This is a genomic window from Myxococcus virescens, from assembly GCF_900101905.1.
In the GTDB taxonomy this organism is placed as follows: domain Bacteria; phylum Myxococcota; class Myxococcia; order Myxococcales; family Myxococcaceae; genus Myxococcus; species Myxococcus virescens.
This window is the reverse complement of record NZ_FNAJ01000024.1, coordinates 1-56,766: the sequence shown is the minus strand read 5'-3', so window position 1 is coordinate 56,766 and position 56,766 is coordinate 1. Positions and strand designations below refer to the sequence as shown.

Below are 56,766 nucleotides of genomic sequence, written 5' to 3'. Positions count from 1 at the left end.
TACATGCTGGAGATGGAAGGCGTGAATGCCTACGGCATCTGGCACTTCAGCGACTGGGACGGGCTGGCGAAGCAGCTCAAGAAGGGCTTCGAGTACGGCAAGCAGCGCTGCACCGCATACCCGCGCTTCGTCGTGGAGCGGAGCCTGATGCCGCGCTTCCTGGAGACGTACCTGCCCGTCGTCGCCGCCCTGAAGGTGGGCCACCCGCTGTTGGCGGAGACTCCGGATGGTGAGCCACCCGCGCTCGACTTCGGCCCGCTCATCAACAGCCAGAAGGTCGAGGAGCTTCACGGCCATATGAGCGAGGCGGAGGGCCGCGGCGCCGTGCCCCTCTTCGCCGGGCGGCTGGATTCGGAGCGCTTCCTGCCGGACCAGGACGTCTCCGCGTACCTGGCCCCGCACGCGCTGCTGCACGTGCCGCGCAACTGCAAGCTCTACCACGGCGAGCCCTTCGGCCCGGTGGACACGCTGGTCGTCGTGGACAGCGAGGAGGAGCTCATCGCGGAGATGAACGTGTCCAACGGCTCGCTGGTCGCCTCCATCGCCTGCGACGAGCCCGACACGTGCAAGCGCGTCTCCACCGAGCTGCGGGCCTTCAAGGTCGGCCACAACGGGCCGCGCTCGCGCGGAGACCGGGAGGAGGTCTTCGGCGGCATCGGCGGTTCGTGGAAGGGGTGCTTCGTGGGCGGCAAGTACCTGGTCCAGGCCGTCACCGAGGGCGAACCCGGCGAGCGGCTGCACGGCAACTTCCACGACTACACGCAGCTCCCCGACACGCGCTGAAGCGGGCTCATCGCTTGCTCGGGCGTCTGGCGCCGCGCACCTCGGCCGCGAACAGCTCCGCGGCGGGCGTGCGCGGCGCGCCTTTTCGCCACAGGAGCGCCGCAAGTTCGGCCCGGGGCGCAGGGGAGAGCCGCTTCACCGCCAGCCCCGCGGCGTCCGCGAGTTGTGGCTCCGGGAGCACCGTCACCGCGAGCCCCGCGCGAACGGTGGCCAGCACCGTGGCCACGGCGTTCGACTCCAACGCGACATGCGGCGCAATCCGGATGGCGGCGAACCAGGCATCCACGCGGGCTCGCACGCGCAACCCTCGGGAGAGCAGCGCGAAGGGCTCCTGGGTCAGGGGCTTCGCGCCCACGGTCTCCAGCTTCGCCAGGGGATGGCCCTTGGCGACCACCAGCGCCAGCTTGCTGTCGAAGACGGGCTCCGCCTCCAGGTCCGGTGAGCGCGCGGGGGCGTAGCCCAACCCCACGTCGAGACGGCCATCCGCCAGCCGCCGCTCCACTCGCCGCACCACGGCTTCCTCCGCGCTCAGCACCAGGCCCGGGTGTCTGCGCAGCACGGCGGCGAGCGCGGGCAGCACGACGCCTCGCATGCTGGGCGGGTAGCCCACGCGCAGGGCGCCGGTGGTGAGGCCTCGCAGCGCGCCCACGGCGACCCTGCCCGCGTCCACGTCCTCCAGCGCTCGCGAGGCGTAGGTGCGGAACAGCTCGCCCGCCTGCGTCAGGCGCACGCCGCTCCGGGCGCGCTCGAAGAGGGGCGCGCCGAGCTCCTCCTCGAGCTGGCGAATCTGCTGCGACAGCGTGGGCTGCGAGACGTGGACGCGCCTGGCGGCCCGCCCGAAGTGCAGGGTGTCCGCGACGGCGGAGAAGTAGCGGAGGTGGCGCAGTTCCATGGCGTCATCATAGGCATTGCCTATCGAGGCCATGGGAACAAACGAATGTACCAATCATGGCCCGCGCGTAAGTGTTCTCCCATCGCGAGGTCGTGAAGGAGGCACCCGATGAAGGCGGCAGACCTGTTCGTCAAAGCGTTGGAAGCGGAGGGCGTGCGCAGCGTCTTCGGGCTTCCGGGAGAGGAGAACCTGGACGTCATCGAGGCCATGCGGGCCGCGGGCATGCGGCTGGTGCTCACCCGTCATGAGCAGGCCGCGGGCTTCATGGCGGCCACGTATGGGCGGCTCACCGGCCGCGCGGGCGTCGTCCTGTCGACGCTGGGGCCCGGGGCGACCAACCTCGTCACGGCCGCCGCCTACGCGCAGCTCGGCGCCATGCCCATGGTGATGGTCACCGGGCAGAAGCCCATCCGGGCTGGCAAGCAGGGCCACTTCCAGATTGTCGACGTGGTGGGGATGATGCGCCCCCTGACGAAGCTGACGCGCACGCTCGTGTCAGCGGAGCATGTCCCTTCGGCCGTGCGTGAGGCGTTCCGCCGCGCCGAAGAGGAGCGCCCCGGCGCGACGCACCTGGAGCTGCCGGAGGACGTGGCCCGGGAGGCGACCGACGCCGTGCTGCTGGCGCCCAGCGCCCATCGCCGGCCCGTGGCGGATGAGGCGTCCATCGCGCTGGCCGTGGAGGCGATTGCGTCCGCTCGCCGGCCCTTGCTCATGATTGGCGCGGGCGCCAACCGCAAGCTCACGTCGGAGATGCTGCGCGTCTTCGTGGACAAGACGGGCATTCCCTTCTTCAGCACGCAGATGGGCAAGGGTGTCGTGGACGAGTCGCATCCCCTGTGGCTGGGCACGGCGGCGCTGTCGGAGGGGGACTTCGTCCACCGCGCCATCGAGGTCTCGGACTGCATCATCAACGTGGGCCACGACGTCATCGAGAAGCCGCCGTTCTTCATGCGCGACAGCCGCCGCACGGTGGTGCATCTCAACTTCTCTTCGGCGGCCGTGGACCCCGTGTACTTCCCGCAGCTGGAGGTGACGGGCGACATCGCGAACGCGGTGTGGCGCATCGGTGAAGGGCTGGGGCCTCGCGTGCACTGGGACTTCGGGCCCTTCGAGAAGTTCCGCGCGGGACTCGAGGCGCAGCTCGCGCACGGTGGGGATGACGACCGCTTCCCCATCTACCCCGCGCGGCTCGTCGCCGAGCTGCGGCGCGCGCTGCCGGACGACGGCATCGTGTGCCTGGACAACGGCATGTACAAGCTGTGGTTCGCTCGCTACTACCGCACGCGCCGGCCCAACACGCTGCTGCTCGACAACGCGCTGGCGACGATGGGGGCAGGGTTGCCGTCGGCCATCGCGGCGAAGCTGGTGCATCCCCGCCGCAAGGTGGTGGCGGTCTGCGGAGACGGTGGGTTCATGATGAACTCGCAGGAGCTGGAGACGGCCGTCCGGCTGGGCCTGGACCTGACGGTGGTCGTCGTGCGCGACGACGGCTACGGGATGATTCGCTGGAAGCAGGGGGAGATGGGCCTGCCGGACTTCGGCATGGCGCTGGGGAACCCGGACTTCGTTCGCTACGCGGAGGCGTATGGGGCCCATGGCCACCGGCCGACCAGCGCGACGGAGTTCGGCGCGACGCTGGCTCGCTGCCTGGCGTCGAGCGGCGTCCACGTCATCGACGTGCCCATCGACTACTCGGACAACGCACGGGCGCTCGGCGCGGGCGCGGAGGAACTCGCCGCGCTCTGAGGGGGACGGCGGTTCGCGAACACTGGAGGAACACCATGCTGGCTGAACGTTATCCGTACTACCTGGCCAACCGGCCCCGGCAGCCCAACGCGGCGCTGGCCGTCACCCACAAGTACTCGGGTGAGGTCGTGACGCACGTCGCGGTCGCGGACGCCGCGGCTGTCGAGGAAGCCATCGCCGCCGCCGTGCGCGCCGCCGAGCCCATGCGAAAGCTGGCGCCGTACGCGCGGCAGGCGGTGCTCGAACACTGCGTGCGCCGCTTCCGCGAACGCGCGGAGGAGCTGGCCCTGGCGCTCTGCATCGAAGCAGGCAAGCCGCTGCGCGACGCGCGGGGAGAGGTGGACCGGCTCATCGACACCTTCAAGGCCGCCGCCGAGGAGGCCGTGCGCGGCGGGGGCGAGGTGCTGAACCTGGAGGTGTCGAAGCGCGCCGCGGGCTACCGGGGCTTCACCCAGCGCGTGCCGGTGGGGCCGTGCTCGTTCATCACCCCGTTCAACTTCCCGCTCAACCTGGTGGCGCACAAGGTGGCGCCGGCCATCGCCGCGGGCTGCCCGTTCATCCTCAAGCCTTCGGACCGCACGCCGGTGAGCGCGCTCATCATGGCGGAGGTCCTGGCGGAGACGGAGCTGCCCGAGGGGGCATTCTCCGTGCTGCCCGTGCGGCTGGACGACATCGGGCCGCTCATCGAGGACGACCGGCTGAAGCTGCTCTCGTTCACGGGCTCGGAGAAGGTGGGCTGGGAGCTGAAGGCGCGGGCGGGCCGGAAGAAGGTGGTGCTGGAGCTGGGCGGCAACGCGGCGTGCGTGGTGGACGAGGCGCCGGGCGCGCCGCTGGACTTCATCGCGGACCGGGTGGCGCAGGGGGCCTTCTTCCAGGCGGGGCAGAGCTGCATCTCGGTGCAGCGCGTGCTGGTCCATGCGTCGCTGTACGACGCGCTTCGCGAGAAGCTCGTTGAACGAGCGAAGGCGCTGCGGCCGGGCAATCCGTCGGACGAGGCCACGACGCTGGGGCCCATGATTGATGAGCCCGCGGCGCGGCGCCTGGAGGGCTGGATTCAGCAGGCCGTACAGCGTGGAGCGCGGGTCCTCACGGGGGGCGGACGGCGGGGCTCGGTGCTCGATGCCACGGTGCTGGAGGCGGTGCCCGCCGATGCGGCGCTGAGTACAGAGGAGGCCTTCGGCCCGGTCGTCCTGCTCCAGTCCTTTGACCGCTTCGACGAAGCACTGGCCCAGGTGAACAGCGGGCGCTTCGGGCTCCAGGCGGGCCTCTTCACGCAGGACCTGTCGCGGGCGATGAAGGCCTGGGACGAACTGGAGGTGGGCGGTGTCGTCGTGGGCGACGTGCCGAGCTTCCGCGTCGACACCATGCCCTACGGGGGCGTGAAGGGCTCGGGCATCGGCCGCGAGGGCGTGAAGTACGCCATCGAGGACATGACGGAGCTTCGGCTGCTGGTGCTGCGTCAGGCGTGAGCGCTCGGAGGCGCTCCCTTCAAAAAGGACGAAGCAGTCGCGTGCGAAGGGGCATGCACCCACTTCAGTGAGATGAGTCGACGGGCCAAGGACCCCACGGAGACCGTGGGGCCACGGGCGCCACGTCGAGTTTCAGACTCGGTGACGACCTTACGTGCAGCCTTCTTCGGAGCGCTGCTTCGTGAAGTTGAAACCACCCACGGGGGGAACGTCTTCCCCGCGCGCGCTCAGCTTCGGGGCGTGAGCAGCACCGCGCCCGACGCAGGCATTGCCACCTCGAGCCGCGTCCCCTCGGCGCGGATGGGGACATCTCGTTCGCCCAGCAGGTCCTTCAGGGACGCATGCCTGGACAGGCTTGCGTAGGCCTGGGGGAGGGACAGGCGCAGCGTCCTGGCGGGCCCGAAGTTCAGCACGACGAGCACGGGCTCGCTCGCCCCGTCCTGATGGCGCAGGTAGGCCATCGCGGAGGGGTTGTCCTTCACGGGGACCGGCACCCAGGCGCCACCAGCGAGCGCGGGGTGCGTGTCCCGCAGGTCGATGAGCTTCCGGTAGTGCTCCCGCAGGCCGTGTGGGTCCTCATCCCAGGAGAGGGGCGGTGGCTCCTGGTAGGGCTCGTACTCGGCGCCCACCTCGTCGCCCGTGTAGACGATGGGGATGCCGGGCAGGGTGAGGAGCAGCGCGGCGGCCACCCGCGTCGAGCCGGGGCCATGGCGGCCGATGAAGCGCTTCGCCGTGTCGTTGTTGTTGAGGAAGCGGGCCACGCGGTCCTCGGGCGTCTGCCCGCCCCTCAGGGCCGCGTACAGCTTCGGAGCCACCTGCTGGCGGTCCTCGAAGACGCCCTCCCAGGCCCAGTGGCCCAGCGAGGCGCTCCAGTCATACGCCGCATTGAAGCCGTTGCGCACGAAGTACGGGTCATGCGCGCTCGCCTCCGCGAGCAGGTACACGTCTGGCTTCTCCTTCCGCAGCGCCGTGGACACGTCGCACCAGAAGCCAGGGCGCCGCTCCTTCACGCCCCAGGCCACGTCCACGCGGAAGCCATCCACGTCGAACTCGCGGACCCAATACTGGAAGGCCCGGTGCACCATCGCGGTGACCTTCGGGTTGTCGTAGTTGAGGTTCGGCAGGTGCTTCCAGTCGAAGTAGTGCGTCGGCTGCCCCTGGGCGTCGCGGTCGTAGTAGCCGTAGTACGGCGACTGCTTGCCCTTCGCGAGCACGTCCCGGAAGTAGGGGTGCGCGTTCGACGTGTGGTTGGGCACGAAGTCCATCATCACCTTCATGCCGCGCGCGTGCGCCTGGTCGATGAGTTCCTTGAAGTCGGCCTTCGTGCCGTAGTCAGGGCGGACGTCGAAGTAGTCGGTGACGGCGTAGCCGAAGTCCCCCGGGTCCGTCGTCGTGTTCACCGGTGACAGCCAGAGCACGTCGATGCCCAGGTCTCGCAGGTAGTCCAGCTTCGCGGTGACGGCCTTGAAGGGCTGCTCCCCGAAGAGGGGCGGGACGACGCCGTACACGACGGCGCCTCGAATCCAGTCCGGGTCCTGTACGGGGCCGCAGGTTCGGGCCTCGGCACTCGCTTGAGGCGGGGCGGTGTTCCGAGCAGCTTCCGCGGGCATGCCCACGAGGGAGAGGAGGCTCAGCGAGAGCAGGGCGGCCAGGCGGCGGGAGAGGGCGTTGAGCATGGGGTGTCAGGGGCCGGACATCGGCGTTGGGCCGGAACGCGGCGCCGCCTCCAGATTCTTCCTTCGCGTCGGCCTGTGGCGGGGGGACGGCTGCTGGCGATATGAGACACTGCGCAAGCCACCGCACCCATGGACGAGAAGCGCTACCCCATCCCGGCCGGGCTCCACCGGGTGGAGCAGGACATCCAAAAGAGCCGCTTCATCACCACGGCCGCCCATGCGCCCACCGTGGAGGAGGCGAAGGCCTTCATCGCCCGCGTCCGCGAGGAGTTCGCCGACGCCACCCACAACTGCTGGGCCTTCGTCGTCGGGCCTCCGGGCTCCACCGCCCAGGTGGGCATGAGCGACGACGGCGAGCCCCATGGGACGGCCGGCCGGCCCATGCTCACCGCCCTGCTCCACGGGGGCGTGGGCGACGTGGCCATGGTCGTCACCCGGTACTTCGGCGGAACGCTGCTGGGGAAGGGCGGGCTGGTGCGCGCCTATACCGCTGGCGTCCAGCAGGCGCTCGAAAGCCTCCCCACCACGGAGCGTGTGCGCAAGACGCGACTGGCCGTCGAGGTGGAGTACACCCACGTCGATGGGCTGCGCCGCCTGCTGCCGTCCTACGAGGTGCAGGTGCTGGCGGAGGAGTATTCGGCCACCGTGGGGTACCGGCTGGAGCTGCCCGTCACCCAGGTGGAGGCCCTGCGGACCGCGTTGAACGACCTGACATTGGGACAGGTGCTCGTCGAGCCGCTCGATTCGGACGATTGACCCTGGGCCACGGAGGGGAGAGCCTGCGGCCCGATGAGCGCTGGACCTGACCTCTTCTCCGCCTCTGTCGACGTGAATCGCTTCGCGCCCCTGGCGGAGCGGATGCGGCCTCGCACGCCTGACGAGTTCATCGGCCAGTCCCACCTGCTGGGCCCGGGCCGTCCGCTGCGCCAGCTCATCGAGCGCAAGGCCATCGTGTCCTCCCTCTTCTGGGGGCCTCCAGGCGTGGGCAAGACGACGCTCGCGCGGATGATGGCCACCGGTGTGGACGCGGAGTTCGTCATTCTCTCCGCCGTGTCGGATGGCATCCCCCGCATCCGCGAGGTGGTGGCCGAGGCCGAGCGCCTGCGCAACCAGTACAGCCGCCGCACCGTCCTCTTCGTCGACGAAATCCACCGCTGGGCGAAGAACGTGCAGGAGCAGGCGCTGCCCCACGTGGAGAGCGGCCTCTTCGTCCTCCTGGGCGCCACCACGGAGAACGTCAGCTTCGAGGTCCGCCCCGCGCTCGTCAGCCGGTGCCGCGTGTTCCAGCTCAAGGAGCTCACCGTCGCGGACATCCAGTCGGCGCTGACGCGGGCGCTCGGTGACTCGAAGCGGGGCTTGGGCGCGCGCAACCTGACGGTGGGGGAGGAGGCGCTGACGCTGCTGGCGAAGGGCGGCGTGGGCGACGTGCGCAAGGCGCTGGGCGCGCTGGAGCTGGCGGCCAGCCTCACCGCGGACGGCGCGGAGATTACGCCCGAGACGGCGCGCGAGGCGGTGGGCACCAGCCTGTCCCGCCACGACAAGGACGGCGACCAGCACTACGACTTGTTGAGCGCGCTGCAGAAGTCGTGCAGGGGCTCCAACGTCCAGGGCGCCGTCTTCTGGGCGGCGAAGCTGCTCCAGACGGGCGACGTGGCGTCACTGTGGCGACGGCTCAAGGTGATTGCCGTGGAGGACGTGGGCATGGCGATGCCGGAGGCCATCAGCATCGTGCGCGACTGCGAGGAGGCCTTCCACGCCATGGGCATGCCGGAGGGGCGCATCTGCGTGGCGCACGCCGTCGTCCTGCTGGCCACGGCGAAGAAGAGCAACCGTGCCTATGCGGCGCTGGACGCGGCGATGGCGGCGCTCCAGGAGCACCCCAACGCGGAGCCTCCGCTCCACATCCGCAACGCGCCCACCGAGCTGATGAAGGAGCTGGGGCACGGCAAGGGCTACCAGACGCCCTGGAACTTCAAGGACCACTACGTGCCCGGGCAGACGTACCTGCCCGCCCCGCTGGAGCGTTCCGTCTTCTATCGCCCGAGCAAGGAAGGCTACGAGGCGGAGATTCATGAGCGCATGAGCCACTGGTGGCGCGAGGACAAGGCGTCCCGAGGCGAGTAGTGCAGGCAGCCCCCGCGGGCCGGATTCTGCCGTCCGGTGTGCAATGGTCCTGGGCAGCAGTGCCGGTTGTTCATCCGGAGACGCCCTCCCAACTTGTTGCTCAATGAGCACACGGCGGTTCGCCGTCTCAGAGGGGGAATCATGATGAACACTCGCAGGTCCACGTTGACGCAAGGTGTGTTGTCCGCGGCGGTCGCGGTCCTCGTCGTCCCGGTCGCCAGGGCGGCAATGCCACCCGCGCCTCCGACTGACTGCTCGGTGGCGGGCGGCTACACACAACGCAACCTCGTGGCCAACAGTCCGGCGCTTGGCGCCGAGCATGTCGATCCGCACCTCGTCAACGCCTGGGGGCTTGCCTTCAACCCGACGGGCATCGCGTGGGTGGCGAACGAGGGCACGGGCACCTCAACGCTGTATGACGGCAATGGGGTTCAGCAGCCCCTCATCGTGGGCATCCCCGCGCCGCCAAGAGAGACCGAGTCGGGAGAGCCCACCGGCGTGGTGTTCAATGGCTCGGACGCATTCGTCGTGACAGGGACAGGTGTCTCGGGGCCCGCTCGCTTCATCTTCGCCACGGAGGATGGCGTCCTGGCCGCCTGGGCACCCGCGGTGGACGAGGCCTCGGCCAAGATCGTGGCGGACAACTCCGCGATGGGCTCTGTGTACAAGGGGCTGGCGATGGCCGGCACCGGAGCGGACGCCAGGCTGTACGCGGCGGACTTCCGGAACGGTCGAATCGACGTCTTCAACTCCAGCTTCACGCCCATGCCGATGCCGGGCGCCTTCGCGGACCCGTCACTGCCCGCCGGCTACGCGCCCTTCAACATCGAGAACATCGAGGGCACCCTCTATGTCTCGTATGCGCAGCAGGACAAGGAGCGTTCGGATGATGTCCCCGGCGTGGGCGCGGGCTACATCAACGCCTTCGACATGAACGGGCAGTTGCTGCGGCGGTTCGCTTCTCAGGGCACGCTCAATGCGCCGTGGGGAATGGCCCTGGCGCCGGCGGGCTTCGGGCAGTTCAGCAACCACCTGCTGGTGGGCAACTTCGGGGATGGCGCCATCAACGCCTATGACCCTGCCTCCGGCGCCTGGGCAGGCGCGCTCACCCGGCCGGACGGACAGCCGGTCAAGGTCGACGGACTCTGGTCCTTGCACTTCGGCACTGGCGCGCAGGGCCTGCCCGCCGAGACGCTCTTCTTCACGGCGGGGCCCGCGGACGAGGATCAGGGACTCTATGGCCGGCTCGACATGACGCCCGTGTGTCCGCAGGGCGGCCTGCCCCCGTGGAAGGCGCCTCGCGGGCCTGAGGCGCAGTGAGCGGGAGGCGGGCATGGCGGCGCGGGCCGGAGCACGGTGCTCCGGCCCGCGCTGTCACGTGGGGCGCTACGAGGTGAAGGCGCGTCTCAGGGCTGCTGCGTGCCACTGCCTCCGTAGCCCTGGGCCTGCAACTGCTGCCAGTGCGCCTTGGCCTGATCTTCGCGCTGGAGGTTGGCGTCCACCTGGCGCTGCTGATCCGCCGCCTTTCGCCGGGCGTCGGCGACGGCGCTGGAGAAGTCCCCTGGGGACAACTCTTTCGCCCGGACGTCCGCGTTGGCGTTGACGGCTTCGTACTTCGCCTGTTCGAGCTGGGCGTCGGCCACGTCCAGCTCCCGCTGGCGCATGACCTCCAGCGACTTCAACGTCGTCACCGCGTCGTCGCGCCAGGCCGTCTCCGCCTCGGCCAGGGTGAGGGCGTGCTGGGCCGTGCAGGCGGCGTTCTGGGCCCGCTCGATGGCCGCGACGTCACCCGTTGCCTGCGCGGCCTCGAGCGCTGCCTCACTTGCTTCGTGGCGGGACTTCGCGGCGTCCTCGTTGCGTTGGGCGACTTCGCGCTCCGCCTCGGCGTCCTGTCTGGCCACCTGGGTGCGGGTGATCTGCTCCCGGGCATGGTCCTCCGTGAGCTGCGCCTCGCGCACGTTTCCCAGCTCGCCGGGTGGGACGCGCGCCACCCATTGCTTGTCCACCTTCGCGCTGGAGCGATGGGAGGCACAGCCTCCCAACAGCATCACGGCCGTGCCGGCCATCCCCAGGTACATGCGACGCCTGCCTGGCTGTGCCATGCCTTCCTCCCGGTCATAGGGTCCTGTCCGAAACTGTGCGCATCCGGGGGGAGGGTGAAAGCAGCGGCGCACCGCTCAGCGCGCCACACGCCCCTGCTCAAAGGGCAGGGGCCGCGCGCGCACGTCCGACGCCGCGCTAGCGGGGGGCGAGCAGGGCTTCGAAGAGCGTGCGCGGATCCAGCCCGGGGGGCAGTCCGGAGACGCCGCCGTCGTTCACCTCGACCACCGCCCAGCCCCCGTCCTGGAGCATGGCCACGTCCAGGGTGAGGAAGGGCGAGTCGATGCGCCGGGCCAGGGGCTCGAAGCCGGTGAAGTCCGGCACGTCGACGTCGAACTCGTGGTACGGCTCGGCGGCGAGGAGCCGGCCGCCTCCGAAGAAGAGCCTGAACTCGAGGTGGGCCGGGCCCGAGGGTGTCCGTCCGTACGTCTTGAAGGGGAGGAACTTCCGGACGACGAGACCCCGCTCGAAGCGGTCTCCGCGCTCATCGACGAGGTTGGCGCAAATCTGTTCGAAGCGCGCCTGCGTCGTACCCTCGGGGATGAAGCAGGCGTCATCCCAGCGCTCCTTGGCCGACTTCACGTGGTCCTTCACCAGCCAGGGCTGCGAGCCGAGCGCCTGGGCCGCGTGCCAGGCTTCCGCCGCGTCCAGGCCCTCCGTCCAGACGCTGCGGGCGGTGTAGCGGGAGAGCCGGGGGTACCAGTTGGGCAGGTAGAGCGCCGCCGCGTACTGCTCGGGCGTGGTCGTCAGCCGGTGCCCCAGGGCGGACACGGCTTCGTCCAGCGCGGTGTACTCCTCTTCCGTCAGCATCCAGCCGCGGTAGAGGAGCCGGAGCCTGCCGCGCTCAGGGAGGGTGGAGAGCGCCTGCTCGGCATTGCCGGAGAGGAGGGCGCCCAGGTCTGCCTGGTAGGTGTCGACCCCGAGCGCTTCGGCCGCGTCGGCCTCCACGTCGAAGGGGTCGTCCTGGGTGGGATTCCGGCCGAAGAGGATGGCGCGCGCGTGAGACGGACGTCGGGAGCCTGGCATCCAGAAGCCTCGCATCAAGGGTGGCGGTGTGTGGGGGGCACCTCCGACGCGTGCGCGCGCCAACCCTGACACGGTCCCCGCGCGGATTTCGCGGGGACCGGATGCGGGACGCTCAGTCCCCCAGCGCGTCGTACCGGACCAGCCGGAAGCGGGCGCCCTGCGCCTCGCGGATGCGGGCCGCCAGCTTCTCGTGCAGCTCCGGCGTCCAGGCGCTCCACCGCTGGAAGAAGGCCGCGGTGGCCGCCTTGTCACCGCCGTGCTGGAGCGCGAGCACCTTCTCCAGCAGCGACGTCACGACGGCCGGGTACTTGTCGTAGTGGATGCTCAGGCGCGCCGTCTGCGGGTCCGCCTGGAGGAGGCCGTGCTCCAGGAACCAGTTGAACTGCACCAACTGCATGCGCTGGTAGGGCTGGTCCTCGCGCGGGCGCACGTTCTGGAGCGTGCGGCGGATGCCGGAGGCCTGCACCGCGCGCAGGCCGGCGGCGTCGAGCGTGCCCTTCTTGTGGAAGTCATGCAGCGAGAAGAGGCTCACCAGGTCCGCCTTCATCTCCTCCACGGCGCCCGCGTAGTCCTCCAGCGCGTCGTCCAGCGTGCGCCCCTTCTGGTCTCGGTCCGGCCCCAGGTAGTGGCCCACCTCGTGCCAGAGGGTGCGCTGGAAGTTGCCTTCGGAGACCAGCTCCTTGGCGTGGGCGTCCACCACCGCGGCGCGCCAGATGCGCTCGTCGGACGCGAAGAGGTCCGGGTTCCGCATGATGTTCTCCCGCAGGAGGATGGTGCGGCCATAGCGGCGCGCGGCCAGCGCGTCGTTGGGGAGGATGCTCGCGGTGTTGGTGCCGCGCGACTGGCCGAAGTCGGCGATGACGTCGTAGACGCCCACGGGGATGTCCTCGCGCACGCGCTTCTTCGCGGCGTAGGGCAGCGCGTCCTCCACCGCCTGGAGCCCGCCCAGGCGCTTGCGCAGCTCCTGCGTGGCCGCCTCGTTGCTCAGCAGCACCGACAGGCTGTGGAACGCCTTCACGCCGAAGAGCGCGTCGTCATACGTCTCATACGCGCCCAACTGCACGTTGAGCTTCTGGAAGCGGCCCGTCACCCAGGCCGCGTCGCCGCTCTCGTAGTCGTTGGTGAGCAGGTCGCGCGCGCGGTTGCGCAGGTAGCGCGCCAGCTCCACGTCGCTGGCCTCCAGCCGCTGCGCTGCGCGCATCACCAGCCCGTAGGCCTTCACCAGCTCCGGCCCATAGGCCACGGCGTAGGGCACCGCGTAGAGCGCCTTGGCGTCGGGCCGCTTCGCCTTCGCTTGCAGAGCCTGGCGCAGGCCCGGATGCAGCGTGTCCAGCACCGGGTGCGTCTGGAGGACCTTCACGTCCTGGCGCAGGTTGGCGGCCGTGGCGCGGCGAACCACCGTCTTCTCGCTCAGCAGGGACTGGCGCTCGCCGGGGTTCGCGGCCAGGAAGGCGTCCACCTCCGCCCGCGTGACGTCCACCGGGTACACGTTGCGCGCGGACACCTGCGCGTCCACCGGGAGGAACGCCTCCCGCGCGTTGCTCAGGGTGCTGGCGATGGGGCCCTGGTACAGGCGATACAACGTGAGCAGGTCCTGTGTGCGCTTGGGGCTGCCCAGCTTCTTGTCCAGCGCCTCCAGCTTCGCGCGAGCCGGGAGCGCCTGATGGTGGCGCGAGGACTCGTAGAGCCCCTGGAAGATGGCGCCCACCTCCAGCAGGTCCTTCACCGCCGCCTGCTCGTCGGGCGTGAGGCGGGAGAGGTCCGGTGACAGGCGGACCTCCTGCGTCTTGGCGAGCACTTCGGCCACCTTCTCCTCTGGCCAGTAGCCCGGAGGCAGGGTGGGGGAAGGACGGCTGGGGGCGGCAGCCTGTGCCGACAGCGCCAGGAGGGCGGCGGCGCCTAGGGACAGCGCGTGGGGGATTCGCATGACGCGCAAGACTGCCACGGAGGTGGGCGTATTCCCCACGGGTTCGGTTGGATTGCGTCACGCATGGGTGACGTCCTGTGCGCCGGGCAAGTCTTGCGCTACATGGTGTGCATGAAACTCAAACTTCCCTTGTTTCTTTCGCTATCCACGGTTCTTCCGGCGCTGATCAGCTGCGGAGCCCCGACGTCCACGGACACCGCGCACGAGGCTGTCGTGCTCGGAACGCAGGCCCAGGCGCTGGCCACCGGTACGCCCGCCGCCGAGGGGGTGCTGTCCTTCCTCAACGACTCCTCCATCTCCTACACCGTGCTGGACCTGGAGGTGCCGCTGGACGCCCCGGCGGCGCAGGCGCTGATTGACTTCCGCGAGGGGCCGGATGGCGTGCTCCACACGGGCGATGACCGCCGCTTCGTGAGCATCGAGCAGGTGGACGCGGTGCCGTACGTGGGCCCCGCGGCGCTCGCGGCGCTGGAGGCGTACGCCAAGGGCACGGGCCGCGTGGAGCTGCCGGTCGACGGGCACGTGGGGACGTTCCACGGCGTGGCCTTCAACGTGGCGGAGGCCCGCCGCGCCATCCTCGCCGCGAACACGGAGAGCGCGTCGAACCTGGAGACTGTCTTCGGCATCCCCGCGGCGGCGGTGCAGAGCCTGGTCGCGGCGCGTCCCATCCTCCACATGGTGCAGCTGTCGCGGCTGGCGAACGTGGACGCCGTCACGATGGGGCAGCTCAAGGCCCACACGCAGCAGGCGGCCGAAGGTGACCCGTGCACGGGCCCTGGCATCTGTCAGCCCGGGCTCGTCTGTGAGGGCCGGCCCGGAGATGGCTCCAGCCCCTATGGCCGCTGCGTGGACACCTCGCCCCTCGCGGGCAATGGGGACGTGTGCTCCCGCTTCGTGGCGTGCCCGTCGGCGGAGCTCATCTGCATCGGTCTGGCGTCCGGCTGGGTGGAGGGCTACTGCGCTCCGGCGTGGATGGGCGCCTCCTTCACCGAGTACTCGGACCTGCGGCTCCAGTCGACGAGCCCGCTGTTGACGGCGCCGCTCGTCGTGGTGGGGCTGGCCACGGTGCCCATGGACATCAACGTGGAGCTGGACATCGTCCACACCGCGCCGCACCGGCTGGTGCTGACGCTGGAGGACCCGGGTGGTGAGACGGCCCTGCTGTGGGACGGCCCGAACGAGGGCACGCCGCCCTCGCGCATCGTCGTGACGCGGGGCATTCCGCGCGACGGCAGCATCAACGGCCAGTGGAAGCTGCACGTCGCCAACCCGTCTGGCGTGGGCAGCGGCACGCTGCGCTCGTGGACGCTGAAGCTCACCAGCCGCTACGACTGAGCCGGCTGTTTCGCGGTGGGCCTTCGCGCTTCGAGGGCCCACCGCGCGTTTCACGGTGGCGACGCGGGCCGGCTGGCGTGCGCGTGGATGACGGGGCGCAGGATGTTCATGAGTCCCGACGCGTACTCCAGGCGCCTCAGCCCGTCGCCTGGGTGCGCTCCTCCCGTTGTGCATTCACCAGCGACGCGTAGGTGCCCTGGCGCTCCAGCAGCTCCTGGTGCCGGCCGACCTCCACTACCTTGCCGGCCTCCATGACGAGGATGGTGTCGGCGTTGCGTACCGTGCTGAGCCGGTGGGCGATGACGACGCGCGTGCACTTCAGGGACGCCAGCGCCTGCTGCACGTGCGCCTCGGTGGTTGCGTCCAGGGCGCTGGTGGCTTCATCGAGCAGGAGGATGGCGGGCCTGCGCACCAGGGCGCGCGCCAGGGCCAGTCTCTGCCGCTGGCCGCCGGACATGGAGAGGCCCCGGTCCGTCAGCGGCGTGTCGTACTGCATGGGCATGGCCATGATGTCGTCGTGGATGTGGGCCAGCTTCGCGGCCTCCACGACACGGTCCATGTCCAGGTCCGGGTCGCTCAGGGTGATGTTCTCCCGCAGCGACGCGTTGAAGAACGAGGCATCCTGCAACACCACGCCCAGTTGGCTGCGCACCGCGCGCAGGTCCAGCTCGCCCAGCTCCGCGCCGTCGTACCGGACGTGTCCGGAGGTGGGCAGGTAGAGCCCCAGCAGCAGGTGCGCCAGGGTGCTCTTGCCCGCGCCCGAGCGGCCGACGAGCGCCACCATCTGCCCCGGCTCCACGCTGACCGACACGCCTTGCACCACCCAGGCGGAGTGGGGGTTGTAGCGGAAGCGCACGTCCTCCAGGGTGACGGCGCCGCGCAGCGTGGGCGCGCGGCCCCGGTGCGCCGCGTCGCGTTCGGGGGGCGTGTCCAGCACGTCGTTGATGCGCTCCAGGTACGTGCTCAGGAACTGGAGCTGCCCGCCGGTGCCCAGCAGGTTGGACAGGGGCACCAGCAGCGCGGTGGCCAGCGCGTTGATGCTCAGCATCTGTCCCAGGGACATCGCGCCGTCCAGCACGCGCCACGCGCCCACGCACAGCAACACCAGGGGGGACACGCGGCGCAGCGTGCCCGTCAGCGCGTCCAGCCACGCGGAGAGGCGGCCTCGCTCCAGCTCCACATTGAGCAGGTCCACGTAGAGGTTGGCGTAGCTGCCCACCATGCGGTCCTCCACGCCGAAGGCCTTGAGCGTCTGCATGCCGGACAGCATGGCCATCAGGTAGCTCTGGCTGCGCACGCCCATGTCCAGGCTGCGCGACAGGTGGCTGCGTTGTCGGGCCCGGGGCAGCGCGAACACCAGCACCTGCAACAGGCCCAGCCCCACCACCAGCAGCCCCAGCGACGCATCCGCCACCAGCAGCAGGCCCAGGTAGAGGAGCACCAGCGCACCGTCGAGCGCGCTGGACAGCAGGCCGGTGGAGAGCAGTTCGCGGATGGCCTGCTGCGAGCCCAGCCGCGTCAGCAGGTCGCCCGCGGGCCGGAGCTGGAAGAACGGGTAGGCCAGGCTCACCAGGTGGTCCAGCAGCCCCTGCGTCATCTGCGAGTCCAGCCGTGTGCGCAGCTCCACCAGGAGCTGGCCTCGCACCACCGACGTGAGCAGCTCGAAGAGCAGCACGCCCGCGAGCGCCGCGGACAGCACGCCCATCAGCGAGTAGTCCTGCCGCGGAACCACGCGGTCCACCACCATGCCGGTGAGCAGCGGCACCGCCAGCGTCAGCACCTGGAGCACGGCGGACAGCGCGAGCACCTTCACCAGCGTGCCGGCCTGCCGCTTCACCAGGGGCACCAGGTAGCGGTAGGGCCCGCGCCGCGTGTGGCCCGGCTGGAAGTTCTCGGACGGCTCCAGCAGCAGGGCCACGCCGGTGAAGCACTGGCTGAACTGCTCCATGGAGACGCGGCGGCGGCCCTGGTCGGGGTCCACCACCTCGACCCAGCCGCGGCCCAGGCGCTCGAAGACGACGTAGTGCGTGAAGCGCCAGTGGAGGATGGTGGCCGGAGGCAGGAAGGGCAGCCGGTCCAGGTCCACGGAGATGGCGCGCACGCGCAGGCCCAGCTTCTGGGCGGCGGCCTTCAGCGCCTTCGCGCTGGCGCCGTCACGTCCGGGGCCTGTCACGTCGCGCACCGCGTCCAGGCCCATGTGGCGGCCGTGGTAGGCCAGCACCATGGCCAGACAGGCGGCGCCACAGTCCGTCATCGTCATCTGCCGCACTTCGGGCACGCGCTTGCGCAGGCCGAGCCTCCACCGGCGCTGGGGCTGCTGCGGCGCCTCGGCCGTCATGGCGGCACGTTTCCTTCTGGCGCAATGAGCGCCGGCCACGCCAGGACACCCATCGCCAGCGCGAGGCCGAAGACGAACAGGAGCGCGAACGTCCACCGCGTCCACTGTCCACCGATGCGCAGCAGGTCACCTTCGTCCTGCACGACGCGCTGGTAGTGCGCCAGGGCTTCCTTGCGGAAGATGGAGGGGCGGCCGTCGGTGGGTGGCTGCATCGCGGGGGGATGTTAGCGCAGGGAGTGGGGGACTGGTCCGGGACTGAACCAGCCCCCCTGGGCCTTCGCTACATGCACACGTAGGGCGGGCACGGCGTGCAGTAGTAGCTGCCGAACTGCTCGCAGCTGTCCGCACCCGAGATGCTCTCCAGGACCTCGTCGCTCAATTCCAGCTCGGCGGCGGGGTTGGCGGGCAGGGCCGCGCGCTCCTCCGACGACAGGCTGTTGAAGTACTCGGGGTCACGCCACGCACGGAGGATGTGTTGCTTCTTGCTCATGACTGCTCCTGGACAGGAAAGGGGGGGCGAATCAGAGACAGTGCCGCGGCGGGCACGGCGTGCACTGGGCGCTGGACTGGCCGGGCAGGCAGAAGTCGCCGCCGGTGATGACCTCCAGGAGGTCGTCCCCCAACTCCAGCTCGGCGGCGGGGTTGGCGGGCAGGGCCGCGCGCTCCTCCGACGACAGGCTGTTGAAGTACTCGGGGTCACGCCACGCACGGAGGATGTGGTCCTTCTTCTGGCTCATGACAGCTCCTGGTTGCGGCTGGAGGGACGGCCATCCGGGGTGCCCAGCCCTTCACCTCGGACGATTCGTGGAGGCGCGACCGTCAGCAGCGAGGGCACCCGCTCCGGCATGGCCAGCCGCGCCAGTCCGTAGGCGATGCCCGCCAGGCCCACCATCATGCCCGGCGTCTCCGTGCTGCCTTGCAGGCCGAAGAGGTAGCCGTGCTCGGAGATTCCGCGCAGGATGCCGCCCGCCACCGCGTTCGTGCGCTCCTGGAGCTTCGAGTCCCCGAGCGTGGCCGCCGCTTCCAACAGGAAGTCCGCGTTGCCCAGGTCTCCGTGGCACAGACCATGGTTGCGGCCGAAGCCCCTCGCCAGGGTGGAGTCCAGCGCGATGGCAATCTCCTCGCGCACCGCTGCGTCGTCCACGAAGGGCAGCCCAGACAGTCGCGCCAGTCCGATGCCGGGGGCGCCGGTGCACCATGCCCAGAGGAAGTGTTCCGTCCCCTCCGCCGCCGCCGCCAGTTCCTTCGCGCCCGCGCGCAGGTCGGGCCAGTTGCGCTCCTCGGGTGTGTAGAGCCCGCGCTCGTACTCCATGCCCGCCACCGCGGCGTCACGCAGGCGTGTATCGCCCGTCCGCGCGAACAGCCGAAGCAGCGCCAGGCTGATGCCGGCGGCTCCATGCGCCATGCCCGCGAGGTAACGGTTTCCGGCGGCTTCGCAGATCCACGCCGCGCCTCGGGCCTGGGGCGTGGACGTCTCCAGCAGCCGCTGGCCGCAAGCGTCCACCGTGGCCCACAACGTGTCTGATGGGCGGTGCTCACCGAGCACCAGCAGCGCCAGGAGGCAGCCCGCGGCGCCCGCGCCCACGTCCAGCACCGTGTCCTTCTCCACCAGGGGCCGCAGCCGCCGTACGTAACCCGCGGCTTCGTCCAGGAGCGCATCGTCCTTCCACAGCACGCCCAGGTGCGTCAGCGCGTAGAGGATGCCGCCCCAGCCATTGAGGATGCCCAGCCCCACCACGCTGGCGGGCTCCTCCGCCAGGAGGCGCGCCTGGGTGCGCAGCGTGGCCCGCGCCAGCCGCGTGAAGCGCGCGTCTTGCGTGACGTCCCCCAGGTAGCCCAACGCGAGCGCGATGCCCGCGCGCCCCTGGAACACGTCCGGCCCCGGAGAACCGAGCCGCCAGCCGCCGTCTCCCGCATCCAGGCCAAGCCAATGCGCTTCGTCGCGGCGCTCGAAGGCCAATGGCAGCAGCCGTTCGCCCGCGCGTCGTGCTTCCGCGAGCAACGCGTCGCGGAGGCCGGGCTGGGTGTGCTCCCGGAAGGGATACGTCGGACGCGCCACCGTCTGCGAGCTCAGCAGCAGGACATCCAGCGAGCGCTCCAGCACCCAGCGCTGCCGCGTCTGGTCCTCTGGCGACAGTCCCTCCAGCCGGCGGCGCACGCGCGCCATGCCCGTCTCCTGGAAGAAGTCCGGCAGGCGCTGGCCCGAGCCCGCCTCCAGGTCCTTCGAGTCGGCGCGCGCGGTGAAGTACGGCAGGTCTCCCCGCTCCAACTGCTCCGTCTCCAAGGGCACGAGCGCCGCGAAGTCCGGGGCAGGCACCACGACGCGCCACAGGTGGTCGAAGAAGCGTTGGCGCTCGAGCCCATCGGTCAGCGCGTGCGGGTGGTAGCTCTCGAAGAGGAGCGCGCCGTACACCGCCGTGTTGCGGAAGAGGACGCGCATGGGCACGTGCGCGAAGGCGGCCAGCGGCCCGTCCTCGGCGAGCAGCGCCTCGCGGTGCTCCAGCAGCAGGCCGTACATGCGGGTGAAGCCGTCGGCCAGCGCGTCGCGGTAGTCCAGCACGGGCGCGGTTTCGCCCTCCAGGCGCGGCAGGTTGTTGGACCCGGGCAGCTCCACCGGCCGCCGCTCGAAGCGCATCCGGTCCGTTCCTCGCTCCGTCGTCATCAAGTAGGCCTGCGGCGTGAGCTGACCTGCCCGAGCGCTCAGCCCGCTCAGGTCCACACCGGCCTTCTTGCGCGTGCCCCAGAACTGCTGCGGCAGCAGCCCGCTGCGGAGCACCGACACCGGAGGCGCCTCCACCGCGTGCTCGGAGTCTCGAAGCGTGCGCGTGCCCGACAGCGGGTGGAAGAGCGTCTCCACGTCCACCAGCACCGGGTGCTCACCGGCGGCGATGAGGTTCTCGAAGTGCAGGTCCGTGCCATCCAGCGCGTGCATCAGCGCGACGTAGGCGCCCTGGCGTTCGTAGAAGCGCCGGACCTCCTCCGCTGATGCGCACGGCGCGGGGGCCACGTACTCCATCCACCCGTACTCGCCTCGGTCCAGCGCCTCCGCGCCCTTCATCGTGGGCGTGGCGCCGCGCGCGTTGAGCCACGTGAGGAGCTGCTGGAGCCCGGCCTCTGCTCCCAGTGAGCGCGGCTTGTAGACAATCCGCAGCCCGGACTCGAAACGGAGGATGAAGACGCCCTGGCCGCCCCGGTGCGGGTCGGAGAAGCCGCCGCGGGCCTCCACCAGCGCGCCGGGAGACTGGCCCGCGTTGAACCGCTGCCAGAGCAGGGGCGCGTCCCGCGTCAACCGCTTCATCAGCCCCAGACAGTTGGACTCCCACTCCGCGATGCGCAGGACGACGCAGCGGGCCAGCACCGGGTATCGCTCCAGGATGTCCAGGGCGACCTGCGGCTGGCGCAGCCGTCTCGTGAAGTCCTGGAAGCGCGCCTCCGGGGTGTCTCCCGAGAGCAGGCCCTCCAACTGGGCGGCATGCAGCTCCACCACCATGGCACGGCCCAGGACCGGTGCCAGCACCTGGGGCAGGTGGTCCAGCATCGTGGAGACGACGACGCTCGGCTCCAGGTCGAGCCCAGGCGCGGCGTGCTTCAGCGGCTTCAGCGCGGCGGTGAGCTGCGTCACGGCGCGCGACACCAGCGGCTCCACCAGCGGCAGGAAGGCCGAGCGGTCCGGGCCCTCCGTGCGCTCGGGCCAGGGGACGGGCGCGTGCGAGGGCTCCGCGTAGGTGTGCTCCAGCACCTGCACCCAGTGGGGGACTTCAGCAGGCGTGGTCCAAGGCGCCCCGGTGGGTCCCTCCAACAGCGTAAGCAGCTCCGCCTCGGTCAGCCCCGACGATTGCAGTCTGCGCTGCCACCAGTCCGCCTGTCCGAAGGGCTCCTGCTGACGCCATGCATCCAATCGCTTGCGCGCCGCAGCGGATCTGTCTTGTTGCGTCGTATTGGATTTGAGAGTGAATTCAGCCCGCTCGGTGAGTGTGGCGGCCCGTGCCCAGCGTGCGAACCGGGACGGAGTGTTGGCTCCCGGCATCGCCTCGTCCTGCCTCTGCGTGATTTCCACGCGTCCTCTCGTTTCCTGGGCAAAACCCGGTGAGCTGGCTTCGTTGGAGTAGCAGGGAGATGACTGTGATACAGGTAAGTCATTTCATCTTTGCCTGTCAATGCTGGGCGCCCGTGTCCGCCTGGCATGCAATCCAAGCGGGAATGTGGGAGGGATTTGTACGACGCACGCAACAGCGACAGTGGCGCGTGCGGTGGGCCGCTGGCGTTGAAGTTTTCCCAGGCAGGGCTTCACGTGCTGGCCAACAGCTTCCGGATCGCGGACCCCATCGTCCGCCGCGTCCAGGCGGGGGATTTCGCCTGAGCCGGTGCAGGGGGAGGCCGCCTGCCACGCGACGGTGCGCGCTCATGGCCGTTGCGCGATGCATTCTCGGGGCGTAGGGAAGCAACGCCCCATGTCCGCCACCGCCCAACTGCTCGAAACCGTCCGGAAGGAAGCCAAGCCGGGAATCTGGTCCAACGGCGTGAACCTCGCCCGCTCCGGAGCCGTGGTGCTCCAGTCCCAGAAAGGGGGCGAGCTGGAGCTGAGGGTCCGCGCCAAGGGGCGCCCGGTCGCCCTCACGGTCGTCCTGTACCCGAACGACGACGCCTGGGAGTGCGACTGCCCCAGCCAGGTGGACCCCTGTGAGCACGTGGTGGCGGCGGCCATCTCCATCCAGCAGGCGGAGAAGCAGGACACGCCCATGGAGACGGCGGCCACCCGCTGGGCCCGCGTCGTCTACCACTTCACCCGCGCGGACGGCGGCCTGGAGCTGCGCCGCTCCATCGTCCAGGTGGACGGCACGGAGACGCCGCTGGAGGGCAGTCTGACGTCGTTGATGGCCCGACCCGCGGAGGCCGCGAAGCTCCAGGTGGAGAACGCGGACCTGCTGGCCGACCGCATCCTGGAGCAGCGGCGCACCCGTGGCACCCTGGCGCCGGAGACGCTGGAGGCGGTGCTCAAGGTGCTGGAGTCGGCGCGCAACGTGCTGCTCGACGGGCGCCCGGTGGCGGTGTCCGACGAGCAGGTGCTGCCACGCGCGGTGGTGGAGGACCGCAGCGGCCAGATTGTGGTGACGGTGAGCAAGGACCCGCGCGTCCAGGAGGTGGTCAGCCCCGGGGTGGCGCTCGCGAGCGATACGCTGGTCCGCCTGGGCGAGACATCCATGTCCGGCCCCTGGTTGCAGCACCTGCCCATCGTCCGCACGTACTCGGCGGACCACCTGGGGGACCTGACCTCCAAGATCATGCCCGAGCTGGGCCGCCGCCTGCCGGTGGAGGTCCGCAGCAAGCGGCTGCCGCGCCTGGACCGCGAGCTGAAGCCGCGCATCCTGCTGGAGCTGAACCAGCTCGACGCCGGCCTGTCCGTGCTGCCCACGCTCGTCTACGGCGCGCCGCCGGTGGTGCGCATCGACAACGGGCGCATGGTGTACCTGCGCGGCGCGGTGCCGCTGCGCGACGAGGCCGCCGAGCAGCGCCTCATCCACCAGCTGCGCGACGAGCTGAACCTGGTGCCCGGCCGACGGCTGACGGTGCAGGGATCGGAGATGGTGCGCTGGGCGGACAAGCTGCGGCGTTGGCGCGGCGACCTCGCCGGTGACGCGGCGGGGCTGGTGAGCCCCGACGTCAAGCTGCGCCCGTCGCTCCACCTGGAGTCCAGCGTCACGGGGCAGGGCGTCCCCGACGTGCGCTTCCAGCTCTCCTTCCAGGTGGAGGGAGCCAAGGGCGAGGTCAAGGACGTGGACGCCGCCGCCGTCATCCGGGCGTGGACGGAGGGGCTGGGGCTGGTGCCGCTGGACGGTGGTGGCTGGGCGCCGCTGCCCCGGGCCTGGCTGGACAAGCACGGTCAGCGCGTGGCGGACCTGCTCAACGCGCGGCAGGAGGATGGGAAGGTCTCCAACCACGCGCTGCCGGAGCTCACCGCGCTGTGCGAGACGCTGGAGCAGCCGCCTCCGCCGGGCCTGGACCGGCTGGCGCCGCTCATCTCCGGCTTCGAGAAGCTGCCCCCGCCCGAGCTGCCCGCGGAGCTCAACGCCACGCTGCGCCAGTACCAGCTCCAGGGCGTCAGCTGGCTGGGCTTCCTGCGCGGCGCGGGGCTGGGCGGCATCCTGGCGGACGACATGGGTCTGGGGAAGACGCTCCAGACGATTTGCGCCCTGGGGCCCGGGTCGCTCGTGGTGTGCCCCACCAGCGTGCTGCCCAACTGGGCCGCGGAGCTGAAGCGCTTCCGTCCGTCGCTCAAGGTGTGCGTGTACCACGGGCCCGGCCGCGCGCTGGAGCCGTCCGCCGACGTGACGCTCACCACCTACGCCATCATGCGCCTGGACGCGGCGGTGCTCGGCGCGAAGACGTGGGACTCGCTGGTGCTGGACGAGGCGCAGGCCATCAAGAATCCGGACAGCCAGGTGGCGCGCGCGGCCTTCGGGCTCAAGGCGAACTTCCGGCTCGCGCTCAGCGGCACGCCGTTGGAGAACCGGCTGGAGGAGCTGTGGAGCCTCATGCACTTCACCAACCCGGGCCTGCTCGGGGGGCGCAAGCACTTCGAGGAGAAGATTTCGCGGCCCATCTCCGAGGGCCGGCAGGACGCGGCCGAGGGGCTGCGGCGCCGCATCCGCCCCTTCGTGCTCCGGCGTCTGAAGCGGGACGTCGCGCCCGAGCTGCCGCCGCGCATCGAGTCCGTCATGCACGTGCAGATGGATGAGCGTGAGCGCTCCGTCTACGACGCGGTGATGGCGGCCACGCGCAAGGAAGTGGTGGCGCTGCTGAACGAGGGCGGCAGCGTGCTCAAGGCGCTGGAGGCCCTGCTGCGGCTGCGTCAGGCCGCGTGTCACCCCGCGCTCGTTCCGGGCCAGCGGGCGAACACGTCATCCAAGGTGGAGACGCTGGTGGACGCGCTGGAGACGGCCGTCTCGGAAGGCCACAAGGCGCTCGTCTTCTCGCAGTGGACGTCGCTGCTGGACCTCATCGAGCCGCGCCTGAAGGCGGCGGGCATCGGCTTCGGCCGGCTGGACGGCACCACGGCCAACCGCGGCGAAGTCACCGAGCGCTTCCAGTCCCAGGAGGGCGAGCCGGTGCTGCTCATGTCCCTCAAGGCGGGCGGCACGGGCCTCAACCTCACGGCGGCGGACCACGTCTTCCTGGTGGACCCGTGGTGGAACCCGGCGGCGGAGGCGCAGGCCGCGGACCGCGCCCACCGCATCGGTCAGGAGCGCACGGTGATGGTGTACCGGCTCGTGTCCCAGGGCACCGTGGAGGAGCGCATCCTGGGGCTCCAGGAGAAGAAGCGGGCCATCTTCGAGGCGGCCTTGAGCGAAGCCGCCGCCGCGACGGCCATCACCCGGGAAGACCTGCTCGAACTCTTCTCGTGACGCGCGCAGTCCTTCTCTTCGCAGTGGGGTTCCTCACGATGCTTCCCGAATCCGCCGACGCCCGGCCCCAGGCCGCCGCCACGCTGCACGCGCTCATCCAACAGGAGTGGCAGTACCAGTTGGAGCACAGCCCGACGTACGCGTCGGTGCAGGGCGACCGGCGCTGGAATGGCCGCTGGGATGACCTGAGCCTCGAGGCCATCGAGGCGGACCACCAGCACAACCTCCAGGTGCTCGCGAAGCTGAAGACGGTGGACCGCAAGGCGCTCTCCGCCGCGGACCAGCTCAACTACGACCTGTTCCGCCGCGACTACGAGACGTGGGTGGAGGAACACCGCTTCAAGACGTACCTGATGCCGGTGAATCACATGGGCGGCATCCCGGAGGGCATCAAACAGCCGCCGGGTGTGCAGACGGCCTACCAGCTCGCGGACAACCTGCGCTTCGAGACGGTGAAGGACTACGAGGACTGGGTGGCCCGGCTCCAGGGCTTCGGCGCCTACGTGGACCAGGTGCTGGCCCTGCTGCGCGAGGGACTGCGTGAGAAGCGCATCCACCCCCAGGTCGTCCTCCAGCGGATTCCGCCGCAGGTGGCGAAGCAGCTCGTGGCGGACCCGTCGGACAGCGGCTTCTTCGCGCCGTTCCGCCGCTTCCCCAAGGGCATTGCCTCCGCGGAGCAGCAACGCCTGTCCGCGGCGGGCCGCGCGGCGATTTCGCAGGGCGTGCTCCCCGCGCTGAAGCGCTTCCACCAGTTCCTCACCGAGGAGTACGTCCCGAAGGGCACGGAGGCGGTGGGCATCTGGCAGTTGCCCGACGGCGCGGAGCTGTACGCCTTCCTCGCGCGCAAGTTCACCACCACCGGCCTGGGCGCGGAGGAGATTCACGCGCTCGGCCTGGCCGAGGTCCAGCGCCTGCGCGCGGAGATGGAGGCGGTGAAGGCCCAGACGGGCTTCAAGGGCACGCTGGCGGAGTTCTTCCGCTTCCTGCGGACGGATGCGCGCTTCTACGCGCGGGACGGGGAGGAGCTGCTGATGCGCTACCGGGCTTTGTCCAAGCGCATCGACCCGTCGCTGGTGCGCTTGTTCAAGACGCTGCCCCGGCAGCCCTATGGCGTGGAGCCGACGCCGGAGGCCATGGCTCCGGACGCGACCACCGGCTTCTATTACCCAGGGGCGTCGGATGGCTCACGGCCGGGAACGTACCTGGTGAACCTGTACCGGCCAGAGACTCGCCCCCTGTGGGAGATGGTGCCGCTCACGCTGCACGAAGCCGTGCCCGGTCACCACCTGCAGACGGCCCTGGCCGCCGAGCAACCCGGCCTGCCCGAGTTCCGCCGCTACGGCTACTACGTGGCCTATGGCGAAGGCTGGGCGCTCTATTGTGAGACGCTGGGCGACGAGCTGGGCCTGTACACCAGCCCGTACGACAAGTTCGGCCAGCTGGCCTACGACATGTGGCGCGCGGTGCGGCTCGTCGTCGACACCGGCATGCACGTGAAGAAGTGGACGCGGCAGCAGGCGCTCGACTTCTTCATGGAGAACTCGCCGCGCCAGGAGCTGGACACCACCAACGAGATTGACCGCTACATCGCCTGGCCGGGGCAGGCGCTGGCGTACAAGGTAGGGCAGCTCAAGATTCGCGAGCTGCGCACACGCGCGGAGCAGGCCCTGGGCTCGGGCTTCGACGTGCGCGAGTTCCACGACGTCGTACTGCTCGACGGCGCCCTGCCGCTGGACATCCTCGAGGCGCGGGTGCAGGCGTGGGTCCAGGCGCGGCAGCGTGGGGCCGCCGCGCCCACGCCTCAGCGCGCGGACTGAGGCGCGCGCGGCGTCACGGCGCGGGCGCGGCTGTTGTCAGCCGGCCATGCTTCTTCATCACCTGGATGAGCCGTTCCTGGGGCAGTCCGAAGACGCGACTGCCCTCCGCACCCGTCATCGTGTCGGAGGCCAGCATCGAGTTGAGGATGGCCTCCTGCGTGGCCTGGATGGTGGCCTCGAAGAGCGGCGTCATCCGCTCGTTGTCGAGCGTCGACACGCTGGCCACGGCCGTGCCCGCGGGCGGCTTCAGGCGCTGCGTGGAGAAGGCCACGAAGATGTCGCCGGAGGAGTTGCCTCCCAGGCCACCCATCTTCCCGATGCCCAGCGGCACGCGCTTCGCCAGTCGCTCCAGTTGATGCGGCAGCAGCGGTGCGTCTGTCGCCACCACCACGATGATGGAGCCGGCGCCCTCGGGCGTTCGAGGCTGGGTGTCGCCGCGCGACGCCGAGCAGGGCGGCACGTCCTTGAACATGCCGGGGCTCGGCTTCTTGGGCCCGGTGTAGCAGGGGCGCAGGTCGTTGATCTCCTCGCCCACCGGCACGCCCTCCACGGTGAAGAGGTGGCGCGCGCCGTAGTTGCACTGCAATAGCACGCCCACGGTGTAGCCCCCCTCCGATTCGGGCAGCTTGCGAGACGCCGTGCCGATGCCGGCCTTGAAGCTGTGACACACCATCCCCGTGCCGCCGCCCACCGAGCCCTCCGCGACGGGACCGCTCCTGGCGCTGTCGAGCGCGCGGTGGGCGTGCGTGGCCTTCACGTGAAAGCCGTAGATGTCATTCAGCAGGCCATCCCACGTCTCCGCGACGATGGGCAGCCCCAGCTCCCACTCCAGCCCTCGCTTCATCGCCCAGGCGATGACGGAGTCGCGCACGGTGCCCACGTCATTGGTGTTGGTGAGCATGACGGGGCCAGCGAGCTGGCCGGACTCGGTGAGCCAGTGGGAGCCTGTCATCTCGCCATTGCCGTTGAGGGCGTAGATGGCGGCGAAGACGTCCTCGGACACGCCGTTCTTGCCGCGAGGCAGCACGGCGGTGACGCCGGTGCGCACCGCGCCCTTGCCGCGCGGGCCACGGGTGTCACCCGAAATCAGCGTCGTGTGGCCCACCTCCACGCCGGACACGTCGGTGATGGCGTTGTTCGGGCCGGATTGGCCGCCGAAGGTGATGCCCAGGTCGCGGGCGCGGGGCCTCGCCTGGGTTGACTGTGCTTCCGCTGGAAAGGAGCACAGCAACAGACAGGACACGACGCCCAGGCGCAAAGGGAGACGGAACGGGTTCATGGCGTGTCTTCATATCGCGATCCGCTTCGGGCCCCCAACGGGTGGTCCCGTCTGGCCATGTCCGCTGTCTCCCTGCCAGTATCTCCCTGAGTCCCCTCACCGTCGGGAGGCTGTCGGGCTGCACATGGCCGAACATGAAGACCTTGATGCGTTGTGGCGCAAGGCGCGGCCGGATGACCTCGCCTCGTTGCGGCGGCTGGATGCCGCGCTGGTGCGTTCCGGCTACCAGGTGGAAGGAAAGACGGTGCGCGAGTGGATTGCCGCGCTCGCCGGAGACCGCATCCGCTGGTTCGACGGCAGGGATGCACATGACCGCGTGTGCCAGGCGGGGCTCGCGGCGGTGCCCGCGCTCATCGAGGCCCTGGCGCGGGCGGACCAGGAGGCTTCCTGGCAGGCCACGCGCAACATGCTCGGGCAGTGCGTCGCGGCGCTGGGCACCATCGACCCGCTCCCCACCTGTGCGATTCCGGCGCTCCTCGACGTGCTCCGCCAGCCCGTGGCGCGGGTCCGGCGAATGGCGTTGGCGGTGCTGACGCGCATGCGCCCACGCGCCACCCCCATGGCCCTGCGCGCCGTCCTGCCGTGTCTCAAGGAGCGGGGTGACGCGCCGACGCGGCAGCACGCGGCGCAGGTGCTGGCGGCGATGCAGGACCCGTTGCCGGAGGAGGTTCGCGTCGCCGCGCTATCGCTGCTCGGAGATGCCCACCGCGCGGTGCGCCGGGAGGGGCTCCATGTCCTCGCTCGCTTTCCGCGCGATGAAGAGGTCCTCACCGCGCTTGAAGAGCAGGCCATCGTGGACGATGAGAATCGGAACGAGGCCCTGCGCGTGCTGTCGCTGCTGGCGCCGGCCCGAGCGATTACAAGACTGCTCGAAGTGGCGAGTAGCGCGAGGTCGCGTCGGCAAGAAGACGGGCCGCCTCCGCCTTCCTGGCGGGGCCCGCTCGGTGAGACCCGACGGCTCGAAGATGGGAAGCGAGCCCTCTTGTTCATCGCCCGGCTGGGCGTCCGGGGCGCGGAGGCGCTGGCGCCGCTCGACGCGCTCCGGTCCGTCGAGGTCCTGGCACCCTATGTGGACGCCGTCATGGACGACATCACGCGCGCGGTGCTGCGACAGCAAGCGCCGCCCTTGAGGACGGACCGTTTCCAGGAGCCGCTCTGCGCCGCGCTCTTGACGGATGTGGCGTGGCCCGCCGAGCGCACCGAGGAGCCGTCCCTGGCGCTGCGCCCGTGGCTCGAGTCCCTGGCCGCCTTCGGTACGGAGGTGGAGGTGCGCGTGGCGCTCGCCGCCGCGAGGCGTGTGCTGTGGCTGTGGGAGTCCCAGGACCCGAACAACGACTGGTCGCGCCGCGCGGTCATGGCCATGGACCGCTGGCTCTGCGAGCCCTCGGAGGAGCACGCGGCGCAGGTGGCCGAGGTGGGAAATTTCACCCCCAGCCAGTTCTGCGCGCCGGATGCCTTCTCCGCCGCCTGGGCGGTGAACTACGCCTGCGGGTGTGTCCCTCGGCCGTCCGCGCCCGTCGCCTCGCGCCGGACTGAAGAGGACCCCCTGGGCGCGTGCGTCCATGCCGCGTGCCGGGCGCTGAGCCGCCGGTCGGTCATCACCTTCGCGCTGGGCGCCAGCGAGGAGTCTCCGGAGCCGCTCAGCCCGCCTGTGTCGGCACGCGAGGTCCATCGCGCCATCGTGGACGAGGTGCTGCCCTGGGCCTGTGGTGCCTGGGACCCCGTGAAGGACACGCCACGGCTGCGCAAGGCGCTGCGCGCGGACGGCTGGCGCATCCCCAGCGCGCCCTGACTTCACGCGTCCGGCTGTCCGCGGGTGTGCAGTGTCCGTGAGACCGCCGGACCGGGAAGTGTGTGCTCGCCTGACGCTGACGCAGGTGAATGCCCCCGAGCGCGCGTGTGGTCCACGGAGGCAGGTGACAACCCGCTGGCCACAGGCCTGAGGTCCGGCCCCGTGATTCATGGGGCGTCCATGGCGTGGAGGGCAGGGGGCGGAGTCCAGCGGTGGTGGGCCGCCCTGCTGTGGGGGGCGTGTGTCCTGCTGGCGGGCGTCGTCCGCGCGGACGGGTGGCACGTGGAATACGACGCGCCGGTCCCTCTCTTCCTCGACCGCAGCTACATCCTCGACTCCCCCAACCGCATCCGCCGTCATGGGGCGCCGGACTCCCCGGAGAAGCTCATCTTCGAGGCGCAGGTGGCGCCCAACCTCTTTCTGCCACAGCTCCATCACGGAGACTTCACGCGGCCCGGCGGTGAGTATTTCCTGTCGCTCATCATCACCCCGGCGGTGCAGTTGCGCATCGTGGACACGGCGAGCGACCCCGCCATCCCGCCGTCCTTCATCGCGAAGGCGACGTTCCAGGTGGCGCACCTGCGACCGCTGGCGAAGCCTCGGGCAGAGGGCGCGGCGGTGCGGGGACTGGCGCTCGCGCTCAACGTCATCGTGGCGCACTACTCGAATGGGGAGTCCGGGTGCTTCTACAGCAACCAGACGCGCGGCGAATCCGGGTGCACGCCGTCGGAAGGACAGCTGCCGCTGAACGAGGTGTCCGGCAGCTTCACGACGAACCTCTTCCGCATGGCGTTCCACAGCCGGCTGGCTTTCGACGTGGAGCCGGACCTGCGCAACGCGTGGTTGGTGGGCGGGTTCGCCGCCTTCGAGCTGAACACCTCCGTGGGCCCTGGCCGCATCACCCGCGCCCAGCGGGTCGTCTACGGTGACGGACACTGGGCGGCCGGCGTCATGGGCCAGCGCACGTGGAGCAACCACCGCTTCCCGTTGGAAGTGTCCGTGTCGCAGCCCTTCGGGGAGACGCCCTCGCAGCGGGCCACGTGGAAGGCTGAGTTCGGCGTCTACCCCCGGTGGGGCGCGGGCTTCGGCGTCTTCGCGCGGTACGTGAAGGGACAGGACTACTACAACATCCTGTTCCTGGAGCCCGTGGCGCTGTGGCAGTTCGGGCTCGCCTTTGAACTCAACCCCGGCGCGCGACTGCGGGCGGCCGAGGAAGGTCGGCCGCCCGGATTTCCTTGAGCCGCTTCAGGGCAGGCGCGCGTCGAGCCACGTCAGGTGCGCGTCGATTGTCTCCGCCACCGCCTGTGGCTGGTCCGACGCGCTGGGGTCCGTGTAGGGATTGCCAATCTCCTTGTGCTGCCACTTCACCCAGGTCTGCTTGTACCAACCCCAGTCGAGGTTCGTGCCCGTCGAAGGCGGGGTGCTGCCCGCGTAGCCGGAGAAGGCGCGGATGCCCGTGGCGGGAGCGACCTCCTGGCCTCCCACCACGTGGAAGATGTGGAGCCGGTCGCGGCGGGGGAACTGGGCCGTCAGGTTCGTGGCCCACGCGCCATAGAAGGTGCCCCAGGGTCGCACGGGGTTGTTGATCTTGCTGTCGAAGGTCCCCAGCTCCCCCTGGCTGTTGCGGCACACGCCGTCGAATGACGACACGTAGAGGTCGATGCCGTCGAGCGCCGTGTTCGCGCGGAGCGCTTGCGCCACGCGCATCATCAAGCATCCACCGCGAGAGCTGCCCGCCAGGTAGATGGCGCGCGTCTCCGGACGGACCTGCGCCTGGAGCCAGTTCGAGAAGCCATTCACGATGCGCTGCTTCGTGTCGCTGTCGAACAGGTGGTCGAAGTTGGCGTCGTTGACGACGGACAGGTACGTCTTGCCGCTGGGAAACAAACCCAGGGCGCGCAGCTTCATGGCCAGCGAACGGCCGTCCAGGTTCACGTTGGGACAGGAGACGCTGTCACAGGACGCATCCCAGTTGGAGGCCTGCCCGGTGACGCCGCTGGAGTGGCCACTGCTCGAAATCTTCTGGCCCGCGGACATGAGGACCAGGGCCTCGCGCACGGCAGGCGCGTCCACCTCCGCGATGCGGATGTTGTGGAGCGCGATGTCAAGAGCGCCCGCCGCGCGGAAGTGCTCGAACCCCGCTGCCGCTTGATAGGCCCCCGAGCCGTTCCTGTAGACGACACGGCGGGACACCACCGTCTGGCTGCTGCCGCTGGGATACGTCAGCGCCTGGGCCTGGGTGCCCTCGGGTTCGGGCGCGGACGGGGCCGGCTCCATGGGGCCCCCGCAGCCCGCGAGGGCACCTGTGAGCAGCAGGGCCAGGTTCAGCCTGGAGAAGACACGACGAGCGACGCGTTCGGTGCGGACCATGGTGTGCTCCGAGGGCGGAGGGAGGTGCATCGGCACGCCCTGGGCACGCCCCCCTGGGCCCAGGGCGAAGTCGAACTGCTCAGGGCACGCTCACGGTGGCTCGGGCCAGGGCGAGCCAGGAGCTGCGCCGGCCCGGGGCCTCACCCCGGTGGGTGCTGATGGGCGGCGCGCCCGGCAGCGCGACAGCCAGGGACACGCCTTCACCGTCCCGGTATTTGCGGATGCGGTGGTTCTGGTCGTCGGCAAGGAAGGGCAACAGGGGCGCGCGCATGGCCGACTTCTAACTCACGGGACGGTGAAGGTTGGCTGCTTTCCCAGTCTAGAAAGCCTCGCCCACGTTCAAATAGAAGCTGGGTTCGTTTCCGTAGGCGATGTCGAGCCGGAGATTGACGGGAACGTCTGTCATGGGGGCGAAGCGCAGCCCGACGCCAGCCGCGGGTTTGATGTCACGCAGGTCGAAGTCGCGTGGGCTGCGTGCCACCGTCGCCGCGGAGACGAAGGCCACGCCGCCCAGTCGCCAGAAGAGGGGCGCGCGGTACTCAACCTGAGCCCCCAGGTGCTGGCGCTCGCGGAAGCGCCCCTCCAGGTAGCCTCGGCTCAACTCCATCCCACCCAACCTCCCCGTGTCATAGAAGGGCGGTTCACCGTCGCGCAGGTCGACGAGCCCTTGCATCGCGAGAACGTGCCGCTGTCCCCACGGAAGTGTGAGGTAGCGCCGGACATCCAGCCGCAGCACATCAAAGACGTAGTCGGAGCCCCACGCGTCCCGGGCCCGGCGCAGGTTGAGCCGCGCCATCAGGCCTGTCACCGGATTGAGCGTGTTGTCCCGCGAGTCATAAAGGGCGGTGAGCCCGAACTGAACCGTCGAACCGCCCTCGGCGCCCGTCATGCGCCGCACCGCCCCGTCCTCCGCGACATAGGTGAAGCGCGCGTGCTGATAGCGCACGGTGGGGCCGACATAGAGGCGGGGGGCGATGCGCCACTTCGGACTCAGTTCAAGCTCGAAGAAGATGGGAGTGAAGTCCTCCTCGTCCTCCGTCCGCGTGCGTGCGCCCATGCCGAAGAATCGGTCCGGGAAGCGCGCCGCGCTGGCGGTGGCCGTGAGGTTCAGCCGGTCGTCGAGCAGATTCACGTCCGGCTGGAGGAGGAGGGTGAACTGGCCACGGGTGCTCGCGGCGGCGGCCAGCATCACCTGGGACTCCCTGCCGCCTCGCGACGCCGGGGGCTGATAGATGAGCGATGCCGCGCCGCCCAGGAGGAAGCTCGTCTCCGGCTGGTAGGCGGGCAGCACGAAGGGGACGACGCTGAAGCGCCCCTCCGGTGCTTCCTCGGGAGAGGCCACGAGCAGGACGCCGAGCACGGCCGTGAGGAGCGGTGTCATGGCGGGGCCTCAGACGTTTTCGTCGAGCCAGTCGAACAGGCGCGCTTCGGCCAGCGCCGTGGACGCGGCCTGACAGTGCAGGGGCGCGGCCTCTTCGTGGGTGAACATCATCAGGTGCTTGGGGCCCCGGAGCGCGTCGTAGAGCTTCTGGGATTGGCCCGGCGAGGCATCCTCCGCCTCGCCCTCCATGATGAGCACCGGGCAGCGAATGCGGTCGACGATGGCCTCGTTGGTGAACTCCTCCAGCTTGCGGAAGAGCTCCGACGGCGACCGGGCGCCATGCTTCCAATACACGTCACGCAGCCAGTACTGGGCGGTGGGCCAGCGGTCCGCGAGCGCGGTAATCGCCTGGTCGAACTGCTCCGGGTGTGACTTCAGCAGCGCCAGCGAGCCTGGGAGGAAGCGGTTGAAGTGCGAGCTGGTGGACTCCCACCAACTGAGGACGCCGGGGTTGGCGATGCACAGGGCGATGCGAGGCTCGAACGCCGCCGCACGAGGCGCCAGTGCGCCGCCGAACGACAGGCCCATGAGGAGGATGCGGCGAGGGTCCACCCCGCTGATGCGCTCGGCCGCATCCACCACGGGGCTGACGGCCTTTTCCCAATCCGGCCGGAAGCTCAGCCGGTGTTCCCGCAGCGAGCGGCCCTGGCCTGGGCCGTGGAACATGAGCACGTGGTAGCCGCGCCGGGTCGCGCCTTCCCAGACCCACTTCGTCTCCTCCGGCCAGGCATGCAGCCCCTGGTGGAGGAGGATGACGGGGGCGCTGGGCTTCGCGTGCGGCGAGCGCACGAAGTACGCCGCCAGCGTGGTGCCCTCGTAGGGGATGGCCAGCGGCTGAATGTCGTAGCCGAGCAGCCCGTTCGACTTCTCGAACGTGGTGGCCGCCTGACGCGTCACCTCGAGCGTCCGCGGGTCCTCCAGGTCCGTGTAGTGCATCGTCGCCGCGCGGTAGTAGTTCGCCGCGCGCGCGTAGGCCTGGCCGGCGCTCAGCAGGTGGCCCTTGGCCTCAGCACCCTGGGCGTGGCCGTGGACCCGCCGCGCCGTCTGGATCCACGCCTCGAACCAGCTGCGCTCGTCCCCGGGCTGGATGCGGCTGGCCGTCTCCAGCACGTCCCCCACGTCGCTCTGGCCATGGGTGGCGTGGCTGAGGAACCAGAGCACCTGGTTGTCCATCAGCCCGTCCCCCGTGAGGCGGATGTCGTACCAGGCGTCGCCTCGGGGGTTGATGCCCTGCACGTCCTTGGACACCGGTGCCAGCGCGCTCCGCAGCCCCAGCGCCGCCGCCGCGCCGCCGGCAAACAGCCCCGCTCCCATCAGCACGCCTCGTCGAGAGGGGCTTCCTGCGGTACGTTCGCCTTCAGGCTTGACCATGGGATTCAATCTCCTGGGTTAATCAGTTGATTGAATCAATAGATTTAAAGTTGCCCGCGCCTGTCAAGCGTCGGCGCGGAATCACGTTGTTTCAGGGGTTTGCAGGGATGGGGACCAAGGAGCAGGAGGCCCGGGAGCGCATTCTCCGGGCGACCATCGTGTGCATCGGCCGGGATGGACTGGATGCGACGGGCATCCGGGAGATTGCCCGCGAGGCGCAGGTGAACAGCGCGGCCATCAGCTACTACTTCCGGAGCAAGGAGAAGCTGGTTGCCCTGGCGCTGGAGCAGACGCTGGACCAGGCCTTCGGGAACGTCCTGGAGGACTTCGATCGGCTCCGGTTGGAGGGCCTGGGCATTCGCGAGGCGTTCGAGACGCTGCTCGAGGATTTGATGAGCAACTCGCTGCGCTACCCGTACATCGCGCACGCGCACTTCCACGACGCGCTGGCCCATCAGCGCTACGACAGCTCCGCCATCCAGCGCCTCAATGCGTTCCTGGCCGAGCTGGCCGGGCGGCTGGCACCGGGGGCGCCACATCTGCCGGAGAACCGGCTGAGGATGGCGCTCACCCAGGTCTGGGCCTCCCTGAGCCTGCTGACGATGATGCCCCGGCTGTTCGACCAGTTCATCCTGCTCGACTTCGGCACGCTCGACACGCGGCGCGCCTGGGTGCAGCAGGCGTCACGGCTCCTCTTCGTTCCCTGAGGGCCGTGTCACGCGTGTCTCGTCAGAACGCCGCGCCGTCCGCGCGCAGCCCTGGAGAGCTGGCGACGCCCGGCGTCAGCGTGTCATGCGCGACGAAGTTCGCATCCGGAGTGGCGTCCGGCGAGCGGTTGGCGGAAACCCCGGGCACGGTGGACGTGTAGTCGTACTGGTCCACCAGGGTGGAGTCCTGCCGCCGGATGCGCACGGAGTCACTTCCGTTCCCCAGGCCCAGCAGGCCACTGGACGCGGCCAGCGCATTCGCCTGTCCCGCAGGCACCGCCGCGGCGCCACCGAAGACGACCACCGCCTTGCCACCCCCCAGCTGCGTCCCCTGCGCGAAGACATGCCGCGCGGAACCGTTGGTGGCGTCCCACAGCGTCCAGCCGGAGATGTCCACGGGGAAGGGACTGGCGTTGACCAGCTCCACGAACTCGTGCGCGGAGGTCTGGGTGCCTTCATTGGCCAACACCTCGTTGATGAACACGCGCGCGGCGCCGCTGGCGATGGTCAACGCCGCGTCACTCATGTCCGTGTGCGCCGGTTCGTAGACATCCACCACGCGCACCCACACGTTCGAGGCCGCCTCGTTTGGAACGCTCCAGGCGAAGCGGCCCAGGGCCGCCGGGACGGACGCGGCCAGGACGCTCCAGTCCGTGCCGCCATTGGTGGAGACCTCGACGCGGACCTCGCCCACGCCCCAAGACGTCCAGGTGATGGGCAGCGTGCTCCCGCCCTGGTACGTCCCGCCGTGGGGTGACTTCAGGCGGAGGAAGGGGCCGGTTGCCGCGCTGAAGGAGTAGCTGCTGACGACGGGGCGGTGGTCGCTGACCACGTTGAGGAAGTCGGGGAACCACTCGTCCGCGTAGAGCACGCGGGCCGATTCCGCGAGGTAGCGGTCCGCCGCCTCGTTGGTGGCCAGGGTGTGGTCGACGACGTTCTCGAAGCCAATGGAGGTGTCATCCCCCGCCAGCGACAGCTCCCGGGTGATGAAGGTGAAGCGAGCCGGGTCGGAGACGAAGTTCTGGTAGGGCGTGGCCAGCGGCGCGCCGGAGGTGGGGTCGAGCGAGATGGACTCGTCCACGTCGTCATTCCAGTCGCCCATCACGAAGACGTGCTGCGTGGGCAACTGCTCGTCGAGGTACGCCTTGAGCGCCGCGGACGCGCGCTCCCGGGCTTCGCGCGGCCCCGTCGGGTCGGCGCTGTTGGCGCGCATGTGGACGACGATGACGGTGAGCGGCGTCTCCACGCCGCCGATTTCGGTGGTGAAGTCCACGCGGAGCGGTGGGCGGTCCGCGAAGTCGGAGCTGTTCCCAATCCGGACCAGGGTCGCGCTCTGGAAGGTGAGGGAGCTGTCGTAGAGCACGCCCAGCTTCTGGCTGCTCGTGCCGTAGGGAGATGTTCCGCCGGAGACGAAGGCCGCGTCGTTGGAGAGGAAGCCGTCGAAGCCGGGGAGCTGGGCCTTGAGCAGGTCGAAGTCGGCGGTATCCACCATCTCCACCATGGCCCACAGGTTGGCGCCCGCCGCGAGCATGATGTCGCGCGCACCGGCAATCTGCAGGTCGTCGGACGTACCGCCATCCGACGAGGAATTCGACGGGCCTCGCGAATCCGAGCCGAAGTAGGTGAGGTTCCACTGGCCCGCGGTGAACACGGGGGCGCCCGGCGCGCTCACGGAGAGCGTCAGCTCCTGGGTATCCGTCTGGCCATTCGCATCCTCCACCGTGACGGTGAAGGTGCTGGCGGCCACCTGGGCGGGCGTGCCGCTGAGTGTGCCCGCGGCGGACAGCGTGAGGCCCGCCGGCGCCGTCCCCGCCGTGATGCTCCAGGTCAGGGGTGCGGTGCCACCCGCAGCGGCCAGCGTCGTCGTGTACGCCCGGCCCACGGTGCCTTCCGGCAGGGCCTCGGTGGTGATGCCGGGCGGCGCATCCTGTCCGGCGTCCGCCCCCGCATCGGAATCGGTGCCCGCATCGGAGTCCGTCCCAGCGTCGGGATTGTTTCCGGCGTCGACGACGACGCCACTGTCCGCGGGCGTGGGCGTGGGGTCGTCCCCACAGGCGGTCAATAGGAGCAGGACGAGGAGAGGCGCGAGTGTGCGGGGTGGCGACATGAACGACTCCAGGGCATGGAACGAAGCTCGAAGGACAACGACGGTAGCCGATGGGGCGGACATGCGCCCGCTGCCATGACAGGACCGCCGCGTCCTCAGGTCGCGCCTTCGTCAATGACTGACTGGATTGCGGCCGCCAGCCAACGCTGGGTGGACGTGTCGAGCCCCTCTGAGAGCCGTTGGATGGGCAGCAGCCGCCCGCTGACGAGCAGGCCATTCCAGAGGATGTTGAGCCGGGCCGCGCGCCCCTCGCCATCCGGAGCGCCCAGCCAGCGGGCCAGGGGGGCGATGACCTGCTTCTGGAGCAATTCGACGCTGATTGCGTGGGCTTCGGGGTCGGACGCCGACAGGATGAGCATCGCCAACGGACCCGAGGCGTCGTGTGCGCCCAGGAAGAGGGACACCACCGTCTCTCCAAACTGGCGCCTCTCTATCTGGAGCAGCGGGCCGATATCGAGCACCTGTGCCAGCGTCTCCCGGTACAGCCCCTGCTTGGAGCCGAAGTAGCGGCCCACGAGCGAGGAGTTGACTCCGGCCAGCGCCGCGATGTCCCGCACCCCCGTGTTGGCGAAGCCCTGTGAGGAGAAGAGGGCCCGCGCGGCGGTCATCAGGGAGGTGCGTGTGCGCTCGGAGTCTCTTTGCCGGACGGCTGGCTTTGCAGTGGGCGGTCGGGTCAAGGGCATCTGGGTTTACTTATAATTCCGACTGAGTTATGTCTATGCAAGTAAACGACTGTGTACGTCGTGCGTGGCTTCCAACTCGAAAGGATATGTGCGGATGACTGCGACAAAGCAGGAGGGGCGCGCTTTTTCTCCGGAAGCCTTGAAGGAGAAGTACCGCCTCGAGCGTGAGAAGCGGCTGCGGCCCGACGGCAATACGCAGTACATCCCTTTGAAGGGCGTCTTCGCGGACTTCGACAAGGACCCTTATGTCGAGCCTGGCTTCACACGTCCGGCGCTGGCGGAAACGCTAGACGTCTTGATTGTCGGAGGTGGGTTTGGCGGCATGTTGTCGGCCGCGCGGCTGCGTCAGGCGGGCGTGGACTCCATCCGCATCGTCGAGAAGGGCGGCGACTTCGGTGGCACCTGGTATTGGAACCGCTATCCAGGTGCCGCTTGCGATGTGGAGTCCTACATCTATCTGCCGCTGCTCGAAGAGACTGGCTACATGCCCACGGAGAAGTATGCGCGGGCGCCCGAAATCTTCGCCCATTGCCAGCGCATCGGCAGGCACTTCCAGCTCTACGAGAAGGCGCTGTTCCAGACCCTGGTCCAGTCCATGGACTGGGACGAGGACGCCCGGCGCTGGAACGTCACGACGGACCGAGGGGACCGGCTGGCGGCGCGCTTCGTCATCATCGCCGGAGGCATCCTCCACAAGGCCAAGCTGCCCGGCATTCCAGGCATCGAGACGTTCAAGGGGCATTGCTTCCATACCAGTCGCTGGGACTACGCCTATACCGGTGGCAGCCCCACCAGCCGCATGACCCGGCTGGCTGACAAGCGTGTGGGCATCATCGGCACGGGCGCCACGGCGGTTCAGGCCATTCCCCAACTGGGTGCCGTGGCCCAGAGGCTGTATGTCTTTCAGCGCACCCCCTCGAGTGTTGGCGTGCGCGGCAACCGGCCCACGGATGAGGCCTGGGCGAAGTCACTCCAGGCCGGCTGGCAGCAAGACCGCATCCGGAACTTCTCCGCGATTGTCTCTGGCCGCCCGCTGCCGGTCGACATGGTCCAGGACGGCTGGACGTACATCTTCCAGGACGGCGCGACCCAGCAGGCCCGGACCCCCGAGGAAGCCGCCGAACTCCGCCAGTTGGCTGACTACCGGAAGATGGAGGAGATCCGCGCGCGGGTGGATGCCATTGTCTCGGATGCAGCGACGGCCGAGGCGCTCAAGCCTTATTACAACCCGATGTGCAAGCGGCCCTGCTTCCACGACGAATACCTGGAGACGTTCAACCGGCCCAACGTCCAGCTCGTGGACACGGAAGGCAAGGGCGTGGAGCGGATGACACCGACGGGTGTGGTGGTGAAGGGGAAGGAATACCCGGTCGACTGCCTCATCTACGCCTCGGGCTTTGAAGTCTCGGGTGACTACACCCGGATGCTGGGCTTCGACATCCGGGGCCGGGATGGCACATCGCTCCGGGAAAGCTGGGCCGACGGTCCGGCGACGCTGCACGGCATGCACAGCCGCGGCTTCCCGAATCTGTTGATGTTCACCACGACCCAGAGCGGCTGGGCCATCAACTTCGTGCACATCCTCGACGAGCAATCCCAGCACGCGGCCTACATCATCGGGCGGTGCCTGAAGCAGGGCGTGGAAGTCATCGAGCCCTCTGCGCAGGCACAGCAACAGTGGTGGGACGTGATTCTCTCCCGCCTCAGGACGGGGATTTCCTTTGGCGGGGCGGATTGCACGCCCGGCTACTACAACAACGAGGGCGTCAGCCCGGGGCCGAACGCCATCCGCTACGCGACCTTTGGAGGCGACACGCTCGCGTTCATCGATGTCCTGCGTGCCTGGCGTCAGGGCGATGGACTCGTGGGCCTGGAGCTCACGCAGGGCAAGGCGGCTTCACGTCCATGAGTGCCTCCATGTTCCGATGCGTCTCCAAGTCCCTGGCCGCCGGCCTGCTGTTGATGGCGAGCCCGGCCCTGGCGACCCCTCCCAAGTCCTACCGACAGGAGACGGTGGTGGCCGGCTCCCACTTCCAGGGGGTCCACGGGCTCGCCGTGGATGGAAAGGGAAACCTGCTGGCCAGCAACCTGCTGGGCCAGTCGGTCCACGCCATCAACCTGAGCACGGGCGCGGTGAGCACGCTCGTGGGGCCTCCGCTGGGCGGCGCGGATGATGTTGCGCTGGGGCCTGACGGCTCCATCTACTGGACGGGTTACTTCTCCGGCCAGTTGATGCGGCGCACGCCGGACGGGAAGACGCGCGTCATCGCCAGGAACCTGCCGGGCCTCAACTCGCTGGCCTTCCGCGGCGATGGCCGGTTCTACGTGACGCAGCTCGGGCGCGGCGATGCGCTGTGGGAGGTGGACCCGACCGGACGTAAGCCGCCCCGGAAGGTCATCGACGCGCCCGGCTATCTCAATGGCTTCGAGTTCGGCCCCGATGACCGGCTGTATGGCCCGCTCATCCTCAAGGGGCAGATTGCCCGCGTGGACGTGGACACGGGCCTCATCGAGAAGGTGGCGGAAGGCTTCACGGTGCCCGTCGCCGTCAACTTCGACGCGCGCCGGGAGAACCTCTACGTCGTCGACGCGGCGACGGGCGAGCTGGTACGGGTCCGTCTGCCGTCGGGTGCCAAGGAGGTCGTCGCGAAGCTGCCCACCGGGCTCGACAATCTGGCCGTGGGCCCGGATGACCAGGTGTACGTGTCCAACATGGTCGACAACGACATCCGCGTGGTGAACCCCGTGGATGGCTCCGTTCGCCTCCTGGTCGAATCTCGCTTGTCCGTGCCCTCCGGTATCGCCGTCGTGCCTGATGACCCCGAGGAGACGCTGTACGTGGCGGATGTGTACGCCCTGCGCCGGGTGGGCGGGCGTGAGGGCCTGGTGACCCAGACGACGCGGGTCCTCTCGTCGCAGCTGAACTTCCCCATGAACGTGAGCGTGACTGCCCGGCATGTCGTGCTGAGCACGGCCTATCTGGGCAGCCACAGCACCCTCCAGGTGTTGGACCGCGGCACGGGAGCGCTCCTGCGGACGCTTCCCAGTCCGAATGGCGCGCAGGGCGTGGTGGAGCTGGAGGACGGCACACTGCTCGTCGCCGAGGCCGCCACGGGCCGGCTCGTTCGTGTGGATACCTCCGAGCCCGCCGTCACCACGGTGCTGGCGGAAAGGCTGGGTGGGCCGGTGGGACTCGCGGCCGACACGAAGGCGAAGGAGCCTGGGGTGTACGTGACGGAGGTGCGTTCGGGGAAGGTGACTCGGGTGCGCCTGTCGGATGGGGCGCGGCGCACGGTGGCCACGGGCCTCAAGGCGCCCGAAGGCATCGCGCTGCATCCCGATGGTGGGTTGATTGTCGCGGAGGTGGGCCGCAAGCGGCTGGTGCGCATCGACGTGGCCACGGGCCGGGTGACGGTGCTCGCCAGTGGCCTGCGCATCGGTCTGCCTGAGAGCGAGGGACTGCCACCGGGCTACATCCCCACGGGCGTGGCGGTGGGCGCGTCGGGCACCCTCTATGTGACGTCCGACATCGAGAGCGCGCTCTACCGCTTCGTCCCCGTGCCTTGAGCCTGCACGGCCAACCGTCACACGGGGACTTCGAGGTTCATCGACAGGCCCGCTTCGAACTCCGGCGCTTGCCGGAGCTGCTCCAGGACGATGCGGGTGCAGTGGAGCGTGACGAGCGGAATCGTTCCCGGTTCGCTGATCCACCGGACCGCGTCCATCAAGTGGTGGGCTTTCAGGAACGCGAGCACGGCGTCCCAGAAGCGGCGTCCTTCATCGAGCGCGGCTTGGTAGGCGGGCCGGCGGTCCGGGGCCGATGCCGGGATGGCATCGGCTCCACGCTTCTTGCGCGGCGGGGGCCGGTACGGCGTGGCGCACTGCCGGGGCATGACGATGGCTTCAATCCACATCGCGTCACCCTCCACACTCCCGGTCCTCGGGTGGGTCTGGGGATTATCGGACATGGCGCGTGCAGGTTGCGCCCCCTTCGGCTCGCACTCAAGGGTGGGGCACGCTCGCCCCCATGGCATGCGTTGCCTGCTTCGGTGCTTGAGGCCCGCTCGCACTTCAGGCGTGGCGGTGGGCGCACGTCTGCTTGCCTGCTGGGTGTGCGCTACGCCAACTGCCTGAAGTTGCAGGAGCGCGTGTCAGGTGACGCGGTGGTGTGCTCCGGGCCGCCTACCGTCCATGCAACCACATCCTACCTTGTGAGGCATGAAGGCATCTCGTCGGCAGCTCCCAGTCTATGTGCCGCCGCGGACGGTCTGGATTGTCGGAACGCAGGTCCTGCTGCTCATCCTGTGCTGGGCCGCGCTTCGGGCGTTGTACCCGGTGCTCACGCTGCTGGCCGTCGTGCTGCTGCTCTCCATCGCGCTGAGCCCCCTGGTGCGCCGGCTGACGCAGTGGGGCCTTCCTCGCGGCGCGGGTGTGGCCATCGTGGCGCTGGCGCTGCTGGGGATGATGGGCGTCCTGGTGGGCTCGCTGGTGCCCATGCTCATCCACCAGCTCCAGGCCCTGGTCCAGTCGATGCCCGCGATGCTTGAACGGCTCGCTCAGTCCCGCTGGGTGGAGGAACTGAGCACGCGTTATGGCGTGCAGGTGCAGGCGGAGGACCTCATCCGCTTCGAGCCGACGGACGTCGCGGGCCGCCTCATCAATGTCCTGTCGTCGACGTTGGGCCTGGTGGCGGGCGGCATCACGGTGGTGGTCCTCACGGTGTTCAGCCTGCTGTTCGGTGAAGACCTCTACGAGAGCACCATCCAGTGGGTGTCACCGCGCCGCCAGCCTCGCGTGCGGTTGCTCATGTCCCGGATGCGCAAGGCCGTGGCCAACTACCTGGCGGGGACCCTGCTGGTGATGACCATTGGCGGAACGGTCGCCGCCACCGTGGCGCTCATCCAGGGCGTGCCGTACTTCCTGCCGCTGGGATTGATGGTGATGATGATGGGCGTCATTCCCTATCTGGGCAGCATCATCAGCGCGGTGCTGGTGGGCGTCATCACCCTGGCCGCGGTGGGCCTCAAGGATGCGCTCATCGCAGTGGCCGTGTTCATCGTGTACCAGCAGATTGAGTCCAACGTGCTGGGCCCCATGATTCAGCGGCGGGCCATCAAGATGAACCCGCTGCTCATCTCCCTCGTGGTGCTCTGTGGCGGCGCGCTGGCGGGGCTGCCCGGCGTCGTCCTGGCGGTGCCGCTGGCCGCGGCGGCGCAGGTGCTGGTGCAGGAAGTGCTCGCGCTTCGCCAGGAAGCGTGGCGGCGCAGCCATCGAATGGAAGCCTCGAAGCGGGAGCCCGGCCGGGGCGCGGTGGAGGAAGGGTTGCTCTTCGCGGGCCCCATGGCGGGGCCACGTCCGTCCGCGCCGCCGAGCCGAGAGCCACCGCCGCCGGACGCTCCCTCGGCGCACTGAGCGCGAAAGCAGAAGGGCCTCCGGACGTCGACCCGGAGGCCCTTCGCGTTCATTCCGCCGTCACGTTGGGTGACGGGGTTCGTTCATCAACGGGCCGCCTGCGTCGAGCGGCCCTGCACGCTGCGCGTCTTCTCCGGCGCCGCGGAGGCCACCGTGGCCGCCACGCCGAAGACGAGGTCGTCGCGGTCATTGTAGCTGCCGGAGGTGCACGAACTCGCGGTGCCGCCGTATCGGAATTGCGCGCGGATGGCGTGGTTGCCCGCGGTGGTGCCCAGGTTGAAGGTGTGCGTGAAGGTCCGCGCACCGCTGCCCGTACAGGCCACGTCCGTGGTCAGCGCCGTCCACGACGGCGCGGAGGTGTTGGTCGTGTAGTACAGGTCGAAGCGGTCCGTGCTGCCCCAGCACCACACCGTCACCTCGGCCGTCACCTGCTTGCCGACGGAGAAGGCGCTGTGGTCCACCGTGCGGAGGACGACACGGTCGATGCTCTCATCGCTGTGGTAGGTGCCGGAGCTTCCGTCAGCGCAGGAGGCGTTGAGGGTGTTGGGCTGGTTGGGCTCGGCGCCGCCGGACAGGGTGCCGCGGCCGTTGACGAGCACCGTCCCGGTGTCACACCCGCACACGTTGCCGCAGGACGGTGTCCGCAGCGTGGCGTTGTAGGTGGCGGCCACCGGCGTGCAGATGTTGGTGGTGGTGAAGCTTCTCGCGGTGCTGTAGGCGCTGGTGCCGCAGGAGTCGGCCGCCCGTGCGCGCCAGTAGTACGGGGTGCTGCTGCTCAGCGCGGGCGTCACCGTCCACGCGCTGGCCGTCAGGGCGGTGGCCGAGCGGACCACGTTGGTGAAGGCCGAGTCCGTGGCCACCTGGACCTCGTAGGTGGCGGCGCTGGTCACGTCGCTCCAGTCGAGCGCCGCGGACGTGCCGACACCGGTGGCGCCGTCGGCGGGGCTGCTCAGCGTGGGCGCCGCCAGGGCGACGCAGCCGCGCGTGGTGAAGCTGGACGCCGCGGTCCAGGCGCCCACGCCACCGCACGAGTTGCTCGCGCGCACGCGCCAGTAGAACGAGGTGCTGGTGGCCAGGGCTGGCGACACCGTCCAGGTGCTGGCCGTCAGCGCGGTGGCGCTGGCCACCACGTTGGTGAAGGCCGCGTCGGTGGCGACCTGCACCTCGTATGTGGAGGCGCCGGAGACGTCGTTCCAGTCCAGCACCGCGGACAGCTCCACGCCGGTGGCGCCGCCGGAGGGCGCGGCGAGCACGGCCGTGCCGGGCGCGGCACAGACGGGCGTGGCGCACGTGCACGCGCTGGCGGCGCCGTAGCACGCGTTGGAGGACGCCGGGACGATGGAGTAGCAGTACTGCCGGCCGTTGGCGACCTCGCCGTCCGTATAGGTGGTGCCGGTGACGGTGGCGACCTTCGCCTTCCCGAAGTCGCAGCCCGCGAAGCCCTCCGTCTTCATCACCCAGTACTGGGTGGCGCCCGCGGACGCGTTCCAGCTCAGGCTGACCTGCCCGTCACCCGGGGTGGCGGTGGTGTTGGCGGGCGCCGCGGTGGGGCCGGAGGCGCAGCCGCTGTTCGTCACCGTCGGGGTGGAGCACGCGATGCGGTGCCGGTTGTACGCCGCGTAGATGGCGGACATGTGCGGCGTGCCGTTGGCCAGGTTGCCGTCGTCGTCGTCCGCCGCCAGCCACTGCATGTAGCCGTTGGTGGCGCCGCAGCCGTCGGACGTGCCCGCCGTGCAGTTACAGGCGTGCCACGTGCCCACGTTGCCGCTGCCCTGGTAGAACGTCTTGTTGCCCACGATGAAGGCGGTGTTGGAGTCGTAGTTGAACGGCGGCGCCGTCAAGTCGCGCGTGACGAAGTCCCAGGCCGCCTGACGCACGGGCGAGGCCGCGCAGTGGACCTGGCGGCTGCACGGGCCGGAGCCGGAGCTGCACATGGGGCACACGAAGTTCTGCGGCGTGGCGGGGATGTTGGGCACGCTGGCGGCCCAGTCCGCGTCACGCACGCCGGAGCACTTGGTGTTGCACCACGACTGGCCGGAGACCTGCGCCTCCTGCTGGTTGTAGCCCGTGCCGTCCGGCGTCAGGCCGCAGCCGGTGTTGACCGTCTGGAAGAAGCCGTAGCCCACGCAGGACGTCTGCAGGCGGTAGATGGCCGCGATGTCCGCGTAGCCTTCCGACGAGTTGCTGAGCGAGCCGTTGGCGTCGAAGTCGTCGATGCCGTGGCCCCACTCGTGGTCGAACACGGCGCCAATCTCACCGGTGTTCCGGCAGCCGCCGCCGCTCCGGTAGAAGTTCACCGAGCTGCCGTTCCAGAAGGCGTTGCAGGTGCTGTTGATGTTGACGTTGGAGAGCAGCTGGCCCTGGAGCCAGGTGTTGGTGGGCAGCCACCCGCGGGCCTGCTCGGCCAGCTTGTTCAGCTCGTAGAAGCTGGAGCGGGACGCGGCGGTGTTGCCCGGCGACGTGCCCGGAGGCACCGTGCAGTCGTGGTCGTTGTTCACGCCGCCCAGGTTGAGGTTGCCCGTGGAGGAGCTGATGTTGATGGCGCCGCACGAGTCGCTGATGCGCACGTACTTGCCCGCCAGCGTGGTGGTGACGGTGCCGGAGCTGTAGTTGACGATGCCCGCCCCGTCCGTGAAGTTGTTGGGCGCCGCCAGTCCGGTGTTGGCCCAGGGCATGGGCGAGTTGGGCTGCATGGTGCCGCACGTCTCGTTGGAGGTGCAGGTGCCGATGTTGGTGGACGGATAGATGCCGCCCTTCATCTGCGCATCGAAGTAGTGGTTGTCGTCCTCCACGGCGAGCACCTCGCCGGTTTGGGCGTCCACCGTCGACTTCCAGCGCTGGTCCCCGCCGGCCTCGGAGAAGCCGTAGGTGTACACGAGCCGGTGCTCGTAGCCGGTGCCGACGGCGCCGTTGAAGGTCTCGCCGTTGAGCGCCACGGGGGCAATCTCCAACGTGGGCTGCTGCCACAGCGTCTGGGGACTGGTGTTCAGCCCCACGAAGCCGTTACCGGACACCAGCGCGTCCTGCGGGGTCAGCCGGGGGCGGGTGTCGATGCGCACGTTGGCCCAGGCCTCGGTGCCGATGAGGATGAGGTTGCCGTGGCTGATGGTGGCCGCGATGCGCCCGTGGCGCACCGGGACGCCGTTGACCTGCTGGGAGATGTGGACCTGGATGAGGTCGTCGTTGATGCGCGTCACCCGGGGGCTGCCCATCTGCATCAGGTCGACGTTGAACGCGGCCTGGTTGTCCGCGATGAACTTGAAGATGAGGTCACCGACGGCGGCCTCGTCCACGTTCGCGATGGAGCGGCCAATGGACTCACGGACCTCGTCCATGGTGACCTTGTTGTTGAAGCCGTCACCCGGGATGAGGGGAATGGTGCCTTGCACCGCGGTGGGTGTTCCCGTGCGCGGGTCGATGTAGACGTTGAACTCGCGCCCATTGCGCTTGAAGAAGTCGTCCCACGCGTCGGCGCCGAGCGAGTTCATCTGCTGGCGGGCCTGCTGCAACGGCATGTTCTGGATGGGCAGGTACAGCTCTGGTTTGAAGAATGCCTTGTCGGCGACGGCGCTCTGTCCCTTGTCAGGTGGCTTGAAGGCCCAGGCGGAGGTGGATAGGAGCAGGACGAGACATGCTGCTGACACCCGTGTGTGGCGCATGCGTTTCTCCTCTGCGGACCCGCGGAGGCACATGCCCTCGCGGTGGCTCCTGCACGGAGCACGTCAACGCCCATACCGGGTGTGAAATTAAATCTGAATACGTGGGATTCCGTTCGCTATTCCCGAAGAAAGTTTTGCAAGAATAACGGGACTTAGAAGTGTTCACTGTTGGTGTGCCTGGCATTCGAACTGCCGTGCACGAGCCGGACTGCCATCCCGCGGGATTGAAGTTTTTCCAAGCGGGCGCGAATCGCCATCAGTCTGGCCAGATGCGCACCCAGTCATCCTGGATGAGCTTGCCGCTGGCGCGGTCGGTGCTCCCGCTGGCCATGAAGCGCCGGGGCGCGGTCAGCGCGAGCACGCCGGCCTCCACCCAGAAGAAGAGCAACGCGGCGGCGGCGACGGCGGGCAGCCGGGTGGCCCACCGCTGTGGGGAGGCGCGTGTGGCGAGCACCACGAGCGGCAGCAACAGCAACGGGATGAGCGCGGGAAAGACGGCGAGCAGGCCGCGCGTGTAGCCGAAGAAGGCGACGGTGATGAGGGCCCGGTGCAGCAGCACCGCGGTGAAGAGCGCGAAGCCGCGCCACGCGGGCCGCAAGGACAGCGCGGCGCCCGCGAGCAGCAGCAGGGTGAGCGGCCACTTCAGCCACGCGCTCTCCGGCACGAAGACGTCCACGGGGGCTCGGGCGCCGTGCAGTCCCGCGGGCAGGTTGGAGGCCCCCAGACCCAGCCGGAAGCCGTCCAGCCAGCGGTCCAGCTTGGCCAGCCACAGACGCGCCGCGTCCGCCGGGGCATCCCGCATCCACGCGAGCCCCTCCGCGTACCCGTGCAGCAACAGGTGGCGTTGGGCGGGGTTGGCCACGTCCAGGAAGCCCTCCTGGCCCATCTGGTTGACGCTGTCGGGCGTGAAGCCCCCGGTGGCCGCGGCGTGGTTCGCCATGGCGAAGTTGATGGGGCCGTACACGGTGACGGGGGCCAGCACGGGCAGCGGCTCCAGGTGCGGCGTCCGGGCGTTGAGCTCGCGCAGCACGCGCGCGTTGTGGATTGCCCAGGGGGCCAGCACGACGGCGGTGACGAGCAGGGCCGCGCCCCAACGCAAGGCCAGTGTCCGCGGGGGCGTGGCGCCTCGGTAGAGCCAGGCCCAGGCGAGGAGGAAGGGCCAGAGGTACAGGTGCTCGGCGCGGGTGAGCGAACCCAGGCCCATGACGGCGCCCAGCAGCACGGCGCCCGTCCACGTGGGGCCCGCGCGGTGCTGGAGCATCAGCGCGCAGGTGGCCGAGAGGAAGAGGACGTAGAGCACTTCGTTGCTGTACGTGGTGGACAGCACCAGCCAGCCGAAGCTGCTCGCGAAGAGGGCGGCGCCCAGCAGGCTCCAGCCGGTGCCCAGCACCTTGCGCCACCACCAGCCCGTGAAGGCGACCGTGCCCGCGTTCAGCAGCGCCAGCGCGAGCTTGTACGGGTAGGCGCTGCCCTGCGGCGGGCCCAGCACGCGGTAGAGCAGCCCCAGGAGCCAGGGGAACAGGGGCGGGTGGTAGGGCAGGGTGGCGGGCCCGGTGTGCCCGCGCGCGAGGTCGGCGGCGTAGGCGTGGAAGAAGCGCGCGTCGCCGTAGAAGAAAATGGAGAAGGGCCAGGCCCGGTCGGGCGACGCCTGCAGGTAGAGCCAGCGCAGCAGCAGGCTGAGGCTGAAGGTCGCGGCGGCGCCCAGGGCCACCGGGTGCCGCCGACACAGCTCGCTCACAGCGGTGAAGCGCCTGCGCATGCCACCCCCCGGACGCGTTGCCCGCCACCTTAGCCAGGCGCGAGCGCGGCGGCCAGGCGGCGCTCAGCTCCGCAGGGGCGGCTTGCCCTGGTGCGCCACCAGCAGGTCATGCATGTCGTTGGCGTGCTCCTCCTCCTTGGCGAGGATGTCCTCCATCATCCGGCGCGTCGTCGGGTCATGGTTGGCGAAGTAGCGCACCATCTCCTGGTACGTCTGGATGGCGATGCGCTCGGCGATGAGGTTCTCCTTGATCATGTCCACCAGGTTCTGCCCTTCGGCGTACTGGCTGGCGCTGCGGGACAGCAGTCCTTCGGGGTTGAAGTCCGCCTTGCCACCAAGCTGGTTGATGCGCTCGGCGATGCGAAGCGCGTGCTGCTGCTCCTCGCGGGCGTGCTGTCCAAACTCGTCCTTGACGGACTCGCTCTGGATGCCCACCGCGGCGACGTAGTGGTAGGTGTAGCGCAGCACGCAGACGATTTCCGTCGCCAGCGCGTCGTTGAGCAGCTTGATGGTGGCGTTGACGTCGCCCTCGTAGTCTTCGGTGATGGCGCCTTCCTCCAGGTGCTCCCGGGCTCGGCGGCGAATCTCGGTGATATCCGTGAGGAAGGGCTGCTGGACTTCGGCCATGGTGGTCCCCCTGTTCTGGGCCTCGCGCAAAGGTAGGAAGGGCGGGGCGCGTGGAAGCCACCCACGGGAGGAACAGTCCGCCACCACGCCCCGGGGGCGGACGAGGGCGCGGGGACTTCTTCCGAGCTTTCAGAAAAACGACGAACTTCCACGCGTCGGTGGCAGGCTGCACGCGTTCGTTTCCTAGACTCGGCCGTCGCGGCAGTCGCCCGCCCGGTCTGTCTTGACGCCCGGCATGGAGGGAAGTGTGTCCCACGCAGGTGAGCAGGCCATCCTGGCCATTGACCTCGGGACGTCCGCCGTCAAGGTGGCGGCCGTCACGCTGAGGGGACGGATTCTGGGCGGTGACGTGGAGCCGCTGGAGCTGTCCCTGCTCCCGGATGGGGGCGCCGAGCAGCAGCCGGAGGCGTGGTGGCGCGCCATCGTCCTGGCGACGCGCCGCCTGCTGGCCTCCGGGGCCGTGCGCGCGGAGGACGTCATCGGCGTCAACTGCAGCTCGCAGTGGTCCGGCACCGTCGCGGTGGACGCGTCCGGAACGCCCGTGTGCCCCGCGCTCATCTGGATGGACTCGCGCGGCGCGCCGGACGTGAAGCGCGCGGTGGGCGGCTTCCTCTCCGTGAAGGGCTACGACGTTCGCCGCCTGATGACGTGGATTCGCCTGTCGGGCGGAGTGCCCAGCCTGTCGGGCAAGGACCCGGTGGGCCACATCCTCTACCTGCGGCGCGAGCGCCCGGACGTGTACCGCCGGACGTACAAGTTCCTGGAGCCGAAGGACTGGCTCAACCTGAAGCTGAGTGGCCGCTGCACCGCCTCGTATGACTCCATCACCCTGCACTGGGTGACGGACAACCGCGCGCTGGGCCGCATCGCCTATGACGACCGGCTGCTGAAGATGGCGGGGCTCGAGCGGGAGAAGCTCCCGGACCTGGTCCCCGCCTCCACGGTGCTGGGGCCGCTCCAGGCACAGGCCGCGAGCGAGCTGGGCCTGAGTGAGGACGTTCAGGTGGTGACGGGCGCGCCGGACATCCTCGCCGCCGCCGTGGGTTCTGGCGCGGTGGGAGACTTCGAGCCCCACCTGTGCGTGGGGACCTCGTCGTGGCTGTGCTGCCACGTGCCCTACAAGAAGACGGACCTCTTCCACCAGATGGCGTCCGTGCCGTCCGCCCTGCCCGGGCGCTACCTGCTGGCCAACGAGCAGGAGTCCGCCGGCATCTGCCTCACCTTCCTCAAGGACAACATCCTGTATGGCCGGGATGCGGGGGCGGGCACGGACGGGGACGCGCCGGACCTCTACCAGGTGATGGAGGCGCAGGCAGGCAACGTCCCCGCGGGCAGCGACCAGCTCATCTTCCTGCCCTGGCTCAACGGCGAGCGCAGCCCGGTGGATGACAAGTCGCTGCGCGGCGGCTTCTTCAACCAGTCCCTGAAGACGACGCGGGCGCACATGGTCCGGGCGGTGATGGAGGGCGTCGCCTACAACTCGCGCTGGCTCTTCACCTATGTGGAGCAGTTCGTGGGCCGGCGGTTGGACTCGCTGCGAATCATCGGCGGCGGGGCGCGCTCCGCGCTGTGGTGCCAGATTCACGCGGACGTGCTGGGCCGCGCGGTGCAGCAGGTGGATGAACCGGTGCTCGCCAACGCGAGAGGCGCCGCGTTCCAGGCCGCGGTGGCGCTGGGGAAGCTGACGGTGGAGGAGATTCCCTCGCTCGTGCCGGTCGCCCGCACCTTTCATCCGGATTCGAAGAACGCGGCGCTCTACGACGAGCTGTTTCGCGAGTTCGTCAACATCTACAAACACAACAAGGCCATCTTCGCGCGGCTCAATCGCGCGCGAAGCGCCTGAACCCCAGGAGTTCGCCATGGCACTTCCAGACCTGAAGGCGCTGAGCCTGCTCAACCACGTCCCACCGAGGCTGCTTTCCGCGGCGGAGCGCTACCTCAAGGCTGTTCCGGGGGTGAAGGGCCTGCTCAACCGGGAGACGGGCTCGCTGCTGTCCGAACTGGAGAGCGGCCTCAAGCCCTACCGCGGGAAGATGCAGTCGTTCGACCACCTGCCGCCGACGGGGCGCTCGCGCGAGGACGTGCTGCGTGAGCTCCAGGCCCTGGAGTCGCAGGAGGAGTACCGCTGGCGGGAGGGCCGCGTGTCCGGAGGCGTGTACAACGGCGACGCGGAGCACATCGCGTTCCTCAACCGCGTCTATGCGCTGCATTCACAGAGCAACCCCCTGCACGCCGACCTGTGGCCCAGCGCCACCAAGTTCGAGGCGGAGGTGGTGGCGATGACGGCCAGCATGCTCGGCGCGGACGTGGCGAACGCCGGCCAGCCGGAGGAGGCGCGCATCTGCGGGGCCATGTCGTCCGGTGGCACCGAGAGCATCATGCTGGCGATGAAGACGTACCGGGACTGGGCCCGGGAGACCAAGGGCATCACCCGGCCGGAGATGGTGGCGCCCGCCAGCGCGCACCCGGCCTTCGACAAGGCGGCGCACTACTTCGGCATCAAGATGGTGCGCGTCCCGGTGGGCCCGGACTACCGCGCGGACGTGGCCGCCATGCGCAAGGCGGTGAACCGCAACACCATCGTCATCATCGGCTCCGCACCGGGCTTTCCGCACGGGGTCATCGACCCCATCGAGGCGCTGTCCGAGATTGCGCGCAAGAAGCGCATCGGCTTCCACACCGACGCATGCCTGGGCGGCTTCGTGCTGCCTTTCGCCATGAAGCTGGGCTACGACGTGCCGCCCTTCGACTTCCGGCTGTCGGGCGTGACGTCCATGTCCGTGGACACGCACAAGTTTGGCTACGCGGCCAAGGGCTCCTCGGTGGTGTTGTACCGGGGCACGGAGCTGCGGTCGCACCAGTACTTCACGGCGACGGACTGGCCGGGTGGCATCTACTTCTCGCCCACCTTCTCCGGCAGCCGGCCCGGGGCGCTCATCGCCTCGGCGTGGGCCGCGCTGGTGAGCATGGGCGAGCAGGGCTACCTGGACGCCACCCGGAGCATCCTGGAGACGGCGGCGGCCATCAAGAAGGGCATCCGCGACATCCCGGAGCTGCACGTGCTGGGCGACCCGCTGTTCGTCATCGCCTTCGGTTCGGAGTCCGTGGACATCTTCCAGGTGATGGAGCGGATGAGCGAGCACGGGTGGAACCTCAATGGCCTGCACAAACCGTCCGCCGTCCACCTGTGCGTCACGCTGCGCCACACGCAGCCCGGCGTCGCGGACCAGTTCCTGGTCGACCTGCGCGACGCCGTGGACTACGTGAAGTCCCACCCCAGCGCGAAGGGGACGATGGCGCCCGTGTACGGCATGGCCGCCTCCGTGCCCTTCCGCGGTCTGGTGAGCGACCTGCTCAAGAAGTACATGGACCTGCTCTACAAGGTCTGAGCGAAGTCGGAGTAGGGCTGGGAGGGGTGGGAAACGGAAGCTGGGCGCAGCCGCGAGACCTGCGCCCATTGCTCCTGGGCGAAGCCATCGGGATTCAGTCGGATGGCCCCCTTGCTGCGAATGGCGACATTCAGAGCAAGGGCAGGCCGCCGTAACATGGGCGCCTGTCGCAGTGCCTCCAGTATCAGTGCGGCGGTCATCGGTTGTCCGTGCAGATAGCGCGTGCCCGGCATGAAGCGCTTTCGCTGCTCCTTCCACCAGGCCTCAATGGCCTCGTGGTCGGGGAATGGCAGATCATCCTCGGGCGCCGGGATGAGCGGGGCATCGTCCTCATCCCCCTCATTGTCTGGTGCCTCCCGACGGAAGGGGCCTTCCACGACCAGGCCCGTGATGGTGGAGATGGCTTCCGCCGCGAGGTGGGCCACCTTCGGATTTCGCAAGTGGGGGAGGCAGGCCTCGACGGCCGTCGGACTCCCACTGGTTCCCAGTGCCCGGAGCACGTCCCCCTGGAGTTCGGGCGTATCCAGCGCCTTCGTCAGCATCTCGATGTCCTTGGGTTGGCCTCCCATCGCCACGAGGAGTGCAGCTCGCGCGATGGCCGGTACGCGGGCCTCGACGAAGTGCCTGCAGGCGCTCCATGCAGCCCGTCGGCCCAGCAACAGCCCCGCGACGAGCGCGGCGTCGCGGACAGATGCGTCCGGCGAGTCCAGGGGGCGCGCCAGCGCCGCAGTGTCGAGTGGAGACAGCCAGCGTCCCACCGCGCGCAGAGCGGCGGCCTGGAGCCGGGGGATTGCGCTGGACAAGAACGGCTTCAGTTCGACACGGGAATGCGGCTGCCGGAGGCTCAATGCATCGAGCGCGGTGGCAAGTACGGACGCGGGGGCCGTACCTTCCGTCAATATCCTCTCCATCCGTGCCGTGAGGGCCTCGCCCCCTCCCAGTTCCAGCACGCGGCGGATGCAGGACTGTCGCTGCTCCGAAGCCTCGTCAAAGCCATCCAGCAGCGTGTCGAGATGCGCCGCCATCGAATCCGACAGCAAGGTGAAGGCAGCGGTACAAAAGAAGCCGGTATCCTCTTCTTCGAGCGCGGGTCGCAGCAGGCGCTCGATGGCGAGCGCTCCGCCCTCGCACAGGCCTTCCACGTGCGCAAGCAATCGCTCCTCAGGCCCGTCGATGACCTCTCTCAGCACGTACCGGGGCGAGCGTAGCGAACGTTCCCACTGTCCCCAGAGAAAGGCTGCTTCGTTGAGATGCTCTTCGAGGATGTCCCAGAGAATCATGGACACCTAGTTGACCTTCACCGAGGCGCCCTTGATGCGATTGGTGCCCGTGGCGTGGGTTTCGACCTGGACGCCCCGGATGACGACCTTCCCATTGCGCCGCAGCGTGATGGTGGCTTCGCCACACCGGAGCACGACCTCCTCTTTTCCCTCCAGGACGACTCGCCGGCCATCTACATGGGCATCCAAGGCGGATTCTGAGTCGGCTGCTCCCGAAAGCAATGCTTCGACCAAGGGCGAGGTGGACGCAGGTTGAAGCAGCCCGATGAGCACCGGTCGCGACAGGTCATCCTGCTCGAAGAGCAGGACCGCCCCTGGCCTTCGCGCGGTGGCGTCCGCCAGGACCTTGGGGCTCATGGGGATGATGGTGCGCGCAGAAAGGGGACCCGCCGTATTTCCCTCGAAGTCCACCTGTGGATTGCCCTCGCCATCCACTCCCACGAGCCAGCCTACACGTGGCCCCCGGGAGCCGACACGCGGCTCTTCCGCATCTCCTACGAACGGAACCGTTTCTCCAGCCTTTGCGCGCATCGGCGTTTCTCCTGCCTTGGGGACTTGCCTCGCGACCGCTTGTCAGACGCCCGCGTAGCCTTCGGCGGATTTGAACTGAAACCCTCGCATGCCTGACTTCTGGAGCACTTCCTTCACTGACTCGTGGACGATGAGGACGGACGGCTTCCCGAAGAGCCTGAACAGCTTCGCCCCCTGGATTTTCTGCGGGGCCAAATGCAGTTCCTTCAATTCGAAGATGGTGTTCTTGCCCAGGGGCTCCGCTGGGAAGCCGGCCATGGGCGTGAAGACCGACGTCTGCCGGTCCACGCAGTCAATCAGGCCGACGACGTTGGCCGCCTGATGGCCGGACGTCTTCTTGCCTGACGACTCGTCGATGAGCGTCAGCGGGTAGTAATCGACGTTGTCGACTCCTGCCGATTCCAGGGCCTCGCGGAAGCGGGGGGAAAAGACCAGGGTGGCGGGAGACGCGCTCATGTAGTCCACCATGTCCCCCTCGGCGCCCACGCGTTTTCGCGCGGTCAGGGGAGGCAGGGGCCCCAGCTTGGCGCCGCTCATGAATGACACCTTCTTCTTTTCGAATCCCAGAATGGGATCCAGATGCAGGCTCGCTGCGTTGTGTTCGGCGGGCCCATAGCGAATGACGTGGTACATCAGACTCCCTTCGAGGCTTGGCGTTGCGTGTTATTGAGGATCTGCTGTCGCTGCTGTTCCATATAACGTTGCCGCCGATCCTCCAGGGTGCGAACCGCACTGGTATAGACCGACAGCGAGTTCAAGTGCAGCCCCCAGAACTCCACGCCACTGGCTTGTTGCCGGATGCCCAGGATTCGAGTCTGGACGAACACCGAAGCTTGCTTCAACTGCTCTGCAAGGGCGAGCTGTAATGCGACATCTTCCTTGCCCTGGCAGACCTCCGCGTATGCGTTCTCGATGTCATCCAAGAGATCTGCGATGGGGGAGGTATATGCGCCAGGATGGCTTCCGTTGTGCTCCTGCAGGAGGTGGAGCGCGACGTCCGCCTCGTCTTTGGGCAGGAGCATCCCGTTGGAAACACCGTTGATGTCCCATCCTGCGAGGACGGCGTTGTCCTTCAAGGTCGAGGTGCTGTCCAACTGCTCAAGGGTGTGGATCTGGCACTGAGCAGCGAGCGAGCTGACAGGCAAGGGGACCACCGGAGGCCTGATGGTCGGCAGCAGGCGAGGCCACTGGTGGGTTGTGCCACTGGAGGACATCCAACGATGCCAAAGGTGACCATCGAAGTGCCGGAAGGATTCGAGGACAGCGTCAAGGCGCTGGAGGAGACGCTGAAGCGCGCCCACCGAGGGGTGGAGGGAGCGAGCAGAGGGGACCTGGCCGCGTTCGACGCCGCATGGCAGGAGGTGAATGCCGGAGCGGAACAAACGGAGCGGTTGATGAAGTGGAGGTTGCTTCGAGGGCTCGACCTCGACGCGGCGCGAGTCCTCATCGAAGGCCAGTCCTACGTGCGAGTCGGACGGTACCCGGCAACGTACAAGACGCGGCAAGGGCCCGTCGAAATAGAGAGAAGCCTCTACCGACGGGTGGGCGAGCGCAATGGCCCCACGGTGGACACCGTCAGCGTCCAAGCCGGGTGCGTGGCTGACGGCTGGTTACCGGAGGCGGCGGTGCCCATGGCGTACCTGCTGGCGCGAGGCACTTCGCGGGAGGCAGAAGCGACGGCGCGTCAGGTGGGTGTGCTGCCGTATTGCCGTATTGCCGAGCCTCCTTCGAGCGGGTGGGGCATGCGGTGGGAGCGCTGTATGGCGGCCAGCGGCCTCGGGTG

Annotated in this window: 42 protein-coding genes and 1 pseudogene (1 of these 43 only partly in view); 18 read left to right on the top strand and 25 right to left on the bottom strand. The window is 69.2% G+C overall.

The features are described from left to right. Nucleotides 1-783, top strand: the 3' portion of a protein-coding gene (locus BLU09_RS35535) for an aldehyde dehydrogenase family protein (protein ID WP_090495601.1). It extends 762 nt beyond the left edge of the window; only the last 783 of its 1,545 coding nucleotides appear in the window; the start codon falls outside the window, past its left edge; its stop codon occupies nt 781-783. A gap of 7 nt (nt 784-790) precedes the next feature. On the opposite strand, the gene BLU09_RS35530 is transcribed toward BLU09_RS35535, so the two are convergent. Further along, nucleotides 791-1,675 (bottom strand): LysR substrate-binding domain-containing protein, encoded by an 885-nt coding sequence (locus BLU09_RS35530; protein WP_090495591.1) that lies wholly within the window; start codon nt 1,673-1,675, stop codon nt 791-793. A 108-nt stretch (nt 1,676-1,783) separates the two neighbouring features. On the opposite strand from BLU09_RS35530, the gene BLU09_RS35525 reads away from it, so the two are divergent. Further along, entirely contained in the window at nt 1,784-3,421 is a 1,638-nt protein-coding gene (locus BLU09_RS35525; RefSeq protein WP_090495590.1) for an acetolactate synthase large subunit, read from the top strand. 35 nt (nt 3,422-3,456) lie between these two features. Next, the gene (locus tag BLU09_RS35520) at nt 3,457-4,890 is read left to right on the top strand and encodes an aldehyde dehydrogenase family protein (protein WP_090495589.1); all 1,434 of its coding nucleotides are present in this window, start codon (nt 3,457-3,459) and stop codon (nt 4,888-4,890) included. 227 nt (nt 4,891-5,117) lie between these two features. Here BLU09_RS35520 and BLU09_RS35515 read toward each other — a convergent pair whose 3' ends face one another. Further along, nucleotides 5,118-6,566: an alpha-amylase family glycosyl hydrolase gene (locus BLU09_RS35515; protein WP_090495588.1), complete on the bottom strand. Its 1,449-nt coding sequence runs from the start codon at nt 6,564-6,566 to the stop codon at nt 5,118-5,120. Nucleotides 6,567-6,695: 129 nt separating this feature from the next. Between BLU09_RS35515 and BLU09_RS35510 the strand changes: the two genes are divergently transcribed. The 3 genes from BLU09_RS35510 to BLU09_RS35500 all read left to right on the top strand — a co-directional run bounded on the left by BLU09_RS35510 (nt 6,696) and on the right by BLU09_RS35500 (nt 10,010). Then, nucleotides 6,696-7,322 (top strand): YigZ family protein, encoded by a 627-nt coding sequence (locus tag BLU09_RS35510; protein WP_011552906.1) that lies wholly within the window; start codon nt 6,696-6,698, stop codon nt 7,320-7,322. Nucleotides 7,323-7,355: 33 nt separating this feature from the next. Beyond that, the gene (locus BLU09_RS35505) at nt 7,356-8,690 is read left to right on the top strand and encodes a replication-associated recombination protein A (RefSeq protein ID WP_090495587.1); all 1,335 of its coding nucleotides are present in this window, start codon (nt 7,356-7,358) and stop codon (nt 8,688-8,690) included. Nucleotides 8,691-8,831: 141 nt separating this feature from the next. After that, nucleotides 8,832-10,010, top strand: a complete 1,179-nt coding sequence (locus tag BLU09_RS35500) for a TIGR03118 family protein (protein ID WP_244172314.1) — start codon at nt 8,832-8,834, stop codon at nt 10,008-10,010. Nucleotides 10,011-10,096: 86 nt separating this feature from the next. Here the strand turns inward: BLU09_RS35500 and BLU09_RS35495 are convergent, their stop codons facing one another. The 3 genes from BLU09_RS35495 to BLU09_RS35485 all read right to left on the bottom strand — a co-directional run bounded on the left by BLU09_RS35495 (nt 10,097) and on the right by BLU09_RS35485 (nt 13,743). Beyond that, entirely contained in the window at nt 10,097-10,792 is a 696-nt protein-coding gene (locus BLU09_RS35495) for a hypothetical protein (protein ID WP_090495585.1), read from the bottom strand. A 136-nt stretch (nt 10,793-10,928) separates the two neighbouring features. After that, entirely contained in the window at nt 10,929-11,816 is an 888-nt protein-coding gene (locus tag BLU09_RS35490) for an ATP-grasp domain-containing protein (RefSeq protein ID WP_244172313.1), read from the bottom strand. Nucleotides 11,817-11,928: 112 nt separating this feature from the next. Beyond that, nucleotides 11,929-13,743 carry an NUDIX hydrolase gene (locus BLU09_RS35485; RefSeq protein WP_186817998.1) on the bottom strand — a complete coding sequence of 605 codons (1,815 nt, stop codon included), beginning with the start codon at nt 13,741-13,743 and terminating at the stop codon, nt 11,929-11,931. A gap of 213 nt (nt 13,744-13,956) precedes the next feature. Here BLU09_RS35485 and BLU09_RS35480 point away from each other — a divergent pair, with 213 nt between their 5' ends. Continuing rightward, nucleotides 13,957-15,078, top strand: a complete 1,122-nt coding sequence (locus BLU09_RS35480) for a proprotein convertase P-domain-containing protein (RefSeq protein ID WP_244172312.1) — start codon at nt 13,957-13,959, stop codon at nt 15,076-15,078. Between the two features lie 136 nt (nt 15,079-15,214). Here the strand turns inward: BLU09_RS35480 and BLU09_RS35475 are convergent, their stop codons facing one another. The 5 genes from BLU09_RS35475 to BLU09_RS35455 form a co-directional block, all read right to left on the bottom strand. Further along, on the bottom strand, nt 15,215-17,416 hold the full coding sequence (locus BLU09_RS35475) for a peptidase domain-containing ABC transporter (protein ID WP_090495581.1): 2,202 nt from the start codon (nt 17,414-17,416) through the stop codon (nt 15,215-15,217). Further along, nucleotides 17,413-17,628 (bottom strand): hypothetical protein, encoded by a 216-nt coding sequence (locus BLU09_RS35470; protein ID WP_011552915.1) that lies wholly within the window; start codon nt 17,626-17,628, stop codon nt 17,413-17,415. Before BLU09_RS35470 ends, BLU09_RS35475 begins: the two co-directional genes overlap by 4 nt. A 68-nt stretch (nt 17,629-17,696) precedes the next feature. Next, complete coding sequence (locus tag BLU09_RS35465; RefSeq protein WP_090495580.1) at nt 17,697-17,906, bottom strand: mersacidin/lichenicidin family type 2 lantibiotic; 210 nt, start codon at nt 17,904-17,906, stop codon at nt 17,697-17,699. Between the two features lie 31 nt (nt 17,907-17,937). Continuing rightward, the gene (locus tag BLU09_RS35460; RefSeq protein ID WP_011552917.1) at nt 17,938-18,153 is read right to left on the bottom strand and encodes a mersacidin/lichenicidin family type 2 lantibiotic; all 216 of its coding nucleotides are present in this window, start codon (nt 18,151-18,153) and stop codon (nt 17,938-17,940) included. After that, the gene (locus BLU09_RS35455) at nt 18,150-21,473 is read right to left on the bottom strand and encodes a type 2 lanthipeptide synthetase LanM family protein (protein WP_090495579.1); all 3,324 of its coding nucleotides are present in this window, start codon (nt 21,471-21,473) and stop codon (nt 18,150-18,152) included. The genes BLU09_RS35460 and BLU09_RS35455 overlap by 4 nt, the downstream gene beginning before the upstream one ends. 394 nt (nt 21,474-21,867) lie before the next feature. On the opposite strand from BLU09_RS35455, the gene BLU09_RS35450 reads away from it, so the two are divergent. Further along, entirely contained in the window at nt 21,868-24,819 is a 2,952-nt protein-coding gene (locus BLU09_RS35450) for a DEAD/DEAH box helicase (RefSeq protein WP_090495578.1), read from the top strand. A 38-nt stretch (nt 24,820-24,857) separates the two neighbouring features. Further along, a complete protein-coding gene (locus BLU09_RS35445; RefSeq protein ID WP_244172310.1) occupies nt 24,858-26,636 on the top strand; it encodes a DUF885 domain-containing protein in 1,779 nt (592 codons plus the stop codon). A gap of 13 nt (nt 26,637-26,649) precedes the next feature. Here the strand turns inward: BLU09_RS35445 and BLU09_RS35440 are convergent, their stop codons facing one another. Further along, nucleotides 26,650-27,915, bottom strand: a complete 1,266-nt coding sequence (locus BLU09_RS35440) for a DmpA family aminopeptidase (protein WP_090495576.1) — start codon at nt 27,913-27,915, stop codon at nt 26,650-26,652. 124 nt (nt 27,916-28,039) lie between these two features. On the opposite strand from BLU09_RS35440, the gene BLU09_RS35435 reads away from it, so the two are divergent. Both BLU09_RS35435 and BLU09_RS35430 read left to right on the top strand, forming a co-directional pair. Further along, nucleotides 28,040-29,707 (top strand): HEAT repeat domain-containing protein, encoded by a 1,668-nt coding sequence (locus tag BLU09_RS35435; protein ID WP_090495575.1) that lies wholly within the window; start codon nt 28,040-28,042, stop codon nt 29,705-29,707. A 180-nt stretch (nt 29,708-29,887) separates the two neighbouring features. Next, nucleotides 29,888-30,946 (top strand): hypothetical protein, encoded by a 1,059-nt coding sequence (locus tag BLU09_RS35430; RefSeq protein ID WP_244172309.1) that lies wholly within the window; start codon nt 29,888-29,890, stop codon nt 30,944-30,946. A 6-nt stretch (nt 30,947-30,952) separates the two neighbouring features. Here BLU09_RS35430 and BLU09_RS35425 read toward each other — a convergent pair whose 3' ends face one another. The 4 genes from BLU09_RS35425 to BLU09_RS35410 form a co-directional block, all read right to left on the bottom strand. Next, nucleotides 30,953-32,077 (bottom strand): hypothetical protein, encoded by a 1,125-nt coding sequence (locus BLU09_RS35425; RefSeq protein ID WP_244172308.1) that lies wholly within the window; start codon nt 32,075-32,077, stop codon nt 30,953-30,955. Nucleotides 32,078-32,156: 79 nt separating this feature from the next. Next, nucleotides 32,157-32,348 carry a hypothetical protein gene (locus tag BLU09_RS35420; protein WP_090495572.1) on the bottom strand — a complete coding sequence of 64 codons (192 nt, stop codon included), beginning with the start codon at nt 32,346-32,348 and terminating at the stop codon, nt 32,157-32,159. Nucleotides 32,349-32,396: 48 nt separating this feature from the next. Next, nucleotides 32,397-33,458 (bottom strand): BamA/TamA family outer membrane protein, encoded by a 1,062-nt coding sequence (locus BLU09_RS35415; RefSeq protein ID WP_090495571.1) that lies wholly within the window; start codon nt 33,456-33,458, stop codon nt 32,397-32,399. 9 nt (nt 33,459-33,467) lie between these two features. Beyond that, nucleotides 33,468-34,772 carry an alpha/beta hydrolase family protein gene (locus BLU09_RS35410; protein ID WP_244172307.1) on the bottom strand — a complete coding sequence of 435 codons (1,305 nt, stop codon included), beginning with the start codon at nt 34,770-34,772 and terminating at the stop codon, nt 33,468-33,470. 164 nt (nt 34,773-34,936) lie between these two features. Here BLU09_RS35410 and BLU09_RS35405 point away from each other — a divergent pair, with 164 nt between their 5' ends. Then, nucleotides 34,937-35,536 carry a TetR/AcrR family transcriptional regulator gene (locus tag BLU09_RS35405; protein ID WP_090495569.1) on the top strand — a complete coding sequence of 200 codons (600 nt, stop codon included), beginning with the start codon at nt 34,937-34,939 and terminating at the stop codon, nt 35,534-35,536. A 22-nt stretch (nt 35,537-35,558) separates the two neighbouring features. On the opposite strand, the gene BLU09_RS35400 is transcribed toward BLU09_RS35405, so the two are convergent. Continuing rightward, nucleotides 35,559-37,643, bottom strand: a complete 2,085-nt coding sequence (locus tag BLU09_RS35400; protein ID WP_244172306.1) for a lamin tail domain-containing protein — start codon at nt 37,641-37,643, stop codon at nt 35,559-35,561. A gap of 95 nt (nt 37,644-37,738) precedes the next feature. Next, nucleotides 37,739-38,251, bottom strand: coding sequence for a TetR/AcrR family transcriptional regulator (locus BLU09_RS35395; RefSeq protein ID WP_090495567.1), 513 nt, complete (start codon nt 38,249-38,251; stop codon nt 37,739-37,741). Nucleotides 38,252-38,420: 169 nt separating this feature from the next. Here BLU09_RS35395 and BLU09_RS35390 point away from each other — a divergent pair, with 169 nt between their 5' ends. Next, complete coding sequence (locus BLU09_RS35390) at nt 38,421-40,235, top strand: flavin-containing monooxygenase (RefSeq protein ID WP_186817997.1); 1,815 nt, start codon at nt 38,421-38,423, stop codon at nt 40,233-40,235. Nucleotides 40,236-40,243: 8 nt separating this feature from the next. Continuing rightward, on the top strand, nt 40,244-41,893 hold the full coding sequence (locus BLU09_RS35385; RefSeq protein WP_090495565.1) for a gluconolaconase: 1,650 nt from the start codon (nt 40,244-40,246) through the stop codon (nt 41,891-41,893). Between the two features lie 17 nt (nt 41,894-41,910). On the opposite strand, the gene BLU09_RS35380 is transcribed toward BLU09_RS35385, so the two are convergent. Beyond that, a complete protein-coding gene (locus BLU09_RS35380; protein WP_244172305.1) occupies nt 41,911-42,240 on the bottom strand; it encodes a hypothetical protein in 330 nt (109 codons plus the stop codon). Nucleotides 42,241-42,544: 304 nt separating this feature from the next. Here BLU09_RS35380 and BLU09_RS35375 point away from each other — a divergent pair, with 304 nt between their 5' ends. Continuing rightward, the gene (locus BLU09_RS35375; RefSeq protein ID WP_090495563.1) at nt 42,545-43,738 is read left to right on the top strand and encodes an AI-2E family transporter; all 1,194 of its coding nucleotides are present in this window, start codon (nt 42,545-42,547) and stop codon (nt 43,736-43,738) included. 86 nt (nt 43,739-43,824) lie between these two features. Here BLU09_RS35375 and BLU09_RS35370 read toward each other — a convergent pair whose 3' ends face one another. The 3 genes from BLU09_RS35370 to BLU09_RS35360 all read right to left on the bottom strand — a co-directional run bounded on the left by BLU09_RS35370 (nt 43,825) and on the right by BLU09_RS35360 (nt 49,783). Next, nucleotides 43,825-47,397, bottom strand: coding sequence for a PepSY domain-containing protein (locus BLU09_RS35370; protein ID WP_186817995.1), 3,573 nt, complete (start codon nt 47,395-47,397; stop codon nt 43,825-43,827). Between the two features lie 256 nt (nt 47,398-47,653). Then, entirely contained in the window at nt 47,654-49,156 is a 1,503-nt protein-coding gene (locus tag BLU09_RS35365) for an ArnT family glycosyltransferase (protein ID WP_090495561.1), read from the bottom strand. A gap of 63 nt (nt 49,157-49,219) precedes the next feature. Next, nucleotides 49,220-49,783: a ferritin-like domain-containing protein gene (locus BLU09_RS35360; RefSeq protein ID WP_090495560.1), complete on the bottom strand. Its 564-nt coding sequence runs from the start codon at nt 49,781-49,783 to the stop codon at nt 49,220-49,222. A gap of 235 nt (nt 49,784-50,018) precedes the next feature. Between BLU09_RS35360 and BLU09_RS35355 the strand changes: the two genes are divergently transcribed. Together BLU09_RS35355 and BLU09_RS35350 are read left to right on the top strand one after the other, a co-directional pair. Next, entirely contained in the window at nt 50,019-51,626 is a 1,608-nt protein-coding gene (locus BLU09_RS35355; RefSeq protein ID WP_090495559.1) for a xylulokinase, read from the top strand. Between the two features lie 16 nt (nt 51,627-51,642). Continuing rightward, entirely contained in the window at nt 51,643-53,172 is a 1,530-nt protein-coding gene (locus BLU09_RS35350; protein ID WP_090495558.1) for a pyridoxal phosphate-dependent decarboxylase family protein, read from the top strand. Here BLU09_RS35350 and BLU09_RS35345 read toward each other — a convergent pair. From BLU09_RS35345 to BLU09_RS35330, 4 genes are all read right to left on the bottom strand, one after another. Continuing rightward, nucleotides 53,160-54,452: a TIGR02270 family protein gene (locus BLU09_RS35345; RefSeq protein ID WP_143043255.1), complete on the bottom strand. Its 1,293-nt coding sequence runs from the start codon at nt 54,450-54,452 to the stop codon at nt 53,160-53,162. The genes BLU09_RS35350 and BLU09_RS35345 overlap by 13 nt on opposite strands. Before the next feature lie 6 nt (nt 54,453-54,458). Continuing rightward, on the bottom strand, nt 54,459-54,983 hold the full coding sequence (locus BLU09_RS35340) for a DUF6484 domain-containing protein (RefSeq protein WP_090495556.1): 525 nt from the start codon (nt 54,981-54,983) through the stop codon (nt 54,459-54,461). A 42-nt stretch (nt 54,984-55,025) separates the two neighbouring features. Beyond that, the gene (locus BLU09_RS35335) at nt 55,026-55,520 is read right to left on the bottom strand and encodes an imm11 family protein (RefSeq protein ID WP_143043254.1); all 495 of its coding nucleotides are present in this window, start codon (nt 55,518-55,520) and stop codon (nt 55,026-55,028) included. A gap of 95 nt (nt 55,521-55,615) precedes the next feature. Continuing rightward, on the bottom strand, nt 55,616-56,197 hold the full coding sequence (locus tag BLU09_RS35330; RefSeq protein ID WP_090495554.1) for an AHH domain-containing protein: 582 nt from the start codon (nt 56,195-56,197) through the stop codon (nt 55,616-55,618). A 183-nt stretch (nt 56,198-56,380) separates the two neighbouring features. On the opposite strand from BLU09_RS35330, the pseudogene BLU09_RS35325 reads away from it, so the two are divergent. Continuing rightward, nucleotides 56,381-56,766: pseudogene (locus BLU09_RS35325) on the top strand (ISKra4-like element ISMfu2 family transposase); the annotation flags it as partial.

What these genes read in the sequence shown, in the direction of transcription:
- BLU09_RS35530 (WP_090495591.1), bottom strand. Translation starts at nt 1,675, where the DNA reads ATGGAACTGCGCCACCTCCGCTACTTCTCCGCCGTCGCGGACACCCTG.
- BLU09_RS35525 (WP_090495590.1), top strand. Translation starts at nt 1,784, where the DNA reads ATGAAGGCGGCAGACCTGTTCGTCAAAGCGTTGGAAGCGGAGGGCGTG.
- BLU09_RS35520 (WP_090495589.1), top strand. Translation starts at nt 3,457, where the DNA reads ATGCTGGCTGAACGTTATCCGTACTACCTGGCCAACCGGCCCCGGCAG.
- BLU09_RS35515 (WP_090495588.1), bottom strand. Translation starts at nt 6,566, where the DNA reads ATGCTCAACGCCCTCTCCCGCCGCCTGGCCGCCCTGCTCTCGCTGAGC.
- BLU09_RS35510 (WP_011552906.1), top strand. Translation starts at nt 6,696, where the DNA reads ATGGACGAGAAGCGCTACCCCATCCCGGCCGGGCTCCACCGGGTGGAG.
- BLU09_RS35505 (WP_090495587.1), top strand. Translation starts at nt 7,356, where the DNA reads ATGAGCGCTGGACCTGACCTCTTCTCCGCCTCTGTCGACGTGAATCGC.
- BLU09_RS35500 (WP_244172314.1), top strand. Translation starts at nt 8,832, where the DNA reads ATGATGAACACTCGCAGGTCCACGTTGACGCAAGGTGTGTTGTCCGCG.
- BLU09_RS35495 (WP_090495585.1), bottom strand. Translation starts at nt 10,792, where the DNA reads ATGGCACAGCCAGGCAGGCGTCGCATGTACCTGGGGATGGCCGGCACG.
- BLU09_RS35490 (WP_244172313.1), bottom strand. Translation starts at nt 11,816, where the DNA reads ATGCCAGGCTCCCGACGTCCGTCTCACGCGCGCGCCATCCTCTTCGGC.
- BLU09_RS35485 (WP_186817998.1), bottom strand. Translation starts at nt 13,743, where the DNA reads ATGCGAATCCCCCACGCGCTGTCCCTAGGCGCCGCCGCCCTCCTGGCG.
- BLU09_RS35475 (WP_090495581.1), bottom strand. Translation starts at nt 17,416, where the DNA reads ATGACGGCCGAGGCGCCGCAGCAGCCCCAGCGCCGGTGGAGGCTCGGC.
- BLU09_RS35470 (WP_011552915.1), bottom strand. Translation starts at nt 17,628, where the DNA reads ATGCAGCCACCCACCGACGGCCGCCCCTCCATCTTCCGCAAGGAAGCC.
- BLU09_RS35465 (WP_090495580.1), bottom strand. Translation starts at nt 17,906, where the DNA reads ATGAGCAAGAAGCAACACATCCTCCGTGCGTGGCGTGACCCCGAGTAC.
- BLU09_RS35460 (WP_011552917.1), bottom strand. Translation starts at nt 18,153, where the DNA reads ATGAGCCAGAAGAAGGACCACATCCTCCGTGCGTGGCGTGACCCCGAG.
- BLU09_RS35450 (WP_090495578.1), top strand. Translation starts at nt 21,868, where the DNA reads ATGTCCGCCACCGCCCAACTGCTCGAAACCGTCCGGAAGGAAGCCAAG.
- BLU09_RS35445 (WP_244172310.1), top strand. Translation starts at nt 24,858, where the DNA reads ATGCTTCCCGAATCCGCCGACGCCCGGCCCCAGGCCGCCGCCACGCTG.
- BLU09_RS35440 (WP_090495576.1), bottom strand. Translation starts at nt 27,915, where the DNA reads ATGAACCCGTTCCGTCTCCCTTTGCGCCTGGGCGTCGTGTCCTGTCTG.
- BLU09_RS35435 (WP_090495575.1), top strand. Translation starts at nt 28,040, where the DNA reads ATGGCCGAACATGAAGACCTTGATGCGTTGTGGCGCAAGGCGCGGCCG.
- BLU09_RS35430 (WP_244172309.1), top strand. Translation starts at nt 29,888, where the DNA reads ATGGCGTGGAGGGCAGGGGGCGGAGTCCAGCGGTGGTGGGCCGCCCTG.
- BLU09_RS35425 (WP_244172308.1), bottom strand. Translation starts at nt 32,077, where the DNA reads ATGGTCCGCACCGAACGCGTCGCTCGTCGTGTCTTCTCCAGGCTGAAC.
- BLU09_RS35420 (WP_090495572.1), bottom strand. Translation starts at nt 32,348, where the DNA reads ATGCGCGCGCCCCTGTTGCCCTTCCTTGCCGACGACCAGAACCACCGC.
- BLU09_RS35415 (WP_090495571.1), bottom strand. Translation starts at nt 33,458, where the DNA reads ATGACACCGCTCCTCACGGCCGTGCTCGGCGTCCTGCTCGTGGCCTCT.
- BLU09_RS35410 (WP_244172307.1), bottom strand. Translation starts at nt 34,772, where the DNA reads ATGGGAGCGGGGCTGTTTGCCGGCGGCGCGGCGGCGGCGCTGGGGCTG.
- BLU09_RS35405 (WP_090495569.1), top strand. Translation starts at nt 34,937, where the DNA reads ATGGGGACCAAGGAGCAGGAGGCCCGGGAGCGCATTCTCCGGGCGACC.
- BLU09_RS35400 (WP_244172306.1), bottom strand. Translation starts at nt 37,643, where the DNA reads ATGTCGCCACCCCGCACACTCGCGCCTCTCCTCGTCCTGCTCCTATTG.
- BLU09_RS35395 (WP_090495567.1), bottom strand. Translation starts at nt 38,251, where the DNA reads ATGACCGCCGCGCGGGCCCTCTTCTCCTCACAGGGCTTCGCCAACACG.
- BLU09_RS35390 (WP_186817997.1), top strand. Translation starts at nt 38,421, where the DNA reads ATGACTGCGACAAAGCAGGAGGGGCGCGCTTTTTCTCCGGAAGCCTTG.
- BLU09_RS35385 (WP_090495565.1), top strand. Translation starts at nt 40,244, where the DNA reads ATGTTCCGATGCGTCTCCAAGTCCCTGGCCGCCGGCCTGCTGTTGATG.
- BLU09_RS35380 (WP_244172305.1), bottom strand. Translation starts at nt 42,240, where the DNA reads ATGTGGATTGAAGCCATCGTCATGCCCCGGCAGTGCGCCACGCCGTAC.
- BLU09_RS35375 (WP_090495563.1), top strand. Translation starts at nt 42,545, where the DNA reads ATGAAGGCATCTCGTCGGCAGCTCCCAGTCTATGTGCCGCCGCGGACG.
- BLU09_RS35370 (WP_186817995.1), bottom strand. Translation starts at nt 47,397, where the DNA reads ATGCGCCACACACGGGTGTCAGCAGCATGTCTCGTCCTGCTCCTATCC.
- BLU09_RS35365 (WP_090495561.1), bottom strand. Translation starts at nt 49,156, where the DNA reads ATGCGCAGGCGCTTCACCGCTGTGAGCGAGCTGTGTCGGCGGCACCCG.
- BLU09_RS35360 (WP_090495560.1), bottom strand. Translation starts at nt 49,783, where the DNA reads ATGGCCGAAGTCCAGCAGCCCTTCCTCACGGATATCACCGAGATTCGC.
- BLU09_RS35355 (WP_090495559.1), top strand. Translation starts at nt 50,019, where the DNA reads ATGGAGGGAAGTGTGTCCCACGCAGGTGAGCAGGCCATCCTGGCCATT.
- BLU09_RS35350 (WP_090495558.1), top strand. Translation starts at nt 51,643, where the DNA reads ATGGCACTTCCAGACCTGAAGGCGCTGAGCCTGCTCAACCACGTCCCA.
- BLU09_RS35345 (WP_143043255.1), bottom strand. Translation starts at nt 54,452, where the DNA reads ATGATTCTCTGGGACATCCTCGAAGAGCATCTCAACGAAGCAGCCTTT.
- BLU09_RS35340 (WP_090495556.1), bottom strand. Translation starts at nt 54,983, where the DNA reads ATGCGCGCAAAGGCTGGAGAAACGGTTCCGTTCGTAGGAGATGCGGAA.
- BLU09_RS35335 (WP_143043254.1), bottom strand. Translation starts at nt 55,520, where the DNA reads ATGAGCGGCGCCAAGCTGGGGCCCCTGCCTCCCCTGACCGCGCGAAAA.
- BLU09_RS35330 (WP_090495554.1), bottom strand. Translation starts at nt 56,197, where the DNA reads ATGTCCTCCAGTGGCACAACCCACCAGTGGCCTCGCCTGCTGCCGACC.